At 50.8% G+C, this 57,671-nt stretch carries 33 protein-coding genes (1 of these 33 running past the window's edge); 19 read left to right on the top strand and 14 right to left on the bottom strand.

The window, feature by feature from the left end; genetic code table 11:
- Positions 1–168: 168 nt before the first annotated feature.
- Positions 169–1,371: a formaldehyde dehydrogenase, glutathione-independent gene (gene fdhA / locus ACVBEF_RS06075; RefSeq protein WP_447123041.1), complete on the top strand. Its 1,203-nt coding sequence runs from the start codon at positions 169–171 to the stop codon at positions 1,369–1,371.
- A 63-nt stretch (positions 1,372–1,434) separates the two neighbouring features.
- Here fdhA and ACVBEF_RS06080 read toward each other — a convergent pair whose 3' ends face one another.
- Positions 1,435–1,740 (bottom strand): hypothetical protein, encoded by a 306-nt coding sequence (locus tag ACVBEF_RS06080; protein ID WP_447123042.1) that lies wholly within the window; start codon positions 1,738–1,740, stop codon positions 1,435–1,437.
- 477 nt (positions 1,741–2,217) lie between these two features.
- Here ACVBEF_RS06080 and purU point away from each other — a divergent pair, with 477 nt between their 5' ends.
- The gene (gene purU, locus ACVBEF_RS06085) at positions 2,218–3,090 is read left to right on the top strand and encodes a formyltetrahydrofolate deformylase (RefSeq protein ID WP_447123078.1); all 873 of its coding nucleotides are present in this window, start codon (positions 2,218–2,220) and stop codon (positions 3,088–3,090) included.
- 216 nt (positions 3,091–3,306) lie between these two features.
- On the opposite strand, the gene ACVBEF_RS06090 is transcribed toward purU, so the two are convergent.
- From ACVBEF_RS06090 to ACVBEF_RS06115, 6 genes are all read right to left on the bottom strand, one after another.
- Positions 3,307–8,901 carry a hypothetical protein gene (locus ACVBEF_RS06090; protein WP_447123043.1) on the bottom strand — a complete coding sequence of 1,865 codons (5,595 nt, stop codon included), beginning with the start codon at positions 8,899–8,901 and terminating at the stop codon, positions 3,307–3,309.
- A gap of 184 nt (positions 8,902–9,085) precedes the next feature.
- Positions 9,086–15,154 (bottom strand): hypothetical protein, encoded by a 6,069-nt coding sequence (locus ACVBEF_RS06095; RefSeq protein ID WP_447123044.1) that lies wholly within the window; start codon positions 15,152–15,154, stop codon positions 9,086–9,088.
- 78 nt (positions 15,155–15,232) lie between these two features.
- The gene (locus ACVBEF_RS06100) at positions 15,233–19,477 is read right to left on the bottom strand and encodes a hypothetical protein (RefSeq protein WP_447123045.1); all 4,245 of its coding nucleotides are present in this window, start codon (positions 19,475–19,477) and stop codon (positions 15,233–15,235) included.
- A gap of 99 nt (positions 19,478–19,576) precedes the next feature.
- A protein-coding gene (locus ACVBEF_RS06105) for an IS3 family transposase (RefSeq protein WP_447122149.1) occupies positions 19,577–20,754 on the bottom strand; the annotation gives its coding sequence in 2 pieces (ribosomal slippage) (positions 19,577–20,487 and positions 20,487–20,754; 1,179 coding nt in all).
- A 51-nt stretch (positions 20,755–20,805) separates the two neighbouring features.
- Positions 20,806–22,734 (bottom strand): hypothetical protein, encoded by a 1,929-nt coding sequence (locus ACVBEF_RS06110; protein ID WP_447123046.1) that lies wholly within the window; start codon positions 22,732–22,734, stop codon positions 20,806–20,808.
- Positions 22,735–23,218: 484 nt separating this feature from the next.
- Positions 23,219–26,389, bottom strand: a complete 3,171-nt coding sequence (locus ACVBEF_RS06115; RefSeq protein ID WP_447123047.1) for a hypothetical protein — start codon at positions 26,387–26,389, stop codon at positions 23,219–23,221.
- 191 nt (positions 26,390–26,580) lie between these two features.
- Between ACVBEF_RS06115 and ACVBEF_RS06120 the strand changes: the two genes are divergently transcribed.
- Positions 26,581–27,758, top strand: a protein-coding gene (locus tag ACVBEF_RS06120; protein ID WP_447122149.1) for an IS3 family transposase whose coding sequence is annotated in 2 segments (ribosomal slippage) — positions 26,581–26,848 and positions 26,848–27,758 — 1,179 coding nt in all. Because the reading frame shifts where the segments join, the coding sequence is not laid out codon by codon here.
- Here ACVBEF_RS06120 and ACVBEF_RS06125 read toward each other — a convergent pair.
- On the bottom strand, positions 27,751–28,440 hold the full coding sequence (locus ACVBEF_RS06125) for a hypothetical protein (RefSeq protein ID WP_447123048.1): 690 nt from the start codon (positions 28,438–28,440) through the stop codon (positions 27,751–27,753). The two genes, ACVBEF_RS06120 and ACVBEF_RS06125, sit on opposite strands and share 8 nt — an antisense overlap.
- Before the next feature lie 384 nt (positions 28,441–28,824).
- On the bottom strand, positions 28,825–34,077 hold the full coding sequence (locus ACVBEF_RS06130; protein WP_447123049.1) for a hypothetical protein: 5,253 nt from the start codon (positions 34,075–34,077) through the stop codon (positions 28,825–28,827).
- Between the two features lie 568 nt (positions 34,078–34,645).
- On the opposite strand from ACVBEF_RS06130, the gene ACVBEF_RS06135 reads away from it, so the two are divergent.
- The 7 genes from ACVBEF_RS06135 to ACVBEF_RS06165 all read left to right on the top strand — a co-directional run bounded on the left by ACVBEF_RS06135 (position 34,646) and on the right by ACVBEF_RS06165 (position 44,470).
- Positions 34,646–36,037: an L-serine ammonia-lyase gene (locus tag ACVBEF_RS06135; RefSeq protein ID WP_447123050.1), complete on the top strand. Its 1,392-nt coding sequence runs from the start codon at positions 34,646–34,648 to the stop codon at positions 36,035–36,037.
- A 247-nt stretch (positions 36,038–36,284) separates the two neighbouring features.
- Complete coding sequence (locus ACVBEF_RS06140; protein ID WP_447123051.1) at positions 36,285–37,529, top strand: sarcosine oxidase subunit beta family protein; 1,245 nt, start codon at positions 36,285–36,287, stop codon at positions 37,527–37,529.
- Between the two features lie 32 nt (positions 37,530–37,561).
- On the top strand, positions 37,562–37,858 hold the full coding sequence (locus ACVBEF_RS06145; RefSeq protein WP_447123052.1) for a sarcosine oxidase subunit delta: 297 nt from the start codon (positions 37,562–37,564) through the stop codon (positions 37,856–37,858).
- Positions 37,855–40,869 (top strand): sarcosine oxidase subunit alpha family protein, encoded by a 3,015-nt coding sequence (locus ACVBEF_RS06150; protein ID WP_447123053.1) that lies wholly within the window; start codon positions 37,855–37,857, stop codon positions 40,867–40,869. Before ACVBEF_RS06145 ends, ACVBEF_RS06150 begins: the two co-directional genes overlap by 4 nt.
- Positions 40,859–41,497: a sarcosine oxidase subunit gamma gene (locus ACVBEF_RS06155; protein WP_447123054.1), complete on the top strand. Its 639-nt coding sequence runs from the start codon at positions 40,859–40,861 to the stop codon at positions 41,495–41,497. Before ACVBEF_RS06150 ends, ACVBEF_RS06155 begins: the two co-directional genes overlap by 11 nt.
- Complete coding sequence (locus ACVBEF_RS06160; RefSeq protein WP_447123055.1) at positions 41,497–41,961, top strand: dihydroneopterin aldolase; 465 nt, start codon at positions 41,497–41,499, stop codon at positions 41,959–41,961. Before ACVBEF_RS06155 ends, ACVBEF_RS06160 begins: the two co-directional genes overlap by 1 nt.
- Positions 41,962–42,160: 199 nt before the next feature.
- On the top strand, positions 42,161–44,470 hold the full coding sequence (locus tag ACVBEF_RS06165; protein WP_447123056.1) for an NADP-dependent malic enzyme: 2,310 nt from the start codon (positions 42,161–42,163) through the stop codon (positions 44,468–44,470).
- 84 nt (positions 44,471–44,554) lie between these two features.
- Here ACVBEF_RS06165 and ACVBEF_RS06170 read toward each other — a convergent pair whose 3' ends face one another.
- Both ACVBEF_RS06170 and ACVBEF_RS06175 read right to left on the bottom strand, forming a co-directional pair.
- Positions 44,555–44,938 carry a type II toxin-antitoxin system RelE/ParE family toxin gene (locus tag ACVBEF_RS06170; RefSeq protein ID WP_447123057.1) on the bottom strand — a complete coding sequence of 128 codons (384 nt, stop codon included), beginning with the start codon at positions 44,936–44,938 and terminating at the stop codon, positions 44,555–44,557.
- Positions 44,939–44,953: 15 nt separating this feature from the next.
- Positions 44,954–45,250 carry a type II toxin-antitoxin system Phd/YefM family antitoxin gene (locus ACVBEF_RS06175; protein WP_447123058.1) on the bottom strand — a complete coding sequence of 99 codons (297 nt, stop codon included), beginning with the start codon at positions 45,248–45,250 and terminating at the stop codon, positions 44,954–44,956.
- Between the two features lie 161 nt (positions 45,251–45,411).
- Here ACVBEF_RS06175 and ACVBEF_RS06180 point away from each other — a divergent pair, with 161 nt between their 5' ends.
- Positions 45,412–46,179: an SDR family NAD(P)-dependent oxidoreductase gene (locus tag ACVBEF_RS06180; RefSeq protein ID WP_447123059.1), complete on the top strand. Its 768-nt coding sequence runs from the start codon at positions 45,412–45,414 to the stop codon at positions 46,177–46,179.
- A 95-nt stretch (positions 46,180–46,274) separates the two neighbouring features.
- Here the strand turns inward: ACVBEF_RS06180 and ACVBEF_RS06185 are convergent, their stop codons facing one another.
- The 3 genes from ACVBEF_RS06185 to xseA all read right to left on the bottom strand — a co-directional run bounded on the left by ACVBEF_RS06185 (position 46,275) and on the right by xseA (position 49,631).
- The gene (locus ACVBEF_RS06185) at positions 46,275–47,396 is read right to left on the bottom strand and encodes a mechanosensitive ion channel family protein (RefSeq protein ID WP_447123060.1); all 1,122 of its coding nucleotides are present in this window, start codon (positions 47,394–47,396) and stop codon (positions 46,275–46,277) included.
- A 149-nt stretch (positions 47,397–47,545) separates the two neighbouring features.
- On the bottom strand, positions 47,546–48,124 hold the full coding sequence (gene sodB, locus ACVBEF_RS06190; RefSeq protein WP_447123061.1) for a superoxide dismutase [Fe]: 579 nt from the start codon (positions 48,122–48,124) through the stop codon (positions 47,546–47,548).
- A gap of 136 nt (positions 48,125–48,260) precedes the next feature.
- Positions 48,261–49,631, bottom strand: coding sequence for an exodeoxyribonuclease VII large subunit (gene xseA, locus ACVBEF_RS06195; RefSeq protein WP_447123062.1), 1,371 nt, complete (start codon positions 49,629–49,631; stop codon positions 48,261–48,263).
- A gap of 1,087 nt (positions 49,632–50,718) precedes the next feature.
- Here xseA and ACVBEF_RS06200 point away from each other — a divergent pair.
- The 8 genes from ACVBEF_RS06200 to ACVBEF_RS06235 all read left to right on the top strand — a co-directional run.
- Positions 50,719–51,324, top strand: a complete 606-nt coding sequence (locus tag ACVBEF_RS06200) for a MotA/TolQ/ExbB proton channel family protein (protein ID WP_447123063.1) — start codon at positions 50,719–50,721, stop codon at positions 51,322–51,324.
- Between the two features lie 11 nt (positions 51,325–51,335).
- The gene (locus ACVBEF_RS06205) at positions 51,336–51,776 is read left to right on the top strand and encodes an ExbD/TolR family protein (protein ID WP_447123064.1); all 441 of its coding nucleotides are present in this window, start codon (positions 51,336–51,338) and stop codon (positions 51,774–51,776) included.
- Between the two features lie 42 nt (positions 51,777–51,818).
- The gene (gene lpxK / locus ACVBEF_RS06210) at positions 51,819–52,874 is read left to right on the top strand and encodes a tetraacyldisaccharide 4'-kinase (protein ID WP_447123065.1); all 1,056 of its coding nucleotides are present in this window, start codon (positions 51,819–51,821) and stop codon (positions 52,872–52,874) included.
- On the top strand, positions 52,855–53,058 hold the full coding sequence (locus ACVBEF_RS06215; RefSeq protein WP_447123066.1) for a Trm112 family protein: 204 nt from the start codon (positions 52,855–52,857) through the stop codon (positions 53,056–53,058). Before lpxK ends, ACVBEF_RS06215 begins: the two co-directional genes overlap by 20 nt.
- Before the next feature lie 25 nt (positions 53,059–53,083).
- Positions 53,084–53,860: a 3-deoxy-manno-octulosonate cytidylyltransferase gene (kdsB, locus tag ACVBEF_RS06220; RefSeq protein ID WP_447123067.1), complete on the top strand. Its 777-nt coding sequence runs from the start codon at positions 53,084–53,086 to the stop codon at positions 53,858–53,860.
- Positions 53,861–54,078: 218 nt separating this feature from the next.
- Positions 54,079–54,735 carry an adenylate kinase gene (adk, locus tag ACVBEF_RS06225; protein WP_447123068.1) on the top strand — a complete coding sequence of 219 codons (657 nt, stop codon included), beginning with the start codon at positions 54,079–54,081 and terminating at the stop codon, positions 54,733–54,735.
- Between the two features lie 255 nt (positions 54,736–54,990).
- Positions 54,991–57,144 (top strand): sodium-translocating pyrophosphatase, encoded by a 2,154-nt coding sequence (locus tag ACVBEF_RS06230; RefSeq protein ID WP_447123069.1) that lies wholly within the window; start codon positions 54,991–54,993, stop codon positions 57,142–57,144.
- A 70-nt stretch (positions 57,145–57,214) separates the two neighbouring features.
- Positions 57,215–57,671, top strand: the start of a protein-coding gene (locus ACVBEF_RS06235) for a patatin-like phospholipase family protein (protein ID WP_447123070.1). It continues 755 nt past the right edge of the window; the window shows 457 of its 1,212 coding nt (coding positions 1–457); it begins with the start codon at positions 57,215–57,217; its stop codon lies off the right edge, out of view.

The raw sequence follows: 57,671 nt of genomic DNA on the forward strand, positions 1-57,671 counted from the left end.
GCAGTCGGTGATAGCTTCTCTAAGCGCCCGGTTCATCGAGCACGAATCGATCTGGTCTTGCGTCACTCTGACGCAAGACCAGTGGGACCCGCTTGCTTTTTTTTGCCGAAATTTTACGTTGGTGAATTGATCTCGCGGTAATGACGAAGCTTTTCAGGAGGAGACAAAATGTCAGAAAATCGTGGTGTCGTCTACGTCGGTGACGGCAAAGTTGAAGTCCATTCCATACCTTTTCCCAAGCTCGATAATCCGCAAGGAAAAAAGATCGAGCACGGTGTCATTCTCAAAGTGGTATCTACCAATATTTGCGGCTCGGACCAGCACATGGTGCGCGGTCGCACCACTGCGCCAACCGGTTTAGTGCTCGGGCATGAAATTACCGGTGAAGTCATTGAATGCGGCTCGGATGTCGAGACGCTCAAAAAAGGCGATCTGGTGTCGGTCCCCTTCAACGTCGCCTGCGGTCGTTGCCGCACCTGCAAAGAGCAACATACCGGCGTATGCGAAACGGTCAACCCGGCCCGTGCTGGCGGTGCTTACGGCTATGTCGATATGGGCGGCTGGATCGGCGGGCAGTCGGAATACGTGATGGTCCCGTATGCGGATTTCAATTTATTGCGCTTTCCCGATAAAGATCAGGCGATGTCTAAAATCCGCGATCTGACGTGTTTGTCGGATATTTTGCCGACCGGTTATCACGGTGCCGTCACCGCTGGCGTGGGACCGGGCACGACCGTATATGTCGCCGGTGCAGGCCCGGTCGGTTTGGCGGCCGCTGCGTCGGCACGCTTGCTGGGCGCCGCGGTGGTGATTGTTGGTGACGTCAATCCTTTGCGCTTGATTCATGCCCGCAGTGTGGGGTTTGAGACGGTTGATTTGTCGTTGGATGCGACGCTGAGCGATCAGATTGCAGCCATTCTCGGTACGCCAGAAGTCGATTGCGCCATCGATTGCGTCGGCTTTGAAGCGCGCGGTCATGGGCATGCCGGTGCGCAGGCAGAAGCGCCAGCGACGGTGCTTAATTCATTGATGGAAATTACGCGGGTGGCGGGCAAGATCGGGATTCCCGGCTTGTATGTGACGGAAGATCCGGGTGCCACGGATGTGGCGGCTAAAAAGGGCAGTTTGAGTATTCGGCTGGGTTTGGGTTGGGCGAAGTCGCATAGTTTTCATACCGGGCAAACGCCGGTGATGAAATACAACCGTCAGTTGATGCAGGCAATTTTATGGGATCGGATCAAGATTGCGGACATCGTTGGGGTGGAGGTGATTTCGTTGGATAACGCGCCGCAGGGGTATGCGCAGTTTGATGCGGGTGCGCCGAAGAAGTTTGTGATTGATCCGCATCAATTGATTGGGCGGCTGGCTTAGTTTTCGATGGTGGGAGATAGCTTGATTGACTTGATGCGATCAAGCTATTTTTTCTTCTGCGGTTTATTTCTTGGCAGGTTCTTCGGGTGTTTCTGGTTGGCTGCGGGCATCGATTGATTCAATTTCTTGGATTGCGTGATTGCCTGGCAGGCGGGCTGAGGTCAGGGCGAGTTTTTGCAACGTCTGGCAGGCTGCGTCGCTGACGGTGAGTGCGTGGGGGGTGGGTCGGTGGAGCTCGTTGGTCTCGATGATGTCGAGGGTGGTGGTGATGCCTTGGGAGACGTCGGTTGCCAGTGTGGCGAAGTCGATGAGGAAGTAGCGTTGTTGGAGGGTGGTTGTAGATTGTTCGGAGGCTTTGCTGTTGGGCATCGGTTTATCCTTTAGTCCGGTTGGGCCGGGCCCGTTGGATAACGGGTGGGCGGCAAATGATGAGCTGACAGACTGGACACACATAACCATTAACCAGCAAGCCCGAAGGCTTTCTCACCATCGCCGCCCGGAGGGCGAACTTAGGTCCCAGACCGCATGACGCGGCCCAGGGTAAATGTGTGTTACAGGCTGTCAGACCTGTGTTCCTTTTTGAGGAACGTGCACACAATAACTCTGCTGAAGTGTGTAGGTCAATCGGTAAATGGGATTTTTTTTGGTCGCTTGAATTTTGGGCGGATTGTGATTATTTGGGGCTTTTTCGGTTGTTGGTTTCTGATGCGGTTGGTGCTCCGTTGAAGCTAGCCGGGGACGGCCCGGCAAGCCTCCACGGAGTACATACCGTTTCACAAACCACAGAACGAACAGGCCTCCCCGGAGTAGCAAACGCATCATTAACCAACACACCCAAAAACAGAAATTTATGCCATGAAAAAGACCAACACTTTTGGATTGACGGTTTCTTGCCCAAGCGAGGCAGGCCAGGTAGCCGCCATCGTCAAATTCCTCGCCGACCGCCAATGCTACATCTCCGAACTAGCCGTTTTCGACGACGACAACTTCCAAACATTTTTCCTAAGATGCATCTTCCGCACCCCAGAAAACACCCTCCTCACGCCAGAGGATTTACGCACCGATTTCGTCAAAGTAGCCACCCAATTCGGCATGCAATGGCAGATCCACGACATGCACCACCGCCCCAAAGTCGTGGTCATGGTATCGAAGCTAGACCATTGTTTAGCCGATTTGCTGTTCCGCTGGAAGATGGGCGAGCTACCTATGGATTTCAGCGCCATCATCTCTAATCACCCTGATCTGGCGCCGATGGCAGCGGCCCATAACATTCCCTTCCATCACCTGCCGGTGACGCCCGACAACAAGGCAGAACAGGAAACCGCCGTGCTGAAATTGATCGAAAAATACCAAGCTGAATTAGTTGTGCTGGCGCGCTACATGCAAATATTTTCAGAAGCAACCAGCGCTCAGTTACGTGGGCGTGCAATCAACATTCATCACTCTTTTTTGCCAAGTTTTAAGGGTGCAAAACCGTATCACCAAGCCTATCAACGGGGCGTAAAACTCATAGGTGCAACCTCCCATTTTATTACCGATGATCTTGATGAAGGACCGATTATTGAGCAGGCGGTAGAACGCGTCGATCACACTTGTAATCCCGAAAAATTGTTGGCAGTCGGGCGTGATGTTGAGTGTCTGGCGTTATCGCGGGCGGTGCAATATTTCATCGAACGGCGGTTGTTTGTGAATGGCAATCGGACTGTGATTTTGCAGTAAACAAGTTTTGTCCGGTGATCCTTCATTGCGTATAAATATAAAAAAGCTCCTCGTAAAATACGGGGAGCTTTTTTCTATATCCGTCAAGAGCGTTGCTCTTCTCTGCACAATACAGTCTGCCACGTCGTCGCGCCGGGCCAGACAACCGGAAAAACGTATATTCGTGCCGGTCCAACTGTCGTTTCCAGGTTAAAAAATCGTCGTTCTGTGTGTGCTTCAGGTACGAACGTCAGGATGCCTGATACTATTTTTGAGTAGCTGATTTTCATCGTAAGCGCGGCGTGAAGCGACAATGCAATTTTGTAATAGCAGCAAACTGACTGCTTGATGCGACGCATTGATCATTGCGGCGGCAATCGGCAGGGGTGAGTTTTGGTCGGTTTGCACCAGGCAGATACTGGCTAGTAAGACGGCCATGCCGCGATTGTTGCGTGCTTGTTCGTCATTTAAGCCCTGTGCGCCTGTGAGTATCTCCATCATGATAATCATTGCCTGGGTTGTCGGGGTTAGCGGTGTCAGACCATTGCGACTCAGATAAAAAACAGATTGCTTATCAGTATTGACCAGATACACTATTTTTTTGTCCTGGTCGAGATAGTGACTTGCGCCATAGGTGGTGAGTTTTTCTGATTTTTCACTTGGTTCAAGGTAGATAAAGTGCCACGGATTATCGGCGGAAATACGTTCCTTGAAAGTGCTCATCAATTGGGAAAAGAGTCCTTTATTTACATATTGCTGAAGGTAAATCTGATTAAGATCGTCCAGATAGCGGATGCTGTTGTTGCGGGCTTCTACACTGATGGCGTTGGTTGGAAAAAAGGATAATGATTTCTGTAATATCGGTAACTGATTTAGCTGCTGTATCGTGATTCCTGCGGCAGGATTGCAGGTAAAAGTGGCATCTTGAAATTCCGGGGGGACCATCATTTTAATTTTAGCGTCAAGGTTTTTGGCGAGCCACAACCTGTAATTAAAGTCGCGAATCTGTTTTCTTTTTAATAAGCTGGTATTCATGGGGTCGTACGCACATTGCTCAAGCCCGGCTTGTTGCAGAATCATATTGGTGATCAGACTGTTTAAGCCGGGTTTGTCCTCTTTTTGCAGCAATATATTCATCCATTGTTGCAAATACATGCGCTTGAGTGAGTGCTCTTGCGGCGCACCGGTGAGGTCGATATCATTTTGTATGTGCTCTAAATCACGGTCCCATGGGAAGCGAAAGATATTTCTAGTCGGGTCGATCGATTGCGGTTGTCCATAAACAGCCTCCCATTTTCCGAGATACAACTCTGCTGCATTGACTATCCCGCGGAACAACCAAATTTTGTCGTATAAATTGCCGAAAAGCGTGCGTGGGTTGCATGCGCTATCGGCAACGTCGGATGGCTTGATGTTGAAAGTCTTGTCGAATATTGCGGTGCCATTGCGATCGGAAAAATCGTTTATAAAGCTCAGTAGCGAGGGCAGTCTTTTGACGGCTGGATCGTTGCTGATGTTGCGCCCGGCGACCTCTAGCGTTACCTGTTCGTTGGGCCAGTCAGAATAGAAGCGATTGTTGAGTTTGTCTTTTGCTAGCATGGGGCTGAGATCATCCTCTCTGACGGCCTTAAAGTTACCACCGTCGTACCATGCTCCCCTGACTTCATAGACGGGTGCTACCCGATTTTCGTTAGTGATTAGTTGTATGTCAGTTTTGACGCCATCGATCATCGCATTGACGTTCTTGAATCCGCTTTGTACCAGCACCAGTGCGCCGGGAAATATATTCTCTGGCAATCCGGTACGTGACAACGCTGTCGGATCTTCGTCGGAGGTAGTACGCAATGTCGGTACCATCTCTATACCGTGCGGCCAACCGACCACCTCTGCAATGCGCGCTAACGTGTCATTGATGATTTGTTGGTTTGGGGCGGTGATTGATCTTTCATGTTGATTGTGTTCATTGGGCGCTTGCGCCTCCACCCATTGCTTCCACTCCTGAATCGATGCCAGTTGCGGTGGGTTATCGAGCTTACGTATTTCTCGTGCCAAATAAGCGTTAATCGCACCCGACTTGGTACCGGGGGAGTCTCCGTCGATGTACGGCCTGCGCAGTGTGTGTGTGGTCAGTTGTATGGCAAAGTCGATCATTGCCCGGCTGGTTGTCTCGCTTGGCGAGCTCCTGGCAATATCGTGCATGCTGTTGATTGCGGCGATGATGCGGTCTTTTTTAGCGACAGGGTAGTCATGCATGAGTTTATCGAGCCACTGTCCTAAATCCGGGATGGTCTCGCGGCGACCGAGCATCAGTCGCCATATATCCTCAGCCCATGGTGTATCGACTGTACGAACATTGTGCATCATGGCCAGATCCCATGCGATTAATTGATTGAACAATGCCACGTCGCCTTCAGGATGGTGCATTTTGCTTAAGCCTTTTCCATTCGGAAAAAGCCGGAGAATTCTCTCGGCTGAGGTTAGCAGCGAGCCTAAGCGACGACCTTTCGATAAGCCGGTGTACTCTGCTACCGCATTGAATAATCTTATTTGTTCTTTGTCCGTGAGGCATGTATAGCCTGTAATGTCATCTAACTCCGGGCGAATATGTAAATGCGACAGATATTGTTCGTATGAACCTGATAGCCCCTGGCTGTCGTAGGTGTATCTGAGTGCGTTAAGTACCGGCCCGATCATATACGGTATGGCTTGCTCAACACCGAGGGCGCGTTTGTAGCGCGCCAATATTTCTGCGATGTGGCTTTGCGCGTTGAAACCCCAACCTTCTTTCGCATCTGCTCTGCGACAGTACTCATATAACAGTGCCTCACTGTAGAGAGTACCGATCTGCACGACGGCCCACTCGTCGAAGTTATCGAGAAAATGATCGACCTGTGCGATGGAGAACTGCAACATTTCGGTAGCGAGCATCGGCGATGGATGGGTGCGCATGCTCTGGATTAATGCCGGGTTGTTGAATAGCCTGCTTTCTTGAAGGTTGCACAGAAAATCATCGATCCGTTCTGGTGTGTTGAGCAATAACCGCGCGCGTAATATAGCCGATGGGTGTGCGAGGATAAGGTCGTTTGCCTGCGTATCCCTGGCGTATTCTTGCATCCACGGTTCTAGCGCATAAAAATAAATCCTGTCGATAAGCAGCGGATCCGGCGGCAGTGCAAATGCGGTGTGGGCCAATACCAGTGCTTCCGCGCGGGTGAGGTTGCCGTCCTGTTCCATGAGTGCATATTTTGCGGACAAAAATTTATGCGCTGGCTCGGACAGTTTTTCTGCTTGTACCTGTGGCGGCTTGATACCTGACGTGGTGAAGGTGTCAACAATTGCTTGTTCCCAGCCCAGGAGTAGAAGATCGCGGTCTGTCGGGGAGAGGTTTTCTGTTCCCGTCAACATATCGGCCAAAGTGAGGTGGGCTTTTTGCTGCTTGCTGAGTGCATCCCAAGTCTGTGCTGTGGAGGCTGGTCTGGTTAGCGATGGCACATTGACATGACCATTATGTGGCGTATGTATCAGGCCACTACGTTGCGTTACGGTCGAGGGGTCAGATTGGGTCAACGCAATACGGATTTGGTCTGCTGTTTTCCCGATAAGGCGCCCGCCAAAAATGGCCGCTTTGGGCGGTATGGATGGAATTGTCTGCTTTGCCCATTCCATCAACTTACTTATTTCGACATCTTTCATCTCTGGTCTTGCTATCAGTTTGGCGGCAGCACTGGAAATTTTTCGTTTGATAATCCCTTGATTTCCTACGTAAGCTGCCATCCCGACGGCTTCAATCACTAAGCCTGCGAAGAAATAGGTGATGTGCATCTGCGCCGTCTGTGGGTCGTCGACAATCCTTGCCTTTAGGCCTTCCGGGATGACGGTGAGCACACCGATGGCGGTTGTCACCCACGGACTCAACGGTGGTCCCATGACGACGATTGTCGCTTGCAGGGTGGTTTGGGTTATTTCCAGGGCCAGTAATTGATTTTGTTCATCCTTTGAGAACACTGAGAAATCTGTATCCAACATGATTTTTTCTTTCAGCGCAGGCCACATGATATTGGCGGCCTTGCCAGGCTCGGAGAAGAGTAAGTGTGGGGCGATTTGCATGGGAAAATATTTATTTCGCATATAAGGGCTAAATAAATACTCTCCCCATTTGGCGGGCGCTTTCAGGGGTAATCCTTGCCTTATCGCGGCCTGTAAGACGGGGTTGCGTAGGGGAAGCCCGGAGATGGAGTCGATAGGGATGGGTTGGAAGGCGTCGTTCATACTAAAGAGATAGCTGGACACTCCCTCCGTGAAGGACGGCGCCGTGAATATGCTAGTGACAACATCCTCGCGATACCTGATGCTACGGATATTTTTTATAGCGTATTCCAACTTCTCTGCCAGCTCAGGGAGGTCCTTGTAGTGATACGCAAGAATGCCAGTAATGACGGCCTTAATATTCTTTTGGGCATCATCAACTAACGGTCCTGATGCGAGGCATTCCTCCATATATTTTCCCAAGGTATCCCACAGTGCGTCTTTGCTAATATCATGTTTGAGTCTTGGGGGAAATTTCGCAGGCCAATGTATTGTTATCTGATACATATGCGCTGCTACCGGGCCTGCATTTTCCTTGATCTCATGAAAAATTTTTCCTGTCGCAATATCTTGTACCGACCACGTCGCTTCGTAAAGAATCGGCTGTAATTGCTTCGGTTGCATATGTGCAGAGGCTACGTTCGTATTGCGCATGTCGTAATAACTAGCCAGGATGGGGATGTCTATATCGGACGCATGCAGACCATAGCTTTCGAATAGAACGATCAAATATTCCCGGAAAAAAGCCTGGATATTTTGTGTAAGGGGATTGAATCTTTTACTAATATTGGCCATAAAGATTTTTCGTTCTGCCATTTTTAGTTTCTCTGCTGCCAGTCCTTCTTCTTCTAATTTATGTGCGTACGTCCACCACTGGGTACCAAGAAACGTGTTGCTAGGACCAAAGCCAAGAACATGGCCAACACCTTCAACGCCGCCAATACTATTACCTCTATCCCCAAGCCCAAGGTAGGTGTTCAATGGCATGTGTCCGAGCATATTGCGCAGGTCTGCACTAAAACTTCTTGGCAGCAGTGTCGTCATACTATTTGCGGCGGCAGACAATGGTGGATGGGGGAGCGTGCTTGGGAGTGGCTGGTCAGACTTTTTTTGAACCATGCCTGGCAATGGTGGATTGATCGGCGTTGGCGATACGGTGAATCTATCGAAATCTGAATCCTGCTTGATCTGTTGCGGAGGCCGCGGAGCCGCAAGATTGCTTGATTTGTATGCTTTCCGGTCTGCCTTCGGCATTGTTGGTTTTGTATCCGCGATTGTCGGGTCTGCGCTGATTGGATCTTTATCCGCTCGGACTGGCTGACTCGGCTGTCCGCGCGCTGCGCTGTTCATGGCAATGGGTAGACGTAGCGAAGCGGCATACTGCGCAAGACGGGGCTGAGAGCGGTGATCTGCCGGACAATAGTCGAATGACGGAGCCGACCGATGGGCGGTATTTTGTCCGCCACTAAAAGAGTGCGGAAACGATGCGTTGTCCCGCCGTGGGATCACTGTCCCGGCGACAGAACCAATGGTCATTATTGCGAGTAATTGCGAGGCAACGCTCGATAATGTGGGCTGATTGTTCTGCATCGATAGCGCGGTGGGGAGCGCTCTCAGAGAGCAGGAATTGACGCTGGTAAATTCTGCTCTGAACCTGGCATTTTTACGCGTATTTCCATCGGATTTATACGATTTCGGCGGTGGGGAGTTATAACCGGAATTAGATATATGGTGGACATACTTCATCGTTATCTCTTTCTAGTCTGGCGTAAGATTGTCGATCAATCTGTATATCGACGATGTCTCTGTCCGGAGGACGTAATTGGGGCGTGATTGGTTGTGTTAATCCGATGCCCGGATGCGTCCGGCAAATTTAATATACGGTGCGTATTACTGAGCAGAGACGAAAAAATGCACGCTTTGACCACGCTCATTGACTGTTTGCCCAATGACGCCATAGCGCATCGCGGATCATTTTATTTTCATAAGTAACGCGTCGTGCAACGGAAAGCGCATTTTTAAGTAGCGTTAAAGTAGGTATTTGCTGTGATCTATCGATAGTGGCGGCGGCAATAGCTGATGGCGATTTATGCTTGATTTCATCGAGAATAATTTCGGTCAATGGGCCGGCCAGACTGCGTTCAGTACAGGCTTGTTCGTCATCTGTATCAGGTGCACTTAGCAAGATTTGTAGCAAGATATGGGTTGCCTGACGCACCGAATCCAATGGTTCGAGACCATTTTTAGTCAGGTAAAAAAGAGGATGCAGAGCAGGGTCTGCCAGAAACACCGTTTGTGTGTAACTTTCAATCCGATGGCTTTTACTATAAAGCTTGAGAATATGGGGTGTCTTTGCAGGGTTTGTATAAATAAAGTGCCACGGACTCTGGGCACAGATGCGCGATCGATATTTGCTCATTAGTCGGGCACCGATGCCCTGGTAGTCAAAAATGCGATGATAAATGTTGAGCAAATTATCCAGATATTGCTGACTATTCTCTCCAGCCTCAACGCTGATGTTGCTTAGCATGGGTAAGTGCAACGGTTGCGGCTGCAACGATGACAACTGCTCTATCGTCGACGTCATCGCATTACTTTCATTGGAATAGACACCCGCTCCCCGATATTGCGCTGGTGTATTGACTGTTAATAGTGCTTCGGCGTATCTGTATTCCCAGCGCCTTTTCTTGAGTTGATTCAGGCGTTCCGGGATCGGTAACGGCGTCCTTGGCTGACTGGAGGAGATGCGTTCATAGGTCAAGAGTCCGGCCTGATCCAGAATGAAATTTGTCAGCAGCTCGGTTAAGTTTTGATCGTCGTCACTTTGCGCCGCCGGTCTTTGCTGCAAAAATATAGTTAACCATTGTTCCAGATACAGACGCGGGGCGGAAATTGCCTGCGGCGTACCGGTCAGATCAAAATCTTTGGGAAGATGCTGCCATTGACTATCCCACGGTATATAAACGAAATGTCTGACGGGGTCGATATGCGCTGGTTGTCCGTAAATGAGGGTCCATTTCCCTACATATGGTTTAGCCGCATTGATGATCGCGCGAAAAAGCGGAACAGTGTAGATATCGTTAAACAGCGTGCGCGGGTTGTGCGCAGTTTTGTCAATGTCGGCTTGTTTAAAGATGAAAATGTCGTCGAATGTCTTAGTGCCATTGTTGTCGGAGAAATCGGTCAGGTCGTCCCGAATTCTGGCCAATAACGCTAAGCTTGGCGTCTTGCCCAGACGACGACTGGCGACTTCCAGCGTTGCTGCTTTCTGCCCCTTAGGCAGTTTATTGGAATAGAACGTCCCGGTAAGGGCGTCTCTGGCCAGCATTGGGGCGTAGAGAGATTGTTCACTTTGAAAATTGTCGTTGTACCAGGCTTTGCCATAGGCATTTTCGCGTTCGGAAACGGTCGTTACCAAGCCTTCGATGCCGAGCATTTTTACGTCGGATTCGACGCCATTGGTCGTCATTTTGACGTCGTCGAATCCACTCCGTACCAGCAGTTCGGCAAGGCGTTGTTCTCCCGGATCGGTGCTCAACGGTGACGGATTGCTAGCCCTAGTCTGAAATATTGTCTGCATCGCGTGGGATAACGTGGCATTGATGGCTTCTCGGCTTGGTGGCCCTATCCATCTTGCATGCAGCGGGCGCTCATCGGTCGGCTGGGTTGTCAGCCATTCTTTCCATTCCTGCATCGATGTCGGTTGCGTCTGGTTACCCAGGCGCGCCATTGCCTGATCCAAATAAGTGTTAATCGTCTCCGATCGGGTTCCCGGGGAATCTCCGCCGATCAATGGTGTGCGGAGTTGGCCTCTCATCTGTTGGATGGCGAAGTCGATCAGTCCCGCTGGCATGGTCGTGTGGGGTGATAACTTGGCAATGCCTTTCAAGTAGTAAGCTGTGGCGATGACACGGTCTGCTTTATGTTCGGGGTGCAGCCTGACCAGGTAGTCGATCAGGTTTTCCAAACCAGGTACTGCTTCTTGTCTATCGAGCATCAGTTGCCAAAAATCATCGACCCATTGCGAGTCGAGTTTGCGAACATTGTTATTCCCTGCCAGATCCAATGCGATTATTTGGCGAAACAAGGCGTTCACTCCTTCAGGGTAGTGCATTGCCGCTAAGTCAGTCTCGTCAGGGAACAGGTCGAGCATCCTATCGACCGAGGCCGCCAGCTTGCCAAGGTGAAAGTTCACAGATAAGCCGGTGCGTGCTTGTAGCGCGTCGAACATCCACAATTTTTGTCGGTCTGTCAGACGTATATAGCCGGGAATGTTATTGAGATTGGACCTGGTGCGTAAGTGATACAAAGACTGGCCCTGCGACCCTGATAATGCCATGTTGTCGGGGCCATACCGAAATGCCTTGAGTATTGCCGTCACCATATGTGGCCTGGCTTGCGCAAGACCTAACTGACGACTGAAGTTGGTGCGTATTTTTTGCGCTGTTCTTTTTTGTGGATCGAATACCCAGGCTTGTCCGGCATCTTTGCACTGAAGGTAGTCGTAGAACCACGCGAGATGATCGAAACTTCTGGGTAGCGGTAAGACGTCTTGTTGAAAGTCTTCCAAAAAAATAGCGGTCATCTCGGACGAGTAAGCCAACATATCGGCACGTAGCGTTGGTGATGCGCGCTCTTCTGTGATGTCGCGCCAGGCAGGGTTGGTTGTACTGATCTCCTGGATCTTATTGAGAAAGGCGTCAATTTTTTCCTGTGAGTCAAGTCGCAAGTATGCGGTGAGGGCTTCCGATGGATTTTCACGCATGGTCTGGACCAATGTAGTGTCCTGTTCAAGCGTATGCATCAACGGTTTTTGCAGATCGAAATAAATACGATCGAAGGTGCTTGCAGCCAGTGGTTGTGCGTAATCGGCAGTGGCTAGTTCCAGCGCATCGTCAGAGATGAAGTTGTTGACGTGTTCTTCGAGCAGATGGGCTGCCTGGATTAGTTTGCGTACTGGAAGCGGTAATTTCTTCCACTCGTCTTCCGGCGGCGGCAAGCTGAGCGTAGTGAGGGCTGTTTTAACGGCGTTGTTGTACTTCGTTTGTAAAGCGGCGGCGGCTGGCAGGGAGAGATCATTGAGGCGTGCCAAAAGAGTGGTGAGGATGGTATCGATTTTTTGGTCGGTACATTGTTTCGTACAATTGATGGCAAGCGGGGATGGCACGAGTAGCGCGGAAAGCCCTTCAAATGCATCAATATCGTCATCCTGAGGCAGATCAGGCAGCGCATTGCCGGGAGACACTGAGAAGGGATGTTCGGGTGCTTTCGTGTGGACCTGCGGACCTGCCGGTCGCTTTACGGATGAGGTCGAAATTGACGAGAGTTGGATGGTAATTTTAGGCCGCTTTAACGGATCTTTCGGATGTTTTTCTTCAGGCGGCAAAGCCAGAAATGGATTTGCTTGTACTGTAAATGTCGGTCCTTCGTTTATCGACGCGGTTCCATCGAGCCCCCAACTAATGGCATCAGTAAGATCGAATGCTTGAATCGCATTGCTGTCAGCGACGCCCAGATAGTCATTTTTAAATCCGATGGCGATGCCGTCATCCAGTTTTGACATGGCATGTTCGAGCTTGCCACTCTCGCTGATAAGACCAAACCTGGAGCCGGCTGGAAGCGCTAAGAACTCTGCCTGATTTTTAATGAGTTTTGGTGTCGTACTAAGAAAGGCGGCAAAACTATTAGGATGCGTCTGGCTCGTTATTTGTTCAAGTTGGGAGGCGACAATCAATCCTGCATCGTGTTCAAGCTGAGCAACAAAATCCCAACTGTTGGCGTCTTGAGCGAGTTTTTTTACCAAACTTCCAGAGGGTGCGGCGACGCTGTTTTGCGCTAAGTAGAGAAATTTTTCATGGGATGCCAGGTTGAGGTAATTTTTGTAATCCGTTGCCCAGTGAGTCAGCTTGCTGAGTTCGATATTTCTCATCGACGGCGTTATTGCCAGCTTGTGTACGCTTTTGGCGATTCGCGTCATGATGAACGTTTTATGGCCGATGAAAAACTGAAGTCCGACATATTCAATGACTAACCCGACGAAAAAATCCGTCAGATGTTCTCTCGACTTATTTGGATTATCGGCAACGATAGCCAATCCTATATCCGGGAGTGTTGAGAGGACGCTGGCAGCAAATGACACCAACGGCCTCAGGGGAGCGCTCCCGGCCATCATGGTGGCCTTCATCCCGGTTTTTATCAGCCCCATTGTTAACATCAAGTCTTTTTCGTCGCTTGATAGAACGTTTATATCCATATCTGAAAATAATTTATCGATGGCTGCGCGCCATAAAATATCCTCGACCCTGGCAGGTGTTCCTAAGAACGACAGATATGATTCCACATGCATTGGAAAGGGTGATTTAGACAAGTATGGAGAAAATAAACTATCGCCCAGCTCGATTATTTTTTTTAAGGGTAAACCGTTCTTGACCACTTCCTTCAAGGCGTCATAATTTATCCGAAAATTGTCATGCTTGACATTGACAGGGGTGAGCGTATCGCTCATCGAATAGAGGCGCCCGTAGCTTCCTGCTGTCCCCCCCGGCGCTACAAACAGGCCGGCAACGCGGTCGCCTCTAAAGAAAACCGGTCTGGCCTTTTGGAGGAAGTTGGTTAACTGTGCATCGCACTGGGCCGGGTCGCCATCGTAATGTCGGGAAAATAATTCGGTAGCGTAGGCTTTAATGGTTCTTTTTGCGTCATCCACCAATGGCCCTGATGTGAAGCGTGTCGTCATCAGTTTGCTAAAGGTGCGCCACAACCAGCCAGTGGTTATTTCTTTCTTTATTCGCAGCGTGAAATTGGAAGGCCAGTGGTAGGTAACATCATTCATATTATGTGCCGTGACAGGGCCTGCCTTGTCTTCGATCTCATAAAAATTTTCCCCTGTCGCAATTTGTTTTACGGTCCATTGTGCAGTGTGCGAAATCACCTCTGGTTGCTTCGGTTGTAAATGGGAATGTGGCGCATTGACAGGGCGTTCGTTATCAAATCTGGCGGAGATACGCTGATGGATAGCGTCTCTCGGCAGACCTTCACTCTCAAATAAATTTCCTAAAGCGGCATCAATATAGGTTGAGAACGAATCGATAAAGGGATCAAATGGAATGCTTTCAATAAAAATCTGATCCATCTTTTGTCGTTCATTTTCACGCAGTATTGCGTCAGCCCGATCCCGAATTGCTTCGCGCCAACCCGAATTCATCATTGAAAAATTGGGCTTGGAATTCACTCCGGATAGCAGCCAATTACCGCTGATTGGTCCATCTGGCGAAATGTAAGTGACCGCCGACTCGCCTAGCAGCATATGGCGTGCGTCTGAAATAAAGCTTCTTTCCTTGCTATTTGAAAGACTATTTGCGGCTGCAGATAATGGGGGATGGGGGATGGAGTCTGATGAGGGATTGTCCGAGATGTGATGCGCTAGTCGCGCATCGCCAGACTGCTCTGAGACTGAGGCATACGGCGGTTGCGCAACGGGGGGTGGCGATTGTCTGGGACGTATTAATTCGGGATATTTTGAGCCGTTCTTTTTCTTGTTTATTTGAGTTCTGGTCTTTGTTATTTTTACATCCGGGAGTACGCGACGCGGCGTGCTGTTTATCACAATGGGTGGGCGTAGCGGAGCGGCATGGTGCGCAAGACTAGTCTGAGAGTGGTGATTTTTTGGACAATAACCAAAGGGCGAATCTGACGGATGGGCGGCATTTTGTCCGCCGCTAAAAGAATGCGGGAACGATGTATTGCCTGGCCGTGGAATCACTGTCCCGGCGACAGAGCCAATGGTCATTATTGCAAGCAATTTCGAGACAACGCTCGATGGGGTTGGCTGATTGCCCTGCATCGATAGCGCAGTGGGGAGCGCTCTCAGGGAGGATGAATGGACGCTGGTAAATTCTGCTCTGAACTTGGCGTTTTTACGTGTATTTTCGTCGAATTGAGACGGTTTCGGTGGTCGATAGATGTGACCGGAATTAGAGATGTGGTGGACATGCTTCATCGTTGTTTCTTTCAAGTCTGGAGACTGTCTATCTGGAGGGCGTCTCTGGTCGCCTCGACCAGACGGGCCAGTTCACACTCATGGACTAATGCCGTAATAACGTGACAGCGCATTCGACAAAATTTGGTTTTCGTAAGTGGCATATCGTGCTACGGAGAGAGAGTTTTTCAGCAGTTGCAGGATGTGGTTTTCCTGGGACGCAACGACAGTGGCGGCGGCAATGGCGGTTGGGGAATTGTGGTTGAGTTCCCGTATGACAATGTCCGTCAACGGGCCGGCTCCATTACGTTTGGTGCAGGCAAGTCTGCCATCGAGATCCGGTTCGTGTAGCAATATTTGTAGCAAGATCTGTGTCGCCTGACGTGTCGCGCCTACCTGTTTCAGACCATTGGCCGTCAGGTAAAAAAATGAGTGCAGGGTGGGGTCAACCAGATACACCGTTTCTGTTTCATGGTCGATACGGTGGCTTGCACTATAGGATGTGAAAATATTGTGCGTCTTTTCAGGGTCTACATAGATGAAGTGCCACCGACTATTGGGACCGATACGAGACCGATACTTGGTCATTAGTCGGGCACCGATACCTTGGCGGTCATAAATTTGACGATAAATTTTGAGAAAATTATCCAGATATTGTTGGCTATTGTCTCCAGCCTCAACGCTGATGGCGCTCAACGCAGGCAAATAAAATGCTTCCGGCGGCAGCGACGCTAACTGGGCTAGCGTCAATGTCACGGCCTTACTTTCAGTTGCGTTGTAAGAAAAATGCGGCCCCTTATATTGCCCTGAGGTAATGCTTGTCAGGAGGTCATTGGCGTATCTGTTTTTCCATCGCATTTTATCGAATTGGTATAGACGATCTGGCACGGGTAACGGCGTCCTTGGCTGATCGGAAGAGATGCGTTCATAGGTCAAGAGACCGGCCTGATCCAGAATGATATTGGTGAGCAGTACGGTTAAGTCTTGATCGCTACTCTTTTTCAATACGGATCTTTGCTGCAAAAATATGGCTAACCATTGTTCCAGATACAGACGCGGGGCGGAAATTGCCTGCGGCGTACCGGTCAGATCAAAATCTCTGGGAAGATACTGCCATTGACTATCCCACGGTATATAAACGAAATGTCTGATGGGGTCGATATGCGCTGGTTGTCCGTAAATGAGCGTCCATTTCCCTATATACGGTTTAACCACATTGATGATCGCGCGAAAAAGCGGGACAGCGTAGATGTCGTTAAATATCGTGCGTGGGTTGTGCCTGGTAGCTTCGAGATCGGTTTGTTTGAAGATGAAAATATCGTCGAATGTCTTAGTCCCATTGTTGTCAGAAAAATCGGTCAGGTCGTCTCGGATTTTGGTTAATAGGGCTAAGCTCGGGGTATTACTCAGAAGACTACCGGCGACCTCCAGTGTTGCGGCTCTTTGTCCTGTATAAAATTTACTGGAATAGAAGGATCCCGTAAGCGTGTCTCTGGCTAGCATCTGTGCGTAGGGGGACTGATTGCTACGAAAGTTGCCGTCGTACCACGCATCTCTATCTTGATAAACAGTCGTTACCAGGCCTTCGATGCCGAGTAGTTTTACGTCGTATGGGAGACCGTCGATGGTCGTCGTAATGTCGTCGAATCCACTCCGTACCAGCAGATCGGCACCGGCGAGGTATTGCTCTAGCGGGTCGGTGGACCACAATTGAGATGGATCTTTATCAGCGTCAGTCTGTAACGCCGCTAACTTCTCTAAACCCTTCTTCCAACGTATTGTCTGTATCGCGTTAGCTAACGTATTGTTGATGGTTTGTTGGTTTGGTGGTTCGATCCATCTGGTATGCAGCGGGTGCGGAAAGGTCGGCTGCGTTTTCAGCCATTGCTTCCAATCGGCAATGGATACCGGGTGCGGCTGGCCATCAATGTTAGCCATTTTTTCTTGCAAAAAATGGCTAATTGAATCTGCAAGCGTCGCTGGTGAGTCTCCGCCGATCAAGGGGGGGCGGAGTTGATATCGTATTCGCTGGAGCGCAAAGTCGATCAACTCCGCGGGTGTGGTCGCGCTTGGCGACGCCTTGGCAATAACGGATAAACGATGGGCCGCGGAGATGATACGATCGATGGCAGTAGTCGGATACTGCTCTATCAGGTGATCGATCAGGGCTCCCAAACCAGGTACGGTTGCGCGTCGATCAAGTATCGTTTGCCATAGTTCCTGCGCCCATTGCGCATTGACTTTGCGAACATTGTTATACGCAATCAGATCCAATGCGATTAATTGACTGAATAACGCGTCTTCACCGTCAGGGTAGCGCATTGCCGCTAAGAGATTTGTATCGGTGAACAGTTCGGCAGTTTTATAGACCGAGGCCGCTAGTGAGCCTAAACGATAGTCCGTCGCTAAGCTGGTGCGCGCTTGTAGCGCATCGAATAAGAGAAATTGTTGTTGGTCGGTAAGGGATGTATAACCGGGAATGTTATTGAGTTCCGGCATGCGGCGTAAGTCGTACAAAGACCGTCCGTCCGATCCTGACAACCCCATACGGTCGGGGCGATACCCGAATGCCTTCAGTACCGCCGTCACCAGGCGTGGCATGGATTGCTGAAGACCTAGCTGACGACTGAGGTTAATGCGTACTTTCTGCACTGTTCGTCTATGCGCATCGAACACCCAGGGTTGTCCGGAATCTTTGCACTCAATGTATGCGTATAACCACGCTAGACGATCGAAACTTCTGGGTAATGGCAGGGTGTCGAGTTGGAAGCGCTTCAAAAAAATAGCAATCATCTCGGACGAGTAAGCCAACATATCTGCATGCAATGCAGTATTTTCTACGATGCTGCGCCACTCTGTGTCGGCGGTGCTGAACTCTCGGAGGCTATTTAAAAAGGTGGTAATTTTTTCCGGCGAGTCAAGCAGTAAATACTTGGTAACGGCCGCCGATGGATTTGTGCGTATTTCCTGGATCAGTGTGGTGTCCTGTTCTAGCACCAGCATCAAAGGCTCTTGCTGATCAAAATAAATACGATCGAAGGTGGTGGGAGCCAGCGCTCGGCTGTAATAGGTGCTGGCCAATTTCAGCGCTTTATCAACAGTCAAATCGTTGCCTTGATCAATGAGGAGATATTTCAGTTCAAATAGTTTTTGTATTTGGGCGGACAAATTATCCCATTGGGCCTCCGGCGCATTTAAACTGAGCTTGGTGAGGGCGGTCTTGACGGTATTGTCGTATTGCCGTAGCAAAGCGGCGGCAGCTTGATAGGAGATGCTATTTGTTCTGGACAAGAAAGTGGTGAGGGCAGTATCGATTTTTTGTTTGGCGCATAGTGTCGTGCAATCAATAACCGGCATGGCTTGCGTTATCAGCACCGAAAGTCCATCAAAATCATCACTATCCGGTGATTGGTTGTGATTGAGATCAGCAGTGACCCTGACTTCTTTAACTGGAGGTGGACTATCTGGCGCCACTGAGACGGAATTTTCGTCCGGGTTTTTATGCCTTAGCTTGATCACCAATTTATTCATCGATGAAGCAGAAAATGGCGTGATTTTAGTTCTGGTCTTAGGAAGCCTTGAAGGATACTTTTCGTCATAGAGTATGCCCGAGGCTGGATAGGCCTGTACTGTAAATGTCGGCCCTCCGTTGATTGACGCCGATCCATCCGCTCCCCAACTGATGGCAGTACTGAGGTCAAATGCTTGAATCGTATTTTCATCATCGATTCTCAGATAATCATTCTTAAAACCGATAGCGATACCGTCATCCAGTTTTGACATGGCGTGTTTTAGCTCTCCATTCCTACCAATAAAACCAATCCTGGAAAACTGTGGGAGCGCTAAGAATTCTTGCTTGTTTTTAATTATTATTGGTGTATTGCCAAGCAAACTATCAAAACTTTGAGAGCGTGTCTCAGCCGTTAATTTATACAACTCGGACGTTGTAATAAATCCTGCCTCATGCTCCATCCGACCGACAAAATCCCAACTGTTGCTAGCACTCTTAGTGAGCTTTTTTGCCAGGTTTCCATGGGGGTTAGTTGTCGTGGTTTGGGCTAAATAATTAAATTTGTCACGCGGCTTGAGGCTGACGTAATTTTTGAAATTGGTTGCCCACTCAGCCAATTTTTTCTGTTCGAGATTTTTTGCCAAAGGTGTCGTAATCAACTTTTGCTGACTCTTATTTATCCGGGCCATGAGGAGCGTCTTATGACCTAAATAAAAACTGAGTCCAACGGTTTCGATCATTATCCCTGTGAGGCAATTCTTCAGATGCGTGTTCGATACCTCTGGACTATCGGCAATCTGCACCATTCCTGCATCCGGGAGCATTGCGATCATACCTGTTGCGAGGGACAGTAACGGCCTCAAAGGAACCCCGGCCATCAAGATCAATTTCACCCCCGTTTTTGCCATCCCCAAAGCGAACATCTGTGGTGGTCAAGTAATTTCGGACACAACAATAGGTTTTTTTTCTGCCATTTTTCGCTCGTAGGCGACGGGCGACAGATTTCCCAATACTGAATTGAATCGCTCGGTGTTATAGAACCCGACAATGTAAGCAGTAATGTCTTTGCTAGCCTCCGCGTGGTTGGCATATTGGCGTTGCCAGACGCGTTCCATCTTGAGATTGAGGAAGAAGCGTTCAGCAACGGCATTGTCCCAGCAGTTTGCACGGCGGCTCATACTGCAAACAAAGCCATGTTCATCGAGAAGGCCCTGGTAGAGCTGGCTGGCATATTGGCTGCCGCGATCGGAATGGACAATTAGCCCGGAGGCTGGTTGTCGTTGCGCAATCGCCATGTTCAGAGCAGCACAAACCAGTTCTGCTGGCATGCTCGGAGCCATCGCCCAACCGACTATTTTGCGTGCGAACAAATCCAGGACGATGGCCAGATACAGCCACCCGGCACCAGTACGGATGTAGGTAATATCAGTGACATACGCCAAGTCTGGTGCAGCAGGATTGAACTGCCGGTTGAGGATATTAGCGGCTACTGGCAAGTTATGTTTGCTGTCTGTTGTGTGGATAAACTTACGTTTCCAAACGGGTTTTAAGCTGGCTCGGCGCATCAGGCTACGTATCTTGTAGCGACCGATCACAAAGCCTTGATTCCTCATTGCGGTGACCAACCGACGACTGCCATAGCTTTGATGGCTGGCCATAAAAGCAGCCTTCAGGTGAACGCTTGTTTTACACAAAACCGGTTTAGCAGCACGATGCTGTGCCTCGTAATAGCCAGAACGACTCACGCTCAGGACGCGGCAGCAGTGTTTTACCGGGAAGGCCTTCTCTTGCAGTTGACGAATGAGTTGATAGCTCATTTCATTTCCCGGGCAAAGAAGGCCGATGCTTTTTTTAAGATATCAACATCCTGGCGAAGTTGGCGATTATCGTTTTCTAATTGTCGTATCCGTTGCTGCTCGGAGGTCAGCGGTAATCCTATCCCCGGCTTGCCGTTCTGCTCAGCGCCGTACTGCGTTACCCAACGACGAATTGCTGTGGTGCCTATGTTCATACTGGCGCTGACATGTTGAATACTCAGGCCTTGTTCTTTGATCATCCGCACGACTTCCAGCTTCAGGCTGCTGTCGTAATTCTTATGTTGCTTTGACATTTATATTTCCTCAGTTGATGGATTATCCACCCATTGAGGTGTCCGGAAAAATTAGACCACAGCAATCCAGTTTTTTTCTTCGCTTGAAAGGACGTTCAGATCCATATCTGAACGCAGTTTATGGATGGCGGCATCCCATAAAACATCCTCGATCCTGCCCTCTCGGCCAAAGGTTAACTTTGGATCTACCCATCTTGGAAAGGGTTGCTTGGTCAATTCTTTGGAAAACAAACCGTCGCCCATCGCAGCTACTTTTTTTAATGGTAAACCGTGCTTTACCAATTCTTTCAAAGCATTACCCTCCAGGCAGAAATCGGCGTTATCGACGACGATAGGGGCAAATAAATTACCTATGGAACAGAGCATGCCGTAGGTTCCTGCCTGTACCGGGGGCGTTAAGAAGAGGTTCGCGACGGGCTCTCCCAAATAGAACACTGGTTTGGCTTTTTCGACAAAGTTGGTGAGTGCGGCATCACTCTGGGCCGGGTCGCCGGTGTAGTTCTCGAAATATTGTTCGATAACGTAGGCTTTAATGGTTTTTTTTGCGTCATCGACTAGCGGCCCGGAGGTGAGGCGTATGTCCATAAATTTGGCAAAAATATGCCACAGCCAGCCATTGGTCAGTTTTTGCGTTACAGGTCTGGGAAAATTGGAGGGCCAATCGTAAGCGACATCATTCAAATGTGCCGTCAGGGGGCCTGCCTTGATTTCTATGTCAGCAAGATTTGCTCCTGTCGCAATGTCGTTTATTGACCAGCGCCCAGTGTGTTCAATCGCCTTGGGTTGCTGCGCCTGCAGATGGGCAGAGGCGGCATGTATGAGGCGACTGTCTAAATATTTGGCATCGATGTACTGATTCATAGCCTCTTTGGGCAAACGCTCTTTCTCAAACAAGTTACCTAAAGCTTCTTCGATAAATGTTTGGAAGGAATCAACAAATGGATTAAATTCAATGTTCTCTATCAACACCTGCTCTTGCGCCAGACGTTCATTTTCCCTCTGTATTTTTTCAGCCTTAAGACGCGCCGTTTTTTCAAAGTCGGTTCTCAGAATAGACATTCCGGGATCGGAGCTAACACCCGGGAACGGCCAACTACCGCTGACCGGGCCTTCGGATGACAGATAAGTGTCAGCCGACTTGCCTTGCAGCATATTGCTTGTGTCTGCAATCAAGCCTCTTTGTTTGCTGTCGGGATGGCTATTCGCGGCCGCAGATAATGGTGGATGGGAAGGGGCGTTCGTAAGCGGATTGTCATGCCTTGAGACTGGGGCTTGCAGCGGTTGTTTAGCGGGTTGTGCCGCACGCGCACTGGGTTGTGTGTCGGATTTCCTGATGGCAGGGAGGAATGTCGGACTATCAAGATCTGGATCGTGTTTGATCGGTCGCTTCAGATGTTGATAAACAGAGGGACGTTGTTGCTTAAGCCTTGGTGATTCGGGATGGTTTGATTTGAGTTTACCCACTCGGGGGGGGGGCTTTGCTGTTTTTGCATGTATGACCGGCGGGGCAGCTTTGGCTGTCGAGCTCGGCTGGCCTGCGTTGCGAGGTGTGCTATCTGCGTCAGGACATGCACGCGACGAAGCGGGATGGCGTCCATACGGACGACTGGTCTGAGCGTGCTGATCTGCGGAACAAAAACCGTAGGGCGCATCTGACCATCGGACAACATTTCCTACGCTGCTCAAAGAATCAGGCAGCGACGAATTACCCTTTGTTAATCCGATTGAGATGGGTGCATTGATTGAACTAAGCGCCAGCAATGCGATTAATTGTGGGGCAATGTTGGATTGATTGTTGGACTGATGCTGAGTTACCCAACGCGAAGAAGATGCGGTGTAAAGCGCTCTGAGGGAGGGAGAATCCGCTCTGACAAATTTTGCTGCGAACTTTTCTTTTTTTGCAATATTCAGATCGGATTTGCTTGGTTTTTGTGAGCGGTACGTGCTACCAAAATTGGATATGTAGTTAAATTTAGGCATCGGGTCGCTCCGTGACCTTGATCCGGGTCGATTGTTATCTGCTGTCTATTGAGGACGATGATCGGTCGTGTTGTGCATCATAATGTTGAGGCATTATGCGCTGTAAGATTAAATTTTGAGGGGTTGCTCATCACAATGAGCGATTTTTGAATTTTGTTATTTGGTCAACATAGGGCTTACGCAAAATTGTACCGGCTAAGGCAGCGTCCGGTTGGCGTAAGCTCCCCAGCGGCACAGATCTATATAAAATGTAAAAGTGTCTGGAAGATGGATATGACCGATCCTGGCGTTGGCCAATTCATCTGGCATTTTCGTGGATCACTGCTGCAATCCGATGACTAACGTTTGGGGCAGAACGTCCGTGGTTTTGTTGTTTGATGTGAGGGCTGTCTGGTCTGTCGGCATATAAGCGCTTAGTGGCTTTGTCCGTACCTGATATTACGTTGAGGCTATTCTTTCCTGATGGTCTGACACCACCGTAGTATCACACTCCCTGATCTTGATAAATGGTCGCCGCCGGATGCGTATTGATGATCATTTCTATCGGATAGGTGACGCCATTGATGATCGTTGTGATGCCCTTGACCCCACTCTGGACTAGCAATCTGGCAACGGCGAGGGGATCTTCTTTTACCTTCGCGTGTGAAAGTGGCTGACTTTGGATGGCACCGGGAAACATTTCTGATCCCAATTTTTTTATCGCGCGCGCGAGCATCGCGTTGGTGGCACTGGTAGGTGTGACGGCCGGTTGACTCGGGCCTGCGATTGCACTTGCGTTGGACGGAATTTCCCAACTGGTAGGTTCTGTTTCCAGAAAATCCCGCCACTCTTGAGGAGATTGGGGTTGCACTTGCTCACCCATGACATGGGTTAAATAATCGTTAATTGCTTGTGTCCGTGTCTGCGGTGAATCTCCATCGATGAACGGTATGAGTGTATTTTGTGCGAGCTGTATCGCCAGCTCGATCATTTGGGGCGTGATCCCGCTGCCAGGCTGTGCCTTGGCCATCTTATACAAACTATTGATCGTGGCGATGGTGAGGTCGCGATCTCGTTGGTAGTGCTTGTACTTCAGTTTGTATAACCAGAGTGCGACACCGGGGATGTCGCGTCGACTGTTCATCAGTTCCCAGAATGTCACAGACCATTCCTGATCGATTTCGCCAACATTGTTGCTTGCTGCCAGATCCAATCCTATTAATTGGTTGAGTAATACATTTTCACCTCCCGTGTAGTTCATCTTGGTTAAGTCTGCCGGATCGGCGAATAAGGTGAGCACTCTGGCGGCCGAGGCCAGGAACGAGCTTAAGGGACGGTCCATCGGGATGCCGGTGATAGCGCTGATCGTTTTGAATACGGTCAATTTTTGTTGGTCATTGAAGAGGCGATAACCGGGGATGTCTTTGAGTTTGTCTTCATTGCGCAGACCGCCCAGATACCGTTCCTCAAACCCTGGCAGCGCCATGCGGTCATGGTCGTAGTAGTTGAGTTTGTTAAGTACCTGCAACGCTATCGGCGTGATGACTTGATCGATGCCGAGTGTGCGTTTGTAGTCCGCTAATATATTCGCTATTGGGCTGCGATGATTGAAATGCCAGCCTTGTCCAAAGGCTAGTCTGCGACGGTATTCATGGAGCATTGCCTGAGGGAGGAGATAGCCGGGCTGAGGTAGCGCCGTCTCGTCGAAATAGATGAGAAAGGTATCCATCTGTCTCGATGAGAACGCTAATATTTCGCTGGGCATGGATGGTGCCGGATGGCTACGCATGCTGTCGACTGTGCTTTTAAAAAGCACGTTTTCTTCCAGGCTATCAAGAAACACCGTAATCCGTTTTGCTGTATTGAGTGCTAATGCCGAGCGTAATATATCTGAGGGATGTTCGAGTGCTCTGCGGTTTAAGCACGTGTCGTTTGCCTGTTTTTGCAACCACGGTTCTAGTGCATAAAAATACACCATGTCAACCACCTCAGGGGTGATCGGCTGCCCGTACTTTTCTTTGACGAATGTCCGTGCCTCAGTGTGATTGAGAGTATTTCCCTGATGGATGAGAGCGTATTTCAACGCAGAGAATTTTTGCGCTGCAGGCGACAATGTGTCAAATTGGTCTTTGGGCGGTTTGCTACTTGCGATGGTGAGGGTAGCGGTAATCGCTGCGTCCCAATCCTTGATTAACGCAGCGCTTTCTTTATAAGAAAGAATTTCTGCTCTGGCTATCATATAGGTCAGGGTAATGATGACTTTTTGCTCAGCGCTCAGTGCATCCCGCGCTGGTGAAATTGACGTTGGTGAGGTTGGCGTGGTTGGCAGAGGAGTATCAATAGCATCGGTCATTTGCGTATCGAGCGTCACACTAAGTGGCATTACGGTTGATTCTTTCGATATCGATCGTTTCAAAAAATTTCCTGTTACTGCTGTTGCCGGCCTTGTGGGGGATACGTTTGCGTTAGCCGATTTGGGTGCAGCAATCGGTATTTTTTCCTTTGCCCATTTCAATAGTTTTGCTATTTCAAAATTTTTTTTCGCTGGGTCTGCCATCAGTGTGGCCGTAGCTTTGGAAACTTCCAATTTAATAAGAATCCTGTTTCCTACGTAGGCTACCCCCCCGATGCTGTTAATCAATATGCCTCTCAGAAAGTGCCTGATATACGCCTGCATCTCCTTCGGATCGTCGACAACCGTCGCTGCTAAGGCATCTGGCATTGCGGCGACCGCACTGACGGCGTTTAACATCCAGGGAGATAACGCTGGTCCGAACACCATTGTTGCTGCCTTGATGGTCGACTTCGTTAGTCCCATAGCCAACATTTGGTTTTGTTCGGTAGGTGAGAATATAGAGAAATCTATATCTGATTTAAATTTTTCTTTGTACGCAATCCACAACATATCCCTGGCCTTTCCTGGACCTGAGAATGTTAAATATGGGATGACTAATCTGTGATACGTCCTTCCCTTTGTATAAGGTATAAATAAAGATTCGCCCAGACTGGCAACCATTTTCAGGGGCAGTCCTTGCCTTATCGCATTCTGAAAGAGCGGTTTGCGCAGTAAGGATGCGCCAGTGGCGTCAATAATTGTTGGAGGGAAAACATTGGTCATGCTAAATAGAACATTAGTGCCTGCTATGCGGCCAGGACCTGCAAATACGTCTGCAACATCAACACCTTGATACGAGACCCTGCGGATGTGTTGTTTCAAATTATCTATATTCAGCGCTATTTTAGGAAAATTCTTGTAATAGTCCATAAGAATGCCGGCAACCATGGCGTCAATATTGGTTTTTGCCTGATCAACCAGTGGTCCTGAGTCGAGGCTTTTCATCATGAATTCGGTGTACGCACTCCATATTCCGTTTTCTTTTTGCGTAATGATATTTTGGAGAGAGCGCTTATATGAATCAGGCCAAAATATGACGTACCTCCCTCTGTTTGCTGCCATTTCGCCTGCATATTTTTTTACCTCTTTGAGATTTTCCCCGGTCGCCATTTCTAGTGGCGTCCAGCTGGTGTAGTACTCAATCGGCTGTAGTTGCTTTGGTCGTAACAGGATATCGAGGCCGTCCATTTTGCGCGTATCGATAATTTTGGCGGCGATCCGCTTGTGTATTGCTGACTCAGGCAAACCATGACGTTTGAAAGCATCTTTTAAATATGTCACGGAAAAATCATTGCTATTTTGCGTAGTGGGATCGAATGGAAAGTAATACCAAAAATCCTCCTACTGCTCTCTTTCTAATTCTATTTTTGCTAGTTTTTGGTTTTTTAAATCTCGTACCCAATTGAACTGCTGTGGTCTAATTTTTCCGGACACCTCAATGGGTGGATAATCCATCAACTGAGGAAATATAAATGTCAAAGCAACATAAGAATTACGACAGCAGCCTGAAGCTGGAAGTCGTGCGGATGATCAAAGAACAAGGCCTGAGTATTCAACATGTCAGCGCCAGTATGAACATAGGCACCACAGCAATTCGTCGTTGGGTAACGCAGTACGGCGCTGAGCAGAACGGCAAGCCGGGGATAGGATTACCGCTGACCTCCGAGCAGCAACGGATACGACAATTAGAAAACGATAATCGCCAACTTCGCCAGGATGTTGATATCTTAAAAAAAGCATCGGCCTTCTTTGCCCGGGAAATGAAATGAGCTATCAACTCATTCGTCAACTGCAAGAGAAGGCCTTCCCGGTAAAACACTGCTGCCGCGTCCTGAGCGTGAGTCGTTCTGGCTATTACGAGGCACAGCATCGTGCTGCTAAACCGGTTTTGTGTAAAACAAGCGTTCACCTGAAGGCTGCTTTTATGGCCAGCCATCAAAGCTATGGCAGTCGTCGGTTGGTCACCGCAATGAGGAATCAAGGCTTTGTGATCGGTCGCTACAAGATACGTAGCCTGATGCGCCGAGCCAGCTTAAAACCCGTTTGGAAACGTAAGTTTATCCACACAACAGACAGCAAACATAACTTGCCAGTAGCCGCTAATATCCTCAACCGGCAGTTCAATCCTGCTGCACCAGACTTGGCGTATGTCACTGATATTACCTACATCCGTACTGGTGCCGGGTGGCTGTATCTGGCCATCGTCCTGGATTTGTTCGCACGCAAAATAGTCGGTTGGGCGATGGCTCCGAGCATGCCAGCAGAACTGGTTTGTGCTGCTCTGAACATGGCGATTGCGCAACGACAACCAGCCTCCGGGCTAATTGTCCATTCCGATCGCGGCAGCCAATATGCCAGCCAGCTCTACCAGGGCCTTCTCGATGAACATGGCTTTGTTTGCAGTATGAGCCGCCGTGCAAACTGCTGGGACAATGCCGTTGCTGAACGCTTCTTCCTCAATCTCAAGATGGAACGCGTCTGGCAACGCCAATATGCCAACCACGCGGAGGCTAGCAAAGACATTACTGCTTACATTGTCGGGTTCTATAACACCGAGCGATTCAATTCAGTATTGGGAAATCTGTCGCCCGTCGCCTACGAGCGAAAAATGGCAGAAAAAAAACCTATTGTTGTGTCCGAAATTACTTGACCACCACAAACCAGAGCTCAATAAGAAACCCGGCACGCGTTTTCATTTGATTCCATTCGATTGCCCTTATTGATCTCACTTTTGAAGGGCTGGCGAGGGAGAGTGTCGGATGATGACTATCTGGATGTTGCCCGGGGCGGTCAAGGATGGGGGGAGACTGCTGTTGAGGTTGATGTAATGCGATATTTTTTCTACCTGTTCTACCATACGCGATTGTCGTTTGTTCTCTGAACACCGCACCGTTGTGCTCTTTGGTTACGCGAGGTGGCCGCCTGGTGCTGCGAGGTGTGCTACCAACGATGGGTAAAGGGGGCGAAGTGGGCTGGGGTACAGGTGTCTGCGGATTTGTTGATGGAGAAGCGGAAAATGAATTTGAACGTCGGCCAGCATTTTGTCTGCTATTAAAAAAAACAGAGGGCGATGCAGATATCGTTGTACCGATGAGAGAAGTCAGCGCCACTAGCGTGACGACGTGCGAAATAGCAGATGAATAATTGCTGGTCGGATGATGAGATGCATAACGATGAAATTTTATTGGGGAGTTCAAACCGCCGATAAAATTCTGGCTGAATGTGGCATGGTCGTTATTTTTTTTTCTCTGATCAGGGCTAGGTTTATGCGGGATTTGGACACGGTGGGGGCAACCATGATGCGATATGAAATGCGATACCCGATTATTCATCGTTACTCCTGAGAGGTAGGATTGTTTTATAAAGCAGTGGGTCTCTTGGGATGGTGGGATTGCTGAAATCGAAAATGCGTTACGCAATTGCGTTCACTAACACCCAAAAGATGACAAGCATATCGAAAAAATATAAGGGCTCGTTATTTATGGGAAATAGCAGTCGGGTTACCAGAGCAGGAATGGGGATGACGAATGAGATGCTGTTCAGTGATCCATGTACCTGTTCGCACTGAGTAGCCTGTCGGGCGTATCGAAGCCAGTGCTGATACGGCGCAGCTTCGATACGCTACTCAGTGCGAACGGTTTTTTTAACTAATACTCTTCAATGCGCCTTTTTCAGGTCACAAAATAGCGGCAGACAACATGCATTCTGCGCCGGTCCTACCCGTGATTAGATACGGACTGCAATGCAACTATTCGATTTTCATCAATTCTGCGTCGTGATGCCAGACCGTGACTGTTGAGTAGTTTCAAACTGACTGCTTTTGGCGCTGCGCCATCGATCATTGCTGCAGCAAGCACCGGTGTGGCGTCCTCGTTGACTTCCCAGAGAGCGATATTGGCCAGAAAGACAGCTAAGCCACGATGGCTGAGCCTTTCTTTTTCCGTCAGCGTTGGTTTGCCAGTATAGATCTCCATCATAACGATCAACAGTTGGGTCGTCGGATCTAGCGGCTTGAGACCATTGGGGCCCAGGAAAAGCACAACTTCTTTAGGCGTATTTGCCAGATACGCTATTTGTTTGTCATAGTCTAGCCAGTGACTTGCGCCATAGATGGTTGAATTTTCTGATATCTGGTTTGCGTTCTGATAGACAATGTGCCACGGTTTTTTGGTTGAAATACGCTGCTTGCAGGTGACCATCAATTGCGCAAAGAGTCCTTGATGACGATGTTGCTCATCTAAAATATCCTCTATATTTTCCAGATATCGGATGCTGTGATCGGGCGCTTCTACGCTGATGGCCCCTAATAATGAAAAATGCGGTGATGGATTCTCCAACACCGGCAACTGCGCGAGCTCCCTGATTGTTACCCCTTGGTTCGGGTTATTGGTAAAAGTCCCACCCATGAATTCAGGGGGAAGGATGTATCGCATTTGCGCGTCAAAAGTTTTGGTAACCCACATCCAGTATTGAAAGTCGCGAATTTGATCCCGAGGGGATAACTGGCGATCTACCGGATCGTAGGCCAGATCCTCAAGGCCGATCTGTTGCAGGATCAGATTGACCGTCAAGCTATTGATGCCGCGTCCATTTTCTTTTTTTAGCAGCATGTTCATCCATTCTTTCAGAAGGATGCGTTTGAGAGAGACGACTGGCAACTCACCGGTCAAGTCGGTTTCTTTTGGGAGATTCACCAGATCGCTATCTTTTGGTATGAATAGGGTATTTTCGCCAGGATCGATACCTGGCGTTGCTCTCGAAGTAATTCTCCACGGACCCAGAACCGACTCCGCCGCATTGACCACAAGGCGAAAGCATGAACTACCGTTATAGCACTCCGCGAAAAACTCCCCTATGTCTAGTTCGCTTGCATCGATAACTTCCTCATCAATGACGAAGGTGTTATTGAATATTCCGGCAGCGCCGTGGTCCGAGTAATCGGTCATTAAATCGAGAATCGGTAATAACCTTTTAACGGCTGGATCATCGTTTAAATAGCGATTGTTTACCTTGAGCGATAGTTGATCGTTGTCTGGCAGGTCAGAGTAAAAGAGATTGGTGCCTTTGACCTCGGCTAACATCCGGTTGAGGAAATCGCTTCTTATCTCAAGATAGTCACTGTCGAAATACGCTCCCCCTTCTTCAAAAACGGTCGTCACCGTGTTTTCATTGACGACCTGTTCCATTTGGGATGGAACGCCCTGGATCATTGTTTCGATATTCTTGAATCCACTTCGTACTAGCAGCCTGGCGCCTGCGTGAGGATCTTCCTGTTGCTGATCATTATCTTGAATGGGGGGCATCTTCCGAGCTCCTGGCCACTTTATTATCCTTATCGCGCGATTGATCATGTCGTTGCCGGATTGTTGGTTTTGGGCGGCGGTCGCTCTGGTTGATCTCGTATTTGAGGGGTTTTGCCGATTAGTCGGCTCTGTTGGCTCCATTGACAGTAAGTTTTCCCATTCTTGAATCGATCCAGGCTGGGGTTGTTCGCCCATGACATCTTTTAAATAATCTCTGATCGATTGCGATACAAACCCCGGTGTACTCCCGTCGATCCGCGGTGTGGGGAGAGTAGATCGTTTGAGCTCTATGGCAAAATCGATCATTTTATAATTGATCGTCGGGCTTGGCTTTGCTTCGGCTATATCGTTTAAAATTCTGATCGCGGCGACGGTACGGTCTCGTAGCGCACCGTATCTGTGCAATAGTTCGACATCCCAAAAACCTAAAGGGTAGTTATTCTTGCGTCGCTCGTGTATCAGTCTCCAGAAATTCTTCTCCCATACCGGATCGACCGGGCCGACATTGTTGTGCGCCGCCATATCCAATGTTACTAATATGGCGAACAACTCGTTTTCGTCTTCAGGGTAGTTCGCCTCAGATAATTTTTTTATGTCAGGGAACAGACTGCGCACTCTCTCGATTGAGGCCATTAGCCCACCGATGGGACGGTCCGGAGATATGCCGGTGATGGTGTGTATTACTTTGAATACCGCTAATCTTTGATGGTCATTGAACCATATCCAACCGGGAATATGATCGAGGGTGTCGAGATTGCGTAAATCATAAAGACACCGTCCGTGATATCCGGATAGCGCCATGCTGCCATTGTTGTAGTAATTGAGCGCGATAAGTACTTGCCGGGCCAGGGGATATGCAGCTTGGTCAGCGCCTAGTACGCGTTTGTAGTCCGCGACACTTTTCGCTATGGTGATTGCTTCTCGGGAGTCCGGATGACGAATGTATGCATCGAGCATTGCCTGACGAATAAAATAACCTGGCTGAGCCAGCGCCATCTCGTCGAAGTTTTTTAAAAAAATATCGGTCTGTTTCGATGAGAATGCTACGATTTCTTTTTGCAATGACTCTGATGGATTCTCGAGCATGGCGGTGATCGTGCTATTAAATAAGGGATTTTTTTGCAGGCCATCGATATATTCTTTCATCCGCACCGGTGTCGTTAGCGCTAATGCCGAGTGCAATGCTTCTGATGGATTTTCGAGTATATCGCCGGTGGCGTCGGTGTCATTTGCGCGCGCTTGCATCCACGGTGTCAGTGCATATAAGTAAATCTTGTCGAGTTTCTCCGGATTGATCGGCCTTGCATATTCTTCCTCGGCCAATCTCAGCGCCTCAGGGAGGCTGAGACTGCCGACCTGATTGATGAGCGCAAGTTTAGTTGCAATATAGTGATATGCAGGTTGGGACATAAGGTCGAACTGCTGCTGTGGCGTCCGGGCGTCATGAAAGGTCGTGATAATCGCATCCTCCCAACTCTGCAGCACAGCCGCGCTTTTTTGGAGGGAAAGGTTTTCTCCCGTCAATTTGGTGGCAAGCGTGACCTGGACTTTTTGCTCTGGGTTGAGTATGTCCCAGGTGAACGTTGGATTTTCTGGTGTTGACGTCACTATATTCGTATCGGTTACTCCTGCGATTGCGGGGGTGGCACCTGCTTCTATTGCCTTTGTCCAATCGACAAACTTGTCTAATTCTTCCTGTGCGAGCGCTGGATTTGTGATTATTTCGGATGCAACTTTGTGTGCTTGCTGCCGAAAGAGGGTTTTATCTTTTATGTAAGGACTCAACCCGATGGCTTCAATCACCACGCCTGTGACGAAACAAGCGACATACTCCTGCGCCTTTTTTGGATCGTGGGTAATCAATGCACTCACGGCATCAGGAAGACTGCCTAGCACACCGCTGCCAGCGACGACCCATGCAGGTAACACGGGATCCATCATCATTAAAAACGCTTTTATGCAATTTTGTATTAGTCCCGCAGCTAATAGTTGCTCTTGTTCCTTGATTGAAAATAGAGAAAGATTGATATCTGATGCAAATTTATTTTGATACTGAGGCCACAGCACATCGCCTGCATTGCCAGGTGGGGAGAATGTGAATTGTGGAGGGACTGTTCTGGGAAGGTACGTATTTTTTGTATGGGGTTCAAATAATAATTCACCGAGGCTGGCGCACGCTTTCAAGGGTAATCCTTCCCTTGTCGCATCCTGATAGAGGGGTATTTGTAGCCAGGACGCAGCAGTGGAGTCGATCGGTGTCGGTGGGAAACGTTGGCGCATGCTGTAGATGGTGCCGAAGGTTCCTTTAATGATGGGCGGGCCTACAAATATGTCGATGACAGGGTAGCCTTTATAGTTGACGCTTCGGACTTGGTTAATCAAGTTTTCTATATTGTTTTCCATTTCCGGGAAACCACTGTACGACGCCATCATAGTGCCGATAACGCTGGCATTAATCTTCTTTTTTGCAGCATCGACCAGCGGTCCTGATTCGAGGCTTTGCGCCATGAGTTCGCGATAAGACTGGTGCATTCCGTCGCCAGTAATTAACTTTTTCATGTCGAGATTAAATTCCGAAGTCCAGGAGATTTCAAACTGATGCATGAGCGCGATGAGCTGGCCTGCTTTTTGTTCCGCTTCTCGCACATTCATCCCGGACGCAATCTGGAGTGGCGTCCAGTTAGTGTGGATAATAATCGGTTGCTCTTGCTTGGGTTTTAGATGGGCGGTGGGGGCGTGCATATGCGCCGTAAGTGGAATCTTGACGCGGAGGGGTTTGAATATTAACTCTCTGGGCAGACCATGCTTTTCGAAGATAACTTCCATATATCGCACGGCATAATCCAGGACAGTTTGCGTCAGAGGATTAAATTTCATGGCACTCACAAAAGCTTTCTGCTCTTGTTTTTTTCGCTCCGCTTTTGCCAATTTTCTATTTTTTACATCTTGTCCCCAGGTCTTCAGATTGTCAGTATGAAACGTGGTTGATTTCTTCATTCCTTTAATATTGCGCTTCACTCTCACAGGGATATCAGGGGGGAGCGTCTGATTATTTCTACCAGGATGTTGCACGATGTGTGATTCGGTGGGATTTTCAACAGGTGGCTTCCATTTGTGAGAGCGGCGTTGATGGATGGGCTGGGATGATTGTCGTGGCCTTGGTGGAGCTGGATGTTTTTTGCCTGTCCTGGATGTGGTTTTTGACGGCGTCACGGTCGGATGTATCGACTGCGCTAAGAATGCAGCGCCCTTGTTTTGTTTGGTTGGCTGGCGCGGTGATACGGCGCTGCGAGGTGCGCGACTGATGATAGGTAAAGGGTGCGAGGTAGAAAAGTGCTTAGGCGTGAAGCGCAAGGGCGAGGGCGAAAGCGATTGTCCACGAGTGTTTTGCCCACTGTCCGAAGAGCCAGAGACCGATGCAGCGACTGACCCAACTGCATAACTCAGCATCAGACCTGTGATCAAGTATGAGATAGCAGGAGAAATATTGCTTGTCTGATGGCAAGGCTCAAAGCGAGAAAACTTTATCGGGGAGCTTCTGCTACACAAAAACTGCTGATTGAATTGGGCACGTTTATTTTCTTTTATTCTCTTATCTGCCTCAGGTTTCTTCGTATGTTGCACTCTGTAGGGATAACCGAAATTGGATATACGGTTCGTCTTCATCTTTTTTTCTTTCTGGTCATGAACAATGGAAGATGCGAGAAATGCGTTCCTCGATCGCGCGAATGAATCGAATCTGCAAATCTGTTGCGAAACCGCAATATTTTATTTTTTTTCGGACGCGTTGTGCTCTACAAGATGGTTTTTTAAAGCGTAGAGTTATCTACATGAGCAATTTTTGAGAATGTATATTTATATACATTATTGAAGGCGTTTGACTTTCCGCTGTATGCCCCCATTCCAGCAAAAAACGACAAGCTTGTCGGAAAAATACAAGCGCCCGTCATTTATGGAAAATAGTTGTTGCCCTCCCGGATCAAGAATAGGGTAACGAAGCAACAAGACGCCGGGTGTTAGTGGCTAATGCTGTTCAGTTAATCTAGTTAACCTTTCGGGCTGAGTAGCCCATCGGGCGCTAACGAAGTCAGCGCTGATGCAGGTGCGCCTTCGATACGCTGCGCTATTCAGTCCGAACGGTTTCTTAACTGAACAGCATTAGGTGTTAGTGGCACTGTTTTAATGACCTCGGAATGCGCACACTCTCTTCAGTTTTCTTTCGTTAAAGCACACCATGAGCCTCAGTACATTTGATCTCTTCAAAATAGGCATCGGCCCCTCCAGCTCGCACACGGTGGGACCGATGATTGCTGCTGCACGTTTTGCAGGCTATTTGCAGGAAGCCGGTTTGCTCGAGACCGTGCATTCGGTGCGCTCCGAGTTATACGGCTCGTTGGGCGCAACCGGAAAAGGACATGGGACGGACAAGGCCGTGTTATTGGGACTGGAGGGCCATTTACCGGACCGGATCGAACCCGACTTTGTCGAACCCCGACTAGCCGGCATCCGACTTTCTAAACAATTGCTACTAGGTGGCACGCACCCCATTGCCTTAAACGAAAAAGAACATTTATTGTTTTTCCGCCGCGAGGCGCTGCCGCAGCATCCGAACGGCATGCGGTTTCTGGCGATGGATGCCAGCGGCAATGTCTTAGCGCAGAAAGAATATTATTCAGTCGGCGGCGGCTTTGTCGTCAGTCAGGAGGGCCAGCGCGTAGGTGTGCAGATCGATGCTGGCGTTGATGCCGCCACGGACGTGCCATATCCGTTTCATTGCGGTGACGATTTATTGCGCATCAGTGCTGCGAGCAGTTTAACCATCGCCCAACTGATGATGGAAAACGAAAAGCATTGGCGCACCACCGAAGAAGTCAGGACCAAGTTGCTCGGGATTTGGGATGTGATGGCCGGTGCGATCAAACGCGGTTGTGCCAGCGATGGTCATTTACCGGGGCCGATGAAGGTCAAGCGGCGTGCACATGAGTTGTCGCAACAATTGCGCAATCGTTCCGAAGAATCGCTCAACGATCCGCTCTCGATGCTCGATTGGGTCAATCTGTATGCGATGGCCGTCAATGAAGAAAACGCAGCCGGTGGCCGCATCGTGACAGCCCCCACCAACGGCGCCGCAGGCGTGATTCCGGCGGTATTGCAGTACTACATCAAGTTTGTCCCGGGCGCTAATCTGGATGGAGTGATGACCTTCTTGCTCACAGCGGCGGCCATCGGCTTGATCTACAAAGAAAACGCCTCGATCTCGGGTGCTGAAGTCGGTTGTCAGGGCGAGGTCGGCGTGGCCTGCTCAATGGCCGCAGGTGCACTGGCATCGGTACAAGGCGGCACGACTGAGCAGATCGAAAACGCAGCCGAAATCGGCATGGAGCACAACCTCGGCATGACCTGCGATCCGGTTGGCGGGCTGGTGCAAATTCCGTGTATTGAACGCAATGCGATGGGCGCGGTGAAGGCGATCAATGCGGCCCGGATGGCGCTGCGCGGTAACGGTAAACACTATGTTTCGCTCGATAAAGTCATCAAGACCATGATGCAAACCGGTGCCGACATGAAGACCAAATACAAAGAAACGTCGCGTGGCGGATTAGCCGTCAACGTGATCGAATGTTGAGGCGGTTTGGTTCGCCAGAATGGTTTGAGATTTAAGTTTATGAAGCACCCTGAGCCCGTTCGAACTGAGTAGGCACAAAGTGCCGTGTCGAAGATGCGCCGACGCATGTATTTACTTCGATACGCCCTCCAGGCTACTCAGTACGAACGGTTATTTTGAATTCTCACACCCCAGATTCTCCACATTCATCAATACCAATGCCGCTCTTGCGGCTCACCTCTATTGCCGGCCCATTTTTAGGAAACCCATGAGCAATTATTCGATCTTCAGCCTCATTCGTAACGGACTTTCGTATCACGAAAACTGGCAGCGGGCCTGGAAAAGCCCGGAGCCAAAAACCGAGTACGACATCGTCATCATCGGTGGCGGCGGACACGGACTGGCCACCGCCTACTATCTGGCCAAAGAACACGGTCTGCGCAATATCGCGGTGATCGAAAAGGGCTGGATTGGTGGCGGTAACACCGCCCGTAATACAACCATCGTGCGCTCCAACTATCTGTGGGACGAGTCGGCCGGGCTGTACGAAAAAGCCATGCAATTATGGGAGGGCTTGTCAGAAGACTTGAACTACAACGTCATGTTTAGTCAGCGCGGCGTGATGAATCTGGCGCATACCCTGCAAGACGTACGGGACACCGAACGTCGCATCAATGCTAACCGCCTCAACGGTGTGGACGCCGAATGGCTGACGCCGGCGCAGGTCAAAGAGATCGTGCCGATCATTAATCTTAATAGCCACTATCCGGTACTGGGTGCATCCTTTCAACGGCGCGGCGGCGTGGCGCGCCATGATGCAGTGGCGTGGGGCTATGCACGTGGCGCAGATGCACGCGGCGTGGACATTTTGCAAAATTGCGGCGTAACAGGTATCCGGCGCGAGAACGGTGCCGTCACCGGGGTGGAGACCGTCAAGGGTTTTATCAAAGCTAAAAAAGTCGCCGTAGTCGCCGCCGGGAGTTCGAGCCTGATTGCCAGCATGGCCGGGATCAGATTGCCACTGGAAAGCCATCCCTTGCAAGCGCTGGTGTCAGAGCCGATCAAGCCGGTCATCGATACCGTCGTCATGTCTAATGCAGTTCACGCGTATTTAAGCCAGTCCGATAAAGGCGATCTGGTCATCGGCGCAGGGGTTGATCAATACACCGGCTACGGCCAGCGTGGCAGTTATCAAACCATCGAAGGAACCTTGCAGGCGATCGTCGAAATGTTCCCGATTCTGAGCCGGGTGCGGATGAATCGGCAATGGGGCGGGATCGTTGATGTGTCGCCCGATGCTTGTCCGATTATCTCCAAGACCGATGTCAAGGGTTTGTACTTTAATTGCGGTTGGGGCACGGGCGGCTTTAAAGCCACGCCGGGGTCCGGTTGGGTGTTTGCGCACACGATTGCGAACGATCACCCGCATCCCTTGAATGCACCGTTTTCACTGAACCGTTTCTATACCGGCCATCTGATCGATGAGCATGGCGCAGCAGCAGTTGCGCACTAACCTAATTCAAAAGACATTCAGGAGAAACACCCATGCTATTAATTACTTGCCCCTGGTGCGGGCCGCGTGCTGAAAGCGAATTTCATTGCGGTGGCGAGGCCGATATCGCCCGTCCGTTGGAGACTGAAAAACTGAGCGACGAAGAGTGGGGCGATTACCTCTTCATGCGCAAAAATCCGCGTGGCGTCCATCGCGAACAATGGATACATAACCAAGGATGTCGCCGCTGGTTTATGGCTGTGCGCGATACGGTCAGCTATGAATTTCTGGGCTATAGCAAGTTTGGCGAAGCCGTGAAAAAGCCGACTGAAAACGGGAGTCCAGCATGAGCAATACCAAGCAAAGTCATCGGCTGGCAGAAGGTGGTCGCATTGATCGCCATACACCGTTGACGTTTTCCTTCAACGGTAAATCCTATCAAGGCTTTCAAGGCGATACGCTGGCCTCGGCATTGCTAGCCAATGGTGTCCATTTCGTTGCCCGTAGCTGGAAATACCATCGCCCGCGCGGCATCGTCACCGCCGGTGTGGAAGAGCCGAATGCATTGGTGCAACTGGAAACCGGTGCGTATACCGTGCCGAACGCACGGGCTACCGAACTTGAGCTGTACCAAAACCTGATCGCCACTTCCGTCAACGCCAAGCCGAGTATCGAAAACGACCATCTGGCCGTGAATCAACTGATTGCACGTTTTATTCCGGCAGGGTTTTATTACAAGACGTTCAAATGGCCGCGTACCTGGTGGATGAAATACGAAAAAGTCATCCGCGAGGCCGCCGGTTTAGGTAAAGCGCCGACCGAGCTTGATCCTGATCGTTACGAAAAAACCTACGCCCATTGCGATGTCTTAATCGCCGGTGGTGGTCCTGCCGGATTGGCCGCTGCGTGGGTCGCTGGCAAGTCTGGCGCACGCGTGATACTGGTCGATGATCAGGCGGAACCGGGCGGCAGTTTGCTATCCGGTCCGGCGGTGATAGACGGACAACCTGCAACAGCGTGGGCGGCGCATATCGCTGCAGAGTTGCGCAATATGCCGGAGGTCACGCTCCTCACGCGCAGTACCGTGTTTGGCTATCAGGACCACAATTTACTCACCGTTGCCGAACGCCTGACCGAGCATTTACCGTTAGCCTCACGCACAAAAGTGCGCGAGCGTCTGTGGAAAGTGCGCGCTAAACACGTGATTCTCGCCACCGGTGCACACGAGCGTCCGATTGTCTTTGGTAATAACGATTTGCCGGGCATCATGCTGGCCTCCGCCATCTCGACTTATATCCACAAGTTTGGCGTGCTGCCAGGTCGCAATGCGGTGATCTTTACCAATAACGACGATGGTTATCAGGCTGCACTGGATTTGAAAACGGGCGGTGCGCAAGTCATCATCATCGACCCACGCGCAGCGGGCACCAGCAGCTTGCCAGCCTTGGCTAAACGGCAGGGCATCACCATCGTCAATAACGCGGTGGTGGTGGCGGCCAAAGGTGGTCGCCATGTCAATGCGGTCGAAGTAAGCAGCCACGTCAATGGCGTGCCGGGGCAGGCGATAAATACGTTCTCTTGCGATCTGGTCGGGATGTCGGGCGGCTGGAATCCGGTCTTGCATTTGTTTGCCCAATCCGGCGGCAAAGCGCAATGGGATAACGAGAAAGCCTGTTTTGTGCCCGGTTCAGCGATGCAACAAGAAACCAGCGTCGGCGCTGCCAATGGCGATTTCCGACTCGGCGGCGCGTTGCGGGACGGCGCACTGGCGGCGCAACAGGCGGTCAACGCGCTGGGTTTTAAAACCGAGCCAGCGCCTGTGTGGAAAGTTGCCGATATCGCTGAAGCGGCGATTCTGCCGTTGTGGCTGGTAGGTGACCGTAAAAAGGTGGCACGCGGTCCTAAGCAATTTGTCGATTATCAAAACGATGTTTCAGCCGCCGATATTTATCTGGCAGCGCGTGAGGGCTATCACTCGGTCGAGCACGTCAAGCGCTACACCGCGCTTGGCTTTGGCACCGATCAGGGCAAGCTGGGCAATATCAACGGCATGGCGATTCTGGCCGAAGTATTGGGCAAGACGATCCCGGAAACCGGTACGACGACTTTCCGTCCGAACTACACGCCGGTGACATTTGGCACGATTGCCGGACGTGAGTTGGGCGACTTCCTCACCCCGATCCGCAAGACCTGTATCCACGAATGGCACGAAGAGCAGGGCGCGCTGTTTGAAGATGTCGGCAACTGGAAACGCCCCTGGTATTACCCGAACGGTAGCGAAGACTTGCACGCTGCTGTGGCGCGGGAATGTTTATCGGCGCGCAATAGCGTCGGCATTCTGGACGCCTCAACGCTGGGCAAAATCGACGTCCAGGGCCCGGACGCGGTGACCTTGCTCAATTGGATGTATACCAATCCGTGGAACAAGCTCGAAGTCGGCAAATGTCGTTACGGCTTGATGCTCGATGAAAACGGCATGGTCTTTGACGATGGCGTCACCGCCCGACTGAGCGAGCATCACTTTTTGATGAGCACTACTACCGGTGGCGCGGCCCGTGTACTTGATTGGATGGAGCGCTGGTTGCAAACCGAATGGCCGAATCTGAAGGTCAATCTGACCTCGGTGACCGACCATTTCGCCACCTTTGCTGTGGTCGGACCCAAGGCGCGGCAGGTCTTGCAAAAGGTCTGCAAAGATATTGACTTTGCGAATGCGGCGTTTCCGTTTATGTCTTACCGCGAAGGCACGATTGATGATGTGTTTACGCGCATCATGCGGATCAGTTTTTCGGGCGAGCTGTCGTACGAAGTCAACGTTCCGGCCAATATGGGGCGGGCGGTCTGGGACGCGATTATGGCCGCTGGGAAAGAGTTCGATATCACGCCGTACGGCACTGAAACCATGCACGTCTTGCGGGCCGAAAAAGGCTACATCATCGTCGGGCAAGATACCGATGGATCGGTGACGCCCTATGATTTGGGGATGGGCGGTTTGTGTGCAAAGACCAAAGATTTCCTCGGCAAGCGTTCATTGACGCGCTCCGATACCGCCAAGGAAGGGCGCAAGCAGCTAGTGGGTTTGCTGACCGACGATCCGGCTTTTGTCTTGCCGGAAGGCGCGCAGATTGTGGCGGCACCGCCTGAAGCTAACGCGCCGCTTGGCAAGATGATCGGTCACGTTACTTCCAGCTATTTCAGCCCGATTTTGCAGCGCTCGATTGCGTTTGCGCTGGTCAAAGGCGGGCTGGGCAAGATGGGTGAGAGCGTGACGATTCCGAGTGCGTCCGGCGGTTTTGTGAACGCAAAAATTAATAGTCTGGTTTTTTACGATGTCGAAGGAGTTCGTCAACATGTTGAATGATGCTAAGGTTTTTACCTCGCCCTCCACAGCGACCAATGTGATAGACGGACTGCCTATGGCGTCTCCGCTGGCCAGCCTTGCCAGTGTGATGGGGCTGCTGTCAGCAGGCGCAATTGCAGCCTTTAGCGTGCACGAACAGCCTTTTCTGGAGCTGATCAACGTCAAGGGCGAAGCCGACTCGGACGTATTTTTGGCGGCAATTAAAAGCGCCACCGGTGCAGCATTACCGACTACGCCCAATACTGTCTCGGAAAGCGATGATTACGTTATTTACTGGCTCGCCCCCAACGAATGGCTGATCCAATCGCAGCAGCCGCGCGTGCCGGTCGTGGACGCCATGCTGGATAAATTGCTGGCCGGGCAGTTCGCCTCGGTGGTTGATGTCAGCAGCGGCAATACCACACTGCTGATGCGCGGCGAAAAAGTGCGCGCTGTGTTGCAGAAAGGCTGCCCGCTGGATTTTCATTCTAAGATTTTTACGCCGGGACAATGCGCGCAGAGTCATTATTTCAAAGCAGGCGTGTTACTGCGACCATTGGCGAACGGCGATGTGGTGGTCATCATTCGTCGCAGTTTCGCCGATTATTTCGGTCGTATCCTGGCCGATGCGGTTGAGGAATATCGGTGATGAAGAGCGAACATATGAGTAGCAGCGCTGGGAACAGCGGTGGCGTGCGCTGGCAAATATTTATCGATGGCTTGAAATTGATGACGTTTGTGGGCTTGCATGCGCATGAACATTTGCAGCAGCAGGCAGTTGAGCTTGATATCGAAATGTCTTACCGATCCGGAAAATTGGGTGGCGATCATGTCGAGGATGCTGACGCGATGATTGATTACGATAAATATTGCACCTTGCTGTCGACTTTTATGGCGCAAAAGCCGCATACTCGCTTGCTGGAAACGCTGGCCTTTGAAGTCGCTAACTTATCCTTTCGCGACTATCCGATGCTCGAAGAAATCCGAATCGCGATTCACAAACCGAAGATTCGGGAGAATGCTGCCCGGCTAGGTGTGTCGGCTTGCTGGACGCGTTGGAGTTATGAGACGTTGTTGTTGCAGCAGCCGTTGGAGGTTGCCATTAGTGCATGAAATAAAGGGGGGAATTGACGTCTGCTCTTCAAACGGAAACGTCATATTTTGTTAAGATGCAGCATGTCCGCAAGGCATGCTTTTTTAAATATTTTTACAAAATACAAAAGGCCTGCAAATTTGCGGGCCTTTTTGTTTGTGATGAACCGATTACTTGCTGCATGGCACTTAACCTACTTAGACACCCTGGAGACGCATGATGACCAAAGACAGTATTTTGTCCCCCGCCGAGCAGGCATTGCGCGAAGCCGCGCTGGAATATCACCGCAGCCCGACCCGCGGCAAGATCAAAGTGGTACCGACCAAGCCGTTGTCGAACCAGCGTGATTTGTCGCTGGCGTATTCGCCCGGGGTGGCTTACGCCTGTCTGGCCATTGAAGAGAATCCGGATCTGGCGGTGGACTTTACGTCGCGGGCCAATCTGGTGGGGGTCATTACCAACGGCACGGCAGTGCTGGGGCTGGGCGATATCGGCCCGCTGGCGAGTAAGCCGGTGATGGAGGGTAAGGGCTGCTTGTTCCAGACTTTTGCTGGTATTGACGTGTTTGATATCGAGCTGGCAGAACGCGATCCCGACAAGTTGGTAGACATGATCGCGGCGTTGGAGCCGACGCTGGGTGGGATCAATCTGGAAGATATCAAAGCGCCGGAATGTTTCTATATTGAGAAAAAACTCCGTGAGCGGATGAATATTCCGGTCTTTCATGACGATCAGCATGGCACGGCGATTATTTCCGCTGCGGCATTGTTGAACGGTCTGGAACTGGTGAAGAAGGCGATTGGCGATATCAAGTTAGTGGCGTCCGGTGCTGGTGCGGCGGCTATTGCTTGTCTGGACTTGATGGTCGAGCTTGGTGTTAAGCGTGAAAATATGTTTGTCTGCGATTCACGTGGCGTGATTCACGATGGTCGGGAAGACAAGCTCGATGAATCCAAGCAACGTTATATCCAGAAAACCGATGCCCGTACTTTGGCAGATGCGATTAAAAACGCCGACGTGTTTCTCGGATGTTCAGCCGCTGGTGTGTTGACGGCGGAGATGGTCAAGACGATGGGAACCCAGCCGATCATTTTGGCGCTGGCTAATCCTGAACCGGAAATTCGCCCGGAACTGGCCTTGGCGGCGCGTCCGGATTGCATCATCGCAACAGGCCGTTCGGACTATCCGAATCAGGTGAACAACGTGCTGTGCTTCCCATATATTTTCCGTGGCGCGCTCGATTGCGGCGCAACCCGGATTACTGAGGCGATGAAAATTGCCTGCGTGCGCGAGATTGCGGACTTGGCCAAGGCCGAAATCAGCGAAGAAGTCGCCAGCGCCTACGCCGGTCAGGAATTGCGTTTCGGTCCTGAATATATTATTCCCAAGCCTTTTGATTCGCGTCTGATTTTGCGTATCGCGCCAGCGGTGGCACGCGCGGCGGAAGAGTCTGGCGTGGCGGCGCGACCAATCAAGGATATGGCGGCGTATCGCCAATCGTTGACACGTTTTGTCAGCCATACCGGGATGTTTATGCGGCCCGTGTTTGAGGCTGCGCGCTCGGACCCGCAACGGATAGTCTTTGCCGAAGGTGAGGATGAGCGGGTCTTGCGCGCGGTACAAATTGCGCTGGAAGAGAAACTGGTCAAGCCGATTTTGATCGGTCGTCCTGCTGTGATTGAGGCACGGATTGAACGTGCGGGCTTGCGTTTGAAGGCCGGGCAGGATTTTGAAATGGTTAATCCTGAAGACGATACGCGCTTTCGCCAGTATTGGGAGGCGTATCACGAGATCAAGGCGCGCGATGGTGTCACGCCCGAAATGGCGAAGTCGTTGCTGCGTCGGTCCAATACCATCATTGCGGCGATGCTGGTGAAGTTGGGTGACGCTGACGGCATGCTGTGCGGTCTGGTGGGACGTTTCGACGGCCATCTTGAACATGTCCGTGATGTCATCGGTTTGCGCGAGGGGGCACAGGGCTTTGCCACGGTGAACGGGCTGGTGCTGGATCAACACACGCTGTTTATTGCCGACACGTTTGTCAATGATGATCCGACGGCAGAGCAGTTGGCTGATATTGCGGCGATGGCGGTGGAAGAAGTACGTCGTTTTGGCGTGCCGCCTAAGGTCGCTTTCCTGTCGCATTCCATGTTTGGTTCCAGCACGCGTCCATCGGCTAAAAAGATGCGCGCCGCCAATGAACTGTTTGCCAAGCGTATGCCAGACGTAGAGTCGGATGGCGAAATGCACGGCGATGCAGCGTTGAGTGCGGATATCCGGGCGCAATTTTTGCCAAAATCGACATTGACCGGTAACGCCAATGTGCTGATGATGCCGAATCTGGATTCGGCCAATATTCTCTTCAATGTCTTGAAGATGACCGGTGGTCAGGGCGTGACGGTGGGTCCGGTGTTATTGGGCGCAGCGGCTGCCGTGCATATTCTGACGCCATCGGCGACGGTGCGGCGGGTGGTGAATATGACGGCGTTGGTGGTGGCGAATGCTATTTCTAAGAAGCAGGGCGGTTGATTTAGCGATTGCGTAAATGAAAAATGACCTCTGTCAGGATGATCCGATGGAGGTCATTTTTATTTGGGGATAACTTTTATGCGCTTATTCTGTATGCCCAACCCAGAGATGTTCAAAGTCGAAAGACAATTGTCGATGATGCTTGATCGACAATAAATGGATGACGTCATTCGACTTCACATAAAGCACTACATAGTCCCTAAACAGGTATTCCATTAAGGCGTCGTTGTGTAACTTTACCTTTAGCTGCGCAAGGGCATTGGTCACTTCGACAGACCTGACAGCGTGTTCCAGAAATGGTCGCCCCATGTCAGGGAATCGTTCAAGGTTCGGGATGAGGGTGTCGAGCAATGCATCAAGCAGTGTGTCATATGCATGACGTGCGTCGGCTTCAGTAAGAAAGGCTTCAATGCTTTCGAGGTTGCGTTCAAAGTTGGCGGTAAGCTTTATGCTGGTTTTCCTGATCACGCGAAGTCCTCAGTGTCAGGATTGCGCGTTACGGCGGTTTTTCAACCGCTGAATAGTGTCGTGTGCATCTTTCACGCGACCAGCTGCAATGTCATCGAGCCCTTTGCCAGCTTCGTCTATCAGCAGCAGATGGATGTGTTCACGCTCTAATCGGTGGTAGTAATCGAGGCGCTGGGCGTCGATAAGCGCAACGTAGCTCTCCCCATTTTTGGTAATAATTTTCTCGGCACCAGCCTTGACTTGCTCGACCAGTTCGGAAAGGTTGGCTCGCGCCTGTGAAAAAGGGATCACGTCGCTTGTAGAAATTCCCATTACTATTTCCTTAGTGCTGATAAGTGTGCAAAACTTTGTACAGTATAAGGGATGAGATGCCAATGGAAATTATTTTTAATAAGCCTCAAAATACACTTCACAGGCCCTAACACGCTGAATCAATTTCTCAAGTTGTAACAATCAATCATCAGGAGTTTTACATGCAAATTAAAGATAAATGTTTTTTGATCAGCGGCGGCGGTTCAGGCTTAGGCGCTGCAACGGCACGGATGATTGTGGCAGAGGGCGGTCAGGTTGTTCTGGCCGATCTGAATCAGGCAGCAGGAACTGCGCTGGCAGCAGAACTGGGTGAGCGCGCGCATTTTGTGGTCACCGATGTCAGCAATGAAGCCAGCGCACAGGCGGCGGTGAATGCTTGTGTGTCTGTGTTTGGCGGTTTGCATGGCCTGATCAATTGCGCCGGTGTTGCGCCAGCCAAAAAAGTGCTGGGTAAAGAGGGCGTGCACGGCTTTGATGATTTTGCCCGTGTGATCCAGATTAACCTGATCGGTACGTTTAATATGCTGCGTCTGGCAGCAGAGGCCATCAGCAAGACCGAGCCGAATGCCGATGGCGAGCGTGGGGTCATCATTAACACCGCTTCCGTGGCAGCGTTTGATGGGCAGATCGGACAAGCTGCATATGCGTCTTCCAAGGGCGGTGTGGTGGCGCTGACGTTGCCTGTTGCGCGTGAGTTGGCGCGCTTTGGGATTCGGGTGATGACGATTGCGCCGGGGATTATGGAAACGCCGATGCTGCTGGGGATGCCGACTGAAGTTCAGGATGCGCTAGGCAAAACCGTGCCGTTTCCGGCGCGTATGGGCAAGCCGGCAGAGTTTGCCGGGCTGGTAAAGACTATCGTCGAAAACGCTTATCTGAATGGAGAAGTGATCCGTCTGGATGGCGGGATTCGGATGACGGCTAAGTAATAACGACATAGCGAACGACATAGCGAACGACATAGTGGTGGTCGGGTAAGAGGGGGAGCGTCAAAGTGACGCTCCCCTTTTGCGTTCGATATTCTTCATTGCGCCCGGCCGTCGATGATGGTCTGCATTGCATCCGCATCGCCCGGCTTAGCGCTACTGACTTCAATCGCTGAGCGCAGGCGCGGTAATGCTTGCGGATAGTGGGCGGCGATGAAGGCGATCATTTCTTCCCGAATGTTGCAGCGTAGATCGAAGGCGATGCCGGAGTCTTGCGCGCTCACCAGTAGCCGAAGTTGCATGGCGCGGTCAGTTGAGTCGGTGACGTGCAAGACGCAGACGCGGCCATCCCATAGCTTTGATGTTTTACAGATACGTTCGAACTCTGCCCGCAGCGCTGCTACCGGTACAGCAAAATCGAGCCACAGAAATACTGTGCCCAGAATGGTGGAGGATTTATGGGTCCAGTTTTCAAACGGATTTTCAATAAACCATTGCAGCGGCACGATCATTCTGCGTTCGTCCCAGATACGCACGACGACAAAGGTGCCGGTAATTTCTTCTACTCGCCCCCATTCACCTTTGACGATCAGAACGTCATCGATGCGTATCGGTTGAGAAAAGGCAATCTGTAGACCGGCGATGAAGTTACCCAGCACCGGGCGTGCGGCGATACCGGCGACCAAGCCCGCCACGCCAGCGGAGGCGAGCAAGCTTGCGCCAAATTGTCTGGCACCGGGTAAGGTCAGCAGCACAAAGCCTAGCCCGATGATGGCGATGATGATATTGGCGCTGCGTGCCAGCACCCGGGTTTGGGTGAGCACCCGGCGCGCTTTGAGATTGTCGATTGTGTCGGCGGGGTGGCGGTTGATGACGGTGACGCTGACCGTTTTTATGCCGCGCATGGCGAGCCAGGTCAGGGCCAGAATCAGGGCCACAGAGGTCAGATAGGATAGCGGCACTAACCGCGGCGTGTCTTCCGACGCACCTGTGAGCACCAGCCGTATCGCAAACAGCAGCATGCACATCTGACTGGCGCGAAATGCAATAAAGCTGGCATTGGTGAGCAATGGATGTTCACGGGAGAGTCGCCGCAATAGCAAAATCCCCACCCGGTGCAGGATGATCGCAATCAGACAGGCGATGAGTGCCGTGGCCAGGACGAGCAGACCTGAGCGTAGCGGTCCTTCGTGTAACTCAGACAAAAAATTCAAATCCATCGATGGATACTCCTTTGTTGATTGAGGATACAGGAAGGGTGGCTATTGCATGAACGTGGCATCGGTCACGGATTGTTGGGATTAAAAAAGCCGACTCACTGAGTCGGCTTTTTGGTACTAAAACGATGTTTGCAGCAAACTTTATTTAATTAAGCAAAGTTTTTCGCAGCAAAGTCCCAGTTCGCCAATGCCAGGAACGCTTCCAGGTATTTAGGGCGGGCATTGCGGTAGTCGATGTAATACGCGTGTTCCCACACGTCAACAGTGATCAGTGGTGTTACGTCCGTTGTCAGTGGTGTTGCGGCGTTGGATGTCGATACCAGGTCCAGCGTGCCGTCCGTCTTTTTGACCAACCATGCCCAGCCTGAACCGAAAGTGCCAACGGCGCATTTGGTGAGTTCAACTTTGAAATTGTCGAACGAACCCCATTTTGCGTCGATCGCCGCAGCCAATGCGCCGGTAGGTACGCCACCGCCATCTGGTGACAGGCTGTTCCAGTAAAACGTGTGGTTCCAGACTTGCGCTGCGTTGTTGAAGACGCCGCCGGAGGATTTCTTGACGATGTCTTCGAGGGACGCGTTTTCGAATTCTGTGCCTGGAATCAGGTTGTTGAGATTGGTTATGTAAGTCTGGTGATGTTTGCCGTAGTGAAATTCCAGTGTTTCTTTGGAGATATGTGGGGCCAATGCATCAATTGCGTACGGGAGAGCGGGAAGGGTGTGCGTCATGGTGTGTGCTTTCTAAGTTTTATTGATACTGCATGGTTTGAATAGATGACATTCAAGCCCGTTATTGTAAGGCGCTTATCTATTCCATGCTGCAAACGAATGCAATCAGGTGAGATTCTCCGGGTTAGCTGCGCGACTAATCAAGGGTGGGTTGCACGCTCTCAATACCGACTTGCGCGCTGCCTTGCGCCAGTTGAATGGTGATGTGTTGGCGTGGCTGGAGTTCCTTGGGGGCGCGTAAAACGCTGCCTTTTGCATTGGTGACGATGGCGTAGCCGCGTTCTAGCGTACGTTGCGGATTGAGCATCTCGAGCTGGGCATTGAGGGCGTGAAGCGCTGCGCGGCCTTGTTTGCTTTGTTGCGTGAGCGCACTGGCGAGGCGACGCGCTTGTTCGGCTATCAGGCTGCGCGCGCGGCGGGTGTCGGGCAATTGTGCTGAGAGGCGTGTTTGCAAATGTAGCAAGGCATACCGCGATTGTGCGGCCGGTATCGTGGTGGCGTGCATCAAGCGGGTTTGCAGGCTGGCTAATTTCAGGCGCTCATGGTTGATGGTCGTGGCGGGGCTGACAAGGCGACGGGTGTGCCAGTCGAGCATCTGGCTGGCTTCACCGAATTGCCGCCGTACTGCGCGGGTCATGTCGATGGCATGACTTTCAATGGCAGAGAGCCAGTCGTGGCGGGGAATGGCAGCCAGTTCGGCGGCGGCGGTCGGGGTTGCAGCCCGGACATCGGCGGTGAAGTCGGCAATCGTGATATCGGTTTCATGGCCGACGCCGGAAATCACCGGCATGCCAGCGGCTGCGATGGCGCGGGCGACGCCTTCCTCATTAAATGACCATAAATCTTCGATACTGCCGCCGCCGCGACAGACCAGCAAGACGTCGCATTCGGCGCGGGCTGAGGCGGTATTAATGGCGCGGGCGATTTTTTCTGCTGCGCCTTCGCCTTGTACTGGCGTCGGGTAGATCACTACGCGTACGTGCGGGGCACGGCGTCTGAGTGCGGTCAGGATGTCGCGCAACGCTGCGGCTTGCAGGCTTGTTACGACGCCGATGCAGGTGACGAAGCGGGGAATAGGGCGCTTGCGGGCAGGGTCGAACAGGCCCTCAGCCGTGAGTTTTTCTTTCAGTCGCAAAAAGGCTTCGTACAAATTGCCTGCACCCGCGCGGCGGATCGCTTCGACGCTTAATTGGTAATCGCCACGTGGTGCGTAGAGCGTCACCAGAGCGCGTACTTCGACCTTATCGCCTTCGCGCGGAATAAATCCGGCGTTTTGAGCGCGGCTCTTGAACATGACCGAGCGTACTTGGGCGGCGTCGTCTTTGAGCGTGAAGTACCAGTGACCGGAGGCGGCACGGGTGAAGTTGGAGATTTCGCCCGAAACCCAGGTAAGCGGAAAACTGCGCTCCAGCATGCGCGCAACAGCCTGATTCAGCGCGGAGACGGAGAGTACTGGTGCTGTGCCGGTGCGGTTATCGGCGGAAGGGGCGACATTGAGCGGGGACATCAGGACTTTCGGTGAGTGCTATTGATAGAAGCAGTTGAGACTATCTTTGAGTGCCGTATTGTAAATCTTAATCAGACGAAAGCTGATTTCTGGTTGCGCGTCGCGCTGTTCGCCTTTTGGTCAGATAATTGCTCCACCGCTGCACAGTAGGTGAAATACTATTTGAATCAATGGCTTAGCCAACTTCCAGCTAATTTACCCACAAAGTTATCCACATAAACTGTGGAAAAGTCTTAGACGGAATAATGCATGGCGTTGATTCCGCACAATGCGCATGATTGGCGTTTTAACGCGTTTTGCGTCAGTACTACCCACAGACAGGAAAGTCTTTTAAATCAAGTGCTTAATCCTATTTCAGTATCCTTGTACACAAACTTACCCACAATTTCTGTGGATAAGTTCTGGCGGGGTTAAGGGTTAAATCAGAGTTAAGATGAAATGTGGAGATCGACCGTTTTAGTGTGGATTCCTTCCGTATTTGTAGCTTCACTGTACACACTATGAAAAGGCTATCGAATCAACGACTTAGTACAGTTCCAGTAATGATGTACACAAAGTTATCCACAAAATCTGTGGATAACTAAACTGGATTGAAAAGCTTCTGATAGGTAGGATATTTCATAGGAGAGAATACCTAGAGCATGGTCTTTGTAGTAAGTGAGTACAGTTAATTTCGTGGATTGAGCGCGATCTGAACAGTGGAATATAAGTGAACAAAATCAATGTGTTAGGTCTTCGCGGGAGGAGTTATTCACAAAGTTGTCCACACAAACTGTGGAGAACTTTGATTGTCTGGTGGATTGTTTTGTGAACAAATAGCAATATTCTGCGCATTTTTGATGCAGGGATAAAAATGACTTAAAAATCAATGCCTTAGCATTCCGATAGAGGAGTTATCCACAATCTTATTCACAAAAAATGTGGGGAAGTTTCTCAGCTATTATGGTGGGTTATTGATAATGTTTTTCTCTGCAGTTCAGAAAACTTGTTGGCTTAGCGTGGATGCACTTGCTCACACGGCCTCAACAGTTTACATTCTGCAATCCGTTAAATAAACCCTTCCGTTTTTACCTTCAAGGAGGTTTTTTTGTTTGTCATCATTCAAGCAGCAGGCTGGCCGATCTGGTTGTTATTAACCGCCTCCGTGATTGCGACCGCGTTGATTATTGAACGCCTCGTGTATTTGCGCCGTTCGCGTATTTTGCCGCCGAAATTATTGCAGGAAGTGATCCGGGTTTATCACAATGGCCGCGCCAATTCCGAAGTCATTGCGCATTTGGAAAATAACTCCCCGTTAGGACGCGTATTGGCCGCTGGCTTACGCAATATCAATGCACCGCGCGAGATAATGAAAGAGGCGATCGAAGAGGCCGGTATGGCGACGGCGCATGAGTTGGAGCGCTTTCTCACTACGTTGGGTACGATTGCTTCACTAGCGCCCTTGATGGGTTTGTTTGGCACTGTTGTGGGGATGATTGAAATTTTTGGTGCAACCAATGGCGCAGGGACTGATCCTGCGCAATTGGGGCATGGTATTTCAGTGGCGCTTTATAACACGGGATTTGGTCTTGCGATTGCGATGCCGGCGTTGGTTTTTTATCGCCATTTCCGCGCCACGATAGACGGTTTTATTGTTGATATGGAGCAACAGGCAATTAAGTTCGTCGATATCGTCCACGGTGCACGGAAATAACAGAGGCAGGTATGCATTTTCGCAAACGCAGGACGCACGCTGAGCCTGAAATTAATTTGATTCCGTTCATCGACGTTTTGTTGGTGATTGTGATTTTTTTAATGGTCACTACGACCTATAGCAAGCTCACTACGCTAAAAATTACGTTACCCAACGCGAACGCAGCAAAGACCGATGTGCCGCCATTTCAGATAAATGTCGCTGTCACGGCGCAGGGACAGTACGCTGTCAACAAGGTGCAGGTAGCGTCCAGGGATGCGGACGATCTGGCCCAGGATTTGAAGAGCGCAGCACAAAGCGCTGCGAATACATCCAAGGAAACACCGGTGGTGATTATTAATGCTGACGCGATGTCGCCTCATCAAACTGTCATTAATGTGCTGGAAGCGGCGCGTCTGGCTGGTTTCGACAAGGTGACGTTTGCGGCGCAGGTGAATGGTAATAAGAAGTAAGCAGGTTTGTTTGTTTTAATGCGTTGTTTCTGATTGGTTAATTTGGCACGTAAACTTCCCTCATTTGAAGAAAAATTGATTGCCGCCTGGCAGCATCGTGGTGTATTGGCGTGCGTGCTGTGGCCGTTGTCGTTAGTGTTTCGGATAGTAGTGGGATTGCGTCGCCGCCTGTATTTGGCCGGTTGGCGCAACAGTACGCGTATGCCGGTTCCGGTCATCGTGGTCGGCAATATTTATATTGGTGGCACTGGCAAGACGCCGCTGACCATTTGGCTGGTGCAAGCGCTGCGGCTGGCTGGCTATACGCCGGGCGTGATTTCGCGTGGTTATGGCGTAAAGACCGATTCAGCTATACCTGCGGTGCGCGTCGTCTCGGGTGAGTCGGTTGCCGCTGAGGTTGGCGATGAGCCTTTGCTCATCGCACGGCGGGCACAGTGTCCGGTCGTGGTAGGACGCAATCGGGTGGCGGCGGCACAGCTTTTGTTGCAGTTGCATCCGGAGGTCGATGTGATCTTGTCAGACGATGGCTTGCAACATTATCGACTGCAACGGGATATCGAAATTGTTTTATCCGATAGCCGGGGTAACGGCAATGGCTGGCTGCTGCCAGCCGGACCGTTGCGGGAACCAGCGACTCGCAAGCGTGATTTTACGGTGGTCAATCTGACGGCGAAAGCGGCTTTGCCGGTTGCGTTGCCGACTGAGGCGATTCGTATGCAGTTGGTGGGAGAGGTGGCTGAGCGCCTTGGAGACCGTACTCAGACGCGGGCGTTAGCTAATTTTTCACGTTCAAAGGTTCTGGCCGCAGCCGGAATCGGCAATCCGCAACGTTTCTTTGTCATGCTTGCTGAAAGCGGCCTGCTATTTGCATCCCTCGCGTTGCCCGATCATTATGATTTTTCTACGAATCCTTTTGCTGCATCAGACGCTGAGATCATTCTGATCACTGAAAAGGATGCAGTAAAATGTAGCCAAATTGAAATCATCAAAAACGACCCACGTGTGTGGGTCGTTCCCGTGACAGCGCAGATTGATCCTGCGTTAACACATCAAATACATCAAATTGTGGAGAAACTTCGTGGACGCGCATCTTCTTGATATTCTGGTTTGTCCCATCTGTAAGGGGCCGTTGCAGCACGATAAAAAAGCGCAGGAACTGATTTGCAATGCTGATCGGCTGGCGTTTCCGATTCGTGATGGCATTCCGATTATGTGGGCCGATCAGGCGCGGGAACTCAATAGTGCGGCAGATATGGCCGTCAACGAGATTAAGCCTGTCTGAGGCATATTTTTTATAAAGACCATCCATGTCCTTTACCGTCATTATTCCTGCGCGATTAGCGTCGACCCGGTTGCCTGACAAGCCTTTGGCTGATCTCGGCGGCAAGCCGATGATCGTGCGTGTGGCCGAGCGTGCCGCCCAATCTGGCGCGGCGCAAGTGATTGTGGCGACGGATCATGCCGATATTGTGCGTGCCTGTGAACAGCATGGCGTCGCTGTGCGTTTGACGCGTAGCGATCATCCTTCCGGTACCGATCGGATTGCAGAAGTTGCGGCTGGCTTAGGCTTGGCGGCTAATGCGGTGGTGGTCAATGTGCAGGGCGATGAGCCGTTGATCGATCCTGCCTTGATTGCCGCGACTGCTGCGCGCATTGTTGAGGGCGTACCGATGGCGACGGCGGCGCATGCCATCGATAACGCCGCCGATGCTTTTAACCCGAACGTGGTCAAAGTGGTTCTCAACAAGCAGGGGCGTGCGTTATATTTTTCGCGGGCGACCATTCCGTGGGATCGTGATGGATTTACCCATGCACATCAGCACGCACAACAGCACGCACCGCAACAGTTGCCCGGCGGCTATGTGCCATTGCGGCATATAGGGCTGTATGCGTACAGCTATGCATTTTTACAAACCTACCCCACCCTGACGGTGTCCCCGCTGGAGCAGATTGAGGCGCTCGAGCAGTTGCGCGTGCTGTGGCATGGCTATCCGATTGCTGTGCATATCGCGCTCTCTGCGCCTGCTGCGGGTGTCGATACGCCTGAGGATCTGGAGCGGGTCAGACGTTTTTTTGCGACGTAATTTTCTGAGCTATTTGCGCCTGTTTAGCTCTGCGTCGATAGAGTGGTCTTGCGTGGATGCTATTTAGTAAAGTTTTGTGGTAAGTTTCGTGCAAAGTTAGCGTGTTATAACTAGATCCACACAGAGCGATCCCGTGGCAATTTTTCCCAATTTATCTGGAAAATGCAAAAAAGGCGTCGCCACAAAAAATTTTTAAACTAACCTTAGGACTTAACAACATGCGCCTTATTCTTCTGGGAGCGCCCGGTGCCGGAAAGGGCACGCAAGCTACCTTCATCAAAGAAAAATTCAACATTCCGCAAATTTCAACTGGCGACATGCTGCGTGCGGCAGTTAAAGCAGGCACGCCGCTGGGCATCGAAGCGAAAAAAGTCATGGACGCTGGCGGACTGGTTTCTGACGATATTATTATTGGCCTGGTCAAAGCACGTCTACAGCAGGCTGACTGTGCCAATGGTTATTTGTTTGACGGTTTTCCGCGCACCGTGCCGCAAGCCGATGCGATGAAAGAGGCCGGTGTGAGCATCGATTACGTATTGGAAATCGATGTACCCGATGAGGCGATTGTTGAGCGCATGAGCGGTCGTCGCGTCCATCCTGCTTCTGGTCGTACTTATCACGTCAAATTTAATCCGCCAAAGGTAGAGGGCATCGATGATGTCACGGGCGAAGAATTGATTTTGCGCGATGACGACAAGGTCGACACCGTGAAGAAGCGTCTTTTTGTGTATCACGAGCAAACTGAAATTTTGGTCAAGTATTACGGTGAATGGGCCAAATCAGGTAATTCTGCCGCACCGCAATACCGGAAAATTGTTGGTGTAGGGCCGGTTGAACACATTCGTGATAGTGCCTTTAAAGCACTGGGAGTATAAAAAATGCGGACTATATGTCCGCTTTTTTATTTGTGCAGCTGTATGAATGTAGTTAGTATGACAATTGATATTCTGTAATTTCTTCAATTTAATCAGGCCAGCCCAAGCCGCCTTCTGAAAATAAAAGGGCAACGAAAAGTCTTTCAGTACACATTTTTTGTAAATGAGAAAAGTCTTTGTCAAATTGGCAAAACTTAAATTTACTCAGTGTGGTTGTCAACTTTGAAGTGTCCTTAAAAAACAGAGGGAGTCAGCATGGCATCTGGTCTATGGTTTGCGATCGCTTGCGGCGTTATTGCCGTTGTCTACGGAATGGTTTCACGTCGCTGGATTTTGAAACAGGATCCGGGAAATCCACGGATGCAGGAAATCGCTGCCGCCATTCAACAAGGTGCTGCAGCCTTTCTGGCCCGCCAGTACCGCACCATCGCCATCGTCGGCGTGGTGTTATTCATCATCATCGCCATTATTCCGGGCTTGGGTCCGATCACTGCGCTCGGCTTTTTGGTCGGAGCGCTGTTGTCCGGTGCGTGCGGCTTTATCGGAATGAATGTGTCGGTGCGTGCCAATGTGCGCACCGCACAAGCAGCAACCCAAGGATTGAATCAGGCGCTCGATGTGGCGTTTCGGGGCGGGGCGATTACCGGGATGCTGGTGGTGGGTCTTGGCCTGCTTGGGGTGTCGATTTTTTTCTTCCTGTTAGTGACCTTTTTTAGTCACCCGGACATGTCCTTACACGATATGTTAAAGCCGCTGATCGGGCTGGCATTTGGCGCTTCGCTGATTTCTATTTTTGCACGGCTCGGTGGCGGTATTTTTACCAAAGGGGCTGATGTCGGCGCTGATCTGGTAGGTAAGGTCGAGGCGGGCATTCCTGAAGACGATCCGCGTAATCCCGCCGTGATTGCCGATAACGTTGGCGACAATGTCGGCGATTGCGCAGGCATGGCAGCCGATTTGTTTGAGACCTACGTCGTGACGCTGATTGCGACGATGCTGCTTGGATCATTGCTGATTAAGAGATTTGAGTTGCAGGCGGTGTTGTATCCGCTGCTGCTCGGCAGTGTATCGATTCTGGCGTCGATTGTTGGCTGCTCGATGGTGAAGGCTAAGCCCGGCAAGAAAATTATGTCGGCCTTATATACCGGTTTGTGGTGGGCGGCCATACTTAGTCTGATTGGCTTTGCGATCGTTACCTGGCTGGTGTTGCCCGCTTTTATGGTGTTGCCGATGATGGGCTCAGCACTGATTGGTATCGTGCTGACCGGTTTGATGGTCTACATCACGGAGTATTACACCGGCACCGATTTTAAACCGGTGCGCCATATTGCTGAGGCATCGACTACTGGGCATGGGACCAATATCATCGCCGGTCTGGGCGTGTCGATGAAATCAACTGCGTATCCGGTGCTGGCAGTGTGCGTTGCAATTCTGGCGTCCTATTGGCTGGCGGGTTTGTACGGGATTGCGATTGCAGCGACGGCCATGTTGTCGATGGCGGGCATCATCGTCGCGCTTGACGCTTATGGGCCGATTACCGATAACGCGGGCGGGATCGCCGAAATGGCCGGTTTACCAGCCTCGGTGCGGGCGATTACCGATCCTCTGGATGCGGTGGGAAATACCACCAAGGCTGTCACTAAAGGTTATGCGATTGGCTCGGCGGGATTGGCAGCGTTGGTCTTGTTTGCCGATTACACCCACGCGTTAGACGCGGTTGGCAATAGCACCGCTTTTGAGTTGTCCAATCCGTTGGTGATCGTCGGGCTATTTATTGGCGGCCTGATTCCGTATTTATTTGGGGCGATGGCAATGGAGGCCGTCGGTCGTGCCGCAGGTGCCGTGGTGGTTGAGGTGCGCCGGCAGTTTCGCGATATCAAAGGAATCATGGATGGCAGCGGCAAGCCGGAATACGATAAAGCAGTCGATATGCTCACGGCCTCGGCGATCCGGGAGATGATCGTGCCGTCGTTGTTGCCGGTGTTAATTCCGATTCTGGTCGGCTTGATCTTGGGCCCAGCGGCGCTCGGCGGTTTATTGATGGGGACTATTGTTACCGGATTGTTTGTCGCCATTTCAATGACGACGGGTGGTGGGGCATGGGACAATGCCAAAAAATATATCGAGGATGGTAATCATGGTGGCAAAGGTTCTGAGGCCCACAAAGCGGCGGTCACTGGCGACACTGTGGGAGATCCGTACAAGGATACGGCGGGACCGGCGATTAATCCGCTCATCAAGATTATCAATATCGTGGCGTTGTTATTGGTACCAATCCTGCCGATGGGTGGTGCAAATCTGATGACCGGTGCCAGTCATCCGACAGAGGTGGTGACAGTGGTGGTCGCGCCAGTTGTCGTAGCACCGGCGGTGAGCGGGGATGCTGAGGCCGCCGTTCAGACTAAATAGTGACGCTTGCATGTGGGCGGCATGTTGAATAGTCTCAAAAAAATGTGCTGCCCCTGTTAAGCTTTACGCCATGACGATTAGAAAAAATGTAGGTCTTATTTTAATGGGAGGCGGTGCCCGAGCCGCCTATCAGGTTGGTGTTCTCGATGCCGTGGCGACCATTTTGCGTGAGCAAGGATGGGCTCCGGAGCGCAATCCCTTCGATATTATTTGCGGCACTTCTGCCGGTGCGATCAATGCCACGGCATTGGCTTGCCGGGCTGATAATTTTAAGGAGAGTGTGCAAAAACTGCTGCAGGTTTGGTGGCACATCAATGTTGAACATGTGTATCGCGCCGATTCGCTGGGTATCTTGCGTTCGGGTGCGCGCTGGCTTTCTTTGCTCTCATTTGGCTGGTTGTTGCGTCAATGGCACGCCCATCCGCCGAGCTCGTTACTCGACAACACACCGCTGGTCTCCATGCTGCATCGTTTGCTGGATTTGAGCCGTCTCGATACGGCTTTGTCCAATGGAAGTCTGCAAGCTT

The organism is Glaciimonas sp. GG7 (genome assembly GCF_052976905.1).

What these genes read in the sequence shown, in the direction of transcription:
- ACVBEF_RS06130 (WP_447123049.1), bottom strand. Translation starts at nt 34,077, where the DNA reads ATGAAGACGAACCGTATATCCAATTTCGGTTATCCCTACAGAGTGCAA.
- ACVBEF_RS06140 (WP_447123051.1), top strand. Translation starts at nt 36,285, where the DNA reads ATGAGCAATTATTCGATCTTCAGCCTCATTCGTAACGGACTTTCGTAT.
- ACVBEF_RS06175 (WP_447123058.1), bottom strand. Translation starts at nt 45,250, where the DNA reads ATGGGAATTTCTACAAGCGACGTGATCCCTTTTTCACAGGCGCGAGCC.
- ACVBEF_RS06150 (WP_447123053.1), top strand. Translation starts at nt 37,855, where the DNA reads ATGAGCAATACCAAGCAAAGTCATCGGCTGGCAGAAGGTGGTCGCATT.
- ACVBEF_RS06145 (WP_447123052.1), top strand. Translation starts at nt 37,562, where the DNA reads ATGCTATTAATTACTTGCCCCTGGTGCGGGCCGCGTGCTGAAAGCGAA.
- ACVBEF_RS06090 (WP_447123043.1), bottom strand. Translation starts at nt 8,901, where the DNA reads ATGAAGTATGTCCACCATATATCTAATTCCGGTTATAACTCCCCACCG.
- ACVBEF_RS06110 (WP_447123046.1), bottom strand. Translation starts at nt 22,734, where the DNA reads ATGCCTAAATTTAACTACATATCCAATTTTGGTAGCACGTACCGCTCA.
- ACVBEF_RS06100 (WP_447123045.1), bottom strand. Translation starts at nt 19,477, where the DNA reads ATGATCGCAATGCTCCCGGATGCAGGAATGGTGCAGATTGCCGATAGT.
- ACVBEF_RS06135 (WP_447123050.1), top strand. Translation starts at nt 34,646, where the DNA reads ATGAGCCTCAGTACATTTGATCTCTTCAAAATAGGCATCGGCCCCTCC.
- ACVBEF_RS06125 (WP_447123048.1), bottom strand. Translation starts at nt 28,440, where the DNA reads ATGAATAATCGGGTATCGCATTTCATATCGCATCATGGTTGCCCCCAC.
- adk (WP_447123068.1), top strand. Translation starts at nt 54,079, where the DNA reads ATGCGCCTTATTCTTCTGGGAGCGCCCGGTGCCGGAAAGGGCACGCAA.
- ACVBEF_RS06230 (WP_447123069.1), top strand. Translation starts at nt 54,991, where the DNA reads ATGGCATCTGGTCTATGGTTTGCGATCGCTTGCGGCGTTATTGCCGTT.
- xseA (WP_447123062.1), bottom strand. Translation starts at nt 49,631, where the DNA reads ATGTCCCCGCTCAATGTCGCCCCTTCCGCCGATAACCGCACCGGCACA.
- ACVBEF_RS06205 (WP_447123064.1), top strand. Translation starts at nt 51,336, where the DNA reads ATGCATTTTCGCAAACGCAGGACGCACGCTGAGCCTGAAATTAATTTG.
- ACVBEF_RS06160 (WP_447123055.1), top strand. Translation starts at nt 41,497, where the DNA reads ATGAAGAGCGAACATATGAGTAGCAGCGCTGGGAACAGCGGTGGCGTG.
- kdsB (WP_447123067.1), top strand. Translation starts at nt 53,084, where the DNA reads ATGTCCTTTACCGTCATTATTCCTGCGCGATTAGCGTCGACCCGGTTG.
- ACVBEF_RS06180 (WP_447123059.1), top strand. Translation starts at nt 45,412, where the DNA reads ATGCAAATTAAAGATAAATGTTTTTTGATCAGCGGCGGCGGTTCAGGC.
- ACVBEF_RS06095 (WP_447123044.1), bottom strand. Translation starts at nt 15,154, where the DNA reads ATGAAGCATGTCCACCACATCTCTAATTCCGGTCACATCTATCGACCA.
- ACVBEF_RS06185 (WP_447123060.1), bottom strand. Translation starts at nt 47,396, where the DNA reads ATGGATTTGAATTTTTTGTCTGAGTTACACGAAGGACCGCTACGCTCA.
- ACVBEF_RS06165 (WP_447123056.1), top strand. Translation starts at nt 42,161, where the DNA reads ATGACCAAAGACAGTATTTTGTCCCCCGCCGAGCAGGCATTGCGCGAA.
- sodB (WP_447123061.1), bottom strand. Translation starts at nt 48,124, where the DNA reads ATGACGCACACCCTTCCCGCTCTCCCGTACGCAATTGATGCATTGGCC.
- fdhA (WP_447123041.1), top strand. Translation starts at nt 169, where the DNA reads ATGTCAGAAAATCGTGGTGTCGTCTACGTCGGTGACGGCAAAGTTGAA.
- ACVBEF_RS06080 (WP_447123042.1), bottom strand. Translation starts at nt 1,740, where the DNA reads ATGCCCAACAGCAAAGCCTCCGAACAATCTACAACCACCCTCCAACAA.
- ACVBEF_RS06155 (WP_447123054.1), top strand. Translation starts at nt 40,859, where the DNA reads ATGTTGAATGATGCTAAGGTTTTTACCTCGCCCTCCACAGCGACCAAT.